The organism is Photobacterium rosenbergii (genome assembly GCF_003026455.1).
GTDB classification, from domain to species: domain Bacteria; phylum Pseudomonadota; class Gammaproteobacteria; order Enterobacterales; family Vibrionaceae; genus Photobacterium; species Photobacterium rosenbergii.
Window position 1 is genome coordinate 1 of the sequence record NZ_PYMB01000024.1, and the last position, 57,671, is coordinate 57,671.

The window sequence follows — 57,671 nt, forward strand, 5'->3', positions numbered from 1 at the left end:
CGACTATGTGGAAGCAGTGTTTACCAAGATCTATACCAAGAATATGTAAGGAAGACATATGGTTCACCTCTTTCAATTTACCTACCCCAAGCGTAGAGGCTTAAGAGTGAGGCGGACCATATAATTAGCCCTCCTATTTTAGGAGGGCTTCAATCGTTAGGCTGATGTGGGCTTGTTACTGCTTAGCTTCAATATGCCCTTCGTTCGCAACAATACTGATTGGCTTACCCGTTGCAAACTTGCCTGACAATATATCTTGAGCCAGTGGGTTTTCCACATATTGCTGGATGGCACGTTTTAGCGGCCGCGCACCAAATACTGGATCAAAACCCGCTTCGGCAATAAGATCCAATGCACTCTCATCCAATTCCAACTGGTAATCACGCTCTTCTAAGCGTTTCACCAAGCGGGCGATCTGGATGCTGGCAATATTCTTGATATGCTCGGCACCTAATGGGTGGAAGACCACGGTTTCGTCAACGCGGTTGATAAACTCAGGTCGGAAATGCTGGCCAACAACCTCCATCACGGTTTGCTTCATACCATCGTAATCCAACTCACCGAAGTGCTCTTGGATTCGGTCCGAGCCCAAGTTAGACGTCATGATCACTACGCTGTTACGGAAATCTACCGTCCTGCCCTGACCATCGGTCAAACGTCCGTCATCCAGTACCTGCAACAAGATATTGAAGACATCAGGGTGTGCCTTCTCAACCTCATCGAGCAAAATAACCGAATAAGGACGGCGACGAACCGCCTCTGTTAAGTACCCACCTTCTTCGTAGCCGACATAACCGGGAGGTGCGCCGACCAAGCGGGCTACAGAGTGTTTCTCCATAAACTCCGACATATCAATCCGCACCATGGCGTCATCACTGTCAAACATGAAGTGAGCCAGAGACTTACATAACTCGGTTTTACCTACCCCAGTAGGGCCAAGGAATAGAAACGAACCAATCGGACGATTTGGATCCGATAATCCTGCCCGGCTTCGACGAATCGCATTGGCGACAGCATCGACCGCTTCATCTTGGCCGATAACACGCTTGTGCAACGCTTCTTCCATACGAAGTAGCTTATCGCGTTCCCCTTCTAGCATTTTGGCGACCGGGATCCCGGTTTGACGGGACAGCACTTCCGCGATTTCAGCGTCAGTCACCTTGTTCTTAAGTAGGCTCATCTCCTGCATTTCGGCTTGGGCAGCCAAATCGAGCTGTTTTTCAAGCTCAGGGATTTTGCCGTACTGCAGTTCTGACATCCGGTTCAAGTCGCCTGCCCGGCGGGCGATTTCCATGTCAGTACGCGCTTGCTCAAGCGCTGTCTTGATATGCTGAGTGCCAGACAAAGCGGCTTTCTCGGCATTCCACACTTCTTCTAACTCGGCGTATTCACGCTCTTTTTTGTCGAGCTCTTGGCGCAGATCGTTCAAACGCTTCTGGCTGGCATCATCACTCTCTTTTTCCAGCGCCTGCTGCTCGATCTTAAGTTGGATGATGCGGCGCTCTAGGCGATCAAGGGATTCCGGCTTGGAATCTATCTGCATGCGGATGCTTGAGGCTGCTTCATCAATCAGATCGATCGCCTTATCCGGCAGTTGGCGATCCGAAATATAGCGGTGCGAAAGGCTAGCTGCGGCCACAATAGCTGGATCGGTGATCTCTACATGGTGGTGCAGCTCATAACGCTCTTTCAGGCCACGCAAAATCGCTACCGTGTCTTCTACAGTAGGCTCATCCACCAGCACCTTCTGGAAACGACGCTCAAGCGCAGCATCCTTTTCGATATATTGGCGGTATTCATCTAATGTCGTCGCACCGACACAATGCAGCTCACCACGGGCCAACGCGGGCTTGAGCATATTCCCCGCATCCATGGAGCCTTCACCTTTACCGGCACCGACCATGGTATGGAGCTCATCAATAAACAGGATGATGCTACCTTCTTCCTGCGATAACTCATTCAGTACTGACTTCAAGCGCTCTTCAAATTCACCACGGTATTTAGCACCGGCAATCAAGGAGCCCATATCCAAGGAAAGTACACGCTTATGACGTAGTCCTTCGGGCACCTCGCCATTTACGATGCGCTGTGCCAAACCTTCTACAATCGCTGTTTTACCTACCCCAGGCTCACCGATGATCACTGGGTTATTCTTGGTACGGCGCTGCAATACCTGGATAGTACGGCGAATTTCATCGTCACGGCCAATAACAGGGTCGAGTTTGCCCTGCTCGGCTCGCTCGGTCAGGTCAATGGTGAATTTTTCCAGTGCCTGACGGTTTTCTTCCGCGTTAGGATCATCGACATTCTGGCCGCCACGGACTTTTTCAATTGCCTGCTCTATTTTGTCTGCGGTCAGGCCTTTCTCTTTCAATAGTTGACCTAGCGGGCCTTTGTCGTCCACTGCCGCCAAGATAAATAGTTCAGACGAGATATATTTGTCTTTGCGTTTTTGGGCCAGCTTATCGCACATGTTGAACAACATGCCCATACCATGTGATAACTGGACATCACCGCCAATACCGCTCACTTTTGGCAGGCGATCCAATAGCTCGGATAAACCAGAGCGCAATTGAGCGATATCGACATTCAATAGGGTAAGAAGTGGCCGGATGGTACTGCCATCCTGATTCAACAGCGCCACCATCAAGTGGGCTGGTTCGATATACTGATGGTCCCGTCCCAATGCTAGCGATTGAGCATCAGAGATTGCCATCTGGAATTTGCTAGTAAAACGGTCAAGACGCATAAGTCCTCCTATCTTCTCTCACGATAAGATATGGTGGCCTTGCTCCTACTTTTCAAGCCAAATATTCCTCTGTCAATTTTCATGCTGCCGATTTCCTGCATGAATCGCCCTTGCAACCTTAATGGCCTCATCGACGGTATTGGCTCAGCGCGATATTCAGGAAACCCGCCAGCAGGCGCGACAGGAAGCCCGCATCGAAGCAAGGACAGAAGCCCGTATCGACAACCGCCGCAATGCGGTACCGAATAACAGCAATATCATCATCATTAACAATGCCATGCTAAGAACCGTTAGCTACAAGGGTGTTGTATTGCTGCATGACAGCATTAACCAACGCTTCTACCGAGCTGTTGGCAACGGCTATGAACCGTATACCGTGCCTTACGGTGCCCAAGTCGTCGAATTGTCACCCGCTACGCCAACCCAAATCACCCTGATCCAATAACATCAAGATATAAAAAAGCCCTGCACAGGCAGGGCTTTAAAGGAAGCAAGTAAGATTGAGGTGAGGCTACTCCAACCAGATCAAGGTTGTCTGGCGACCAGTCACCCCATCACGCCGATATGAGAAAAACTTCTCGGCATCGGAAAAGGTACAAGCATCACCGCCAAATACATCATTCACAGACACACTCGCCAACCGCTGGCGTGCCAGCAGATACAAATCAGCCAACCACTTTTCGCCATGTGGCTCAAAGCCTTGAGCGGCATCTGGATCATGGGCAAGGAACTGTTCACGTACCTCTCCCCCAACCTCAAAGGCTTTGGGCCCAATAGCTGGACCTAGCCAAGCCATGATTTCCGAGCCTGGAACTGAAAACTGAGCAACAGCCTGTTCAATAATACCGTCAACCAAACCACGCCACCCGGCATGAACCGCTGCCACCTGAGTGCCTTGGCGATCGCACAGGATCACTGGTAGGCAATCGGCCGTCATCACTACGCAAGGAAGGTGTTTCTGTGCAGTATAACTGCCGTCAGCATCCAACACCTCGGCGCTCGGCTTCTTAAGGTTGACCACATCGGTGCTGTGAGTCTGATTCAGCCAAACAGGTGCAGTCTCAAGACCGAGTTGCTGCTGTAACCACTGGCGGTTTTGCAACACAACCTCAGGGTCATCCCCAACATGGTTACCAAGATTCAAGCCTCGGTACGGACCAGTGCTATTACCGCCTTTACGTGTTGTCGCAATGGCTTTCACATTGGCTGGAGCCGGCCAGTCGGGAACAATCCACATATCAGTATTCTTCCTCTTGGTGCTCTTCTTTGTCTTTGCGCAAGATGCTGATCATCGCAACCATATCAATCGGTAATGGAGCACGCCATTCCATCAACTCACCCGTAATAGGGTGCTCCAGGCGAAGCATGCGGGCATGTAGTGCCTGACGATCGAAAGCACGAAGAGCCTGAATCAACTCATCAGAGGCATTTTTCGGCGGACGTGGACGACCACCGTAAATAGCATCACCAATCAATGGATGGCTCAGGTAAGACATATGAACACGGATCTGGTGGGTACGGCCCGTTTCAAGACGTAGAATGATACGGGTATGCTCACGGAAGTGCTCAGCTACACGGAAGCGGGTGATTGCCGGCTTGCCAAACTCACTCACCGCCATACATACACGCTTGGTCGGGTGACGGCCAATAGGCTTGTCTACCGTACCACCACCTGTCATCTTACCCATGGCAATCGCTTCGTATTCACGGGTAATACGGCGCTTTTGCAGTGCGCGGACAAGGCGGGTCTGCGCCTGAATTGTTTTCGCCACCACCATGAGGCCAGTGGTATCTTTATCCAAACGGTGGACGATACCGGCACGCGGTACCTCGGCCAAAGCCGGGCAATGATGAAGCAGCGCATTCAGTACAGTACCATCCGGTGTACCTGCCCCAGGGTGGACAACAAAGTCACGCGGCTTATTGATGACAATAATATGCTCGTCTTCGTGTACAATATCCAACGGAATATCTTGAGCTTCCCAGCGGACTTCGTCCTCGATCTCCGCCTTGATAAACAGCTCTTCACCGCCCATCATTTTCAAACGTGGCTTCGTCGTGACTTCCCCATCGACAGAAACCATGCCATTTAGGATCCACTCTTTGATCCGTGAGCGGGAATAATCGGGGTATAATTCAGCGATAACCTGATCAAGGCGCAAGCCAAGTTGACTATCATTTACTGTATTTGTTAACTCTATCTGCTGTGCCATAGCGAACTTTTTTAAAAAGCGTGGGACTAAACGTCAAACGCTGCGTAAAATAACATAATAGTGTCATTGTATCTGTTAACGGCTCAGACCGTAATGGATCCGCCGAAATAAAATTATTTATCAAGGAAACAGTCGCCGCAATGAAACGCCTGACTCTATCGTCTCTTCTTGCCGTCGCCATACTTTCAGGCTGTTCAAGCACGGAAGAAGTGGTACCGGACGTACCGCCATCTGAACTTTATGCCACTGCCCAGCAGGCCCTGCAAAGCGGTAGCTGGACAACCGCCATTGAACGACTGGAAACATTGGATTCCCGTTACCCGTTCGGCGCTTACTCTGAACAGGTTCAGCTTGACCTGATCTATGCCTACTACAAAAACGATGATCTTGCTTTGGGTGAAGCAACGATTGATCGTTTCAACCGCTTGAACCCTGCCCATGAGAAAGCTGACTGGGTATTGTATATGCGCGGTCTGACTAGCATGGCGCAAGACCGAAGCTTTATGCATGACTTGTTCAATATCGATCGCCACGATCGCGATCCAGAACCTGCCCGTAAAGCATTCCGTGACTTCAAACGCTTACTAGAGCGCTACCCGAACAGTCGCTATGCTGCCGATGCACAGGCACGTATGGTCTTTTTGAAAAACCGCCTGGCTGACTACGAGCTAGCCGCTGCTGACTTCTACCTACGTCGTGAAGCCTGGGTTGCTGCCGTCAATCGCTCCCAGCTTATTCAGCGTGAGTACCCGAATACTGAAGCTGCCCGTAAGTCCCTTCTGATTATGGAAAGCGCCTACGAAAAACTCGGCTTGAGCGAGCCGCTGGAAAACACCCGCAAGCTTATCGCACTCAACCCAGTTTAATAGACAGGTCTCCGACCATAAAAAAACAGCAGCCTTATGGCTGCTGTTTTTTATGAATCTCGGTAATCATTATCGAAGCGCTAATGACAAGCTGGTCAATTTTAGTCCAAGTGGTTGTTATAAATCGAATAAAGTCCCTGAATAGCACCAGCCACCAGCGTTCGTTCTTTCCTCATACTGCCCCAACTTTCTATCCGCCGACAAGCACTTTCTTCAAACTTTTTTGCAACAAACAAAGCTCGATCACAGAATTTTTCTGGACAATATTTTAACAATACAATCGTGATCCAGATCACATTATTGATTCCTGAATTTAGTAATCTGAAGTCAACCCAACGAAGGGTAGCAAAAGAGGAAAGATAATTATGACAGTAGACATTACCGGCAAAAACCTTGATATCACCCCTGCTATCCGTGAGCGTATTGAGTTTAAATTCAAGAAGTTAGAAAAGTATCAAGTTCCACTCATCAGCAAACACGCTGTTATCAGCACCGAGCCAAACCGCCAATTTAAAATTGAAGCATCTGCTGCTATTCCGGGAGGTCAACTAGTCGCCTCAGCAGAGCATGACGATATGTACGGTGCGATTACTGAGGTATACCAGAAGCTGGAACGCCAACTGAACAAACAAGCTCACAAACCAACGGCACGCCGTGCAAGCCACAGCAACAAGCCGCAGATTGAAGAAACAGAAGCCGAAGAAGAAGCATAATTATTCAAGAGGATTTTATAAACAGCCCTGCCTTGCAGGGCTGTTTAGTTTCTGCTTGACAACCCTTCCTAGGCTTAATAATGTTGAGCCATACCTAACTCAAATTCACAACATTTAGTATTTATGCAAATGACCCAACTGTTTTTCTTTAGCTTCTTTTTTATGTCACCTTAGTGGGGGCTATTCGTTACGCAAGAAACAAGCTAAAGACGAACAGACAGCCTCCTTCACCAAGGGGGCTTTTTTGTATGAATAAGACAGGGAGCGACAATGACAGAACCGCAGTATTCGCTGGACGAGATCCGAACCAACGTCAGCCGTATCGATAACGAAATTTTAAAGTTGCTTGCCGAGCGCCGCCAGCTTAGCCTCGAAGTCGCCATGAGCAAGATCCAAACCGCCAAGCCGGTGCGCGATCAAACCCGCGAGCAAGAACTATTGCTCCGATTGATTGAAACCGGTCAGTCGCTGCAGTTGGATGCCCAGTACGTCACCCAGATCTTCCATACCATTATCGAAGACTCCGTCTTGTTCCAGCAGGCCTTCCTGCAAAAGATCGCCAACCCAGAGAGCTTGCAACCTGTCGCCCGCGTCTCCTTCCTCGGTGCCAAAGGCTCCTACTCCAACTTGGCCAGCCGCAGTTATTTCAGCAAAAAGCAAACCAAACTGGTGGAGATCAGCTGTTCGACCTTCCGCGACGTGCTGCACACGGTAGAAATTGGCAATGCCGACTACGGCGTGCTGCCTATCGAAAACACCAGTTCAGGCTCTATCAACGAAGTCTACGACTTGCTCCAGCACACCAGCCTGTCGATTGTTGGCGAGATCAACCAACCCATCGAGCACTGCCTGCTAGCTGCGGTTGATACCAAACTGGAAGACATCGATACCCTATACTCGCACCCGCAACCACACCAGCAGTGCAGCGAGTACCTGCATTCAATGGGCAATATCACCCAGGAGTACTGCTCGAGCACTGCAGAAGCAATGAAGCAAGTGGCTGAACTCAAGCTACCGAACGTGGCTGCTATCGGTAATGCCTCAAGCGGCGAACTGTATGGGCTGACTCCAATCAAGACCAATATTGCCAACCAGCAAGAAAACTACACCCGCTTTATAGTTGTTGCCCGCAAGCCAGTGGAAGTGACCTCGCTGATCCCAGCCAAGACCACCCTAACCATGTCGACGGCGCAGAAAGCCGGTTCATTGGTAGAGTGTCTGCTAGTACTGCGTAACCTTAATATCAATATGACCAAGCTAGAGTCGCGTCCGGTCATAGGTAACCCGTGGGAAGAGATGTTCTACGTCGATGTCGAAGAGAACCTCAAATCAGAAGTGATGCAAGAAGCTTTGGAAGAGCTAACCCGCCTGACCCGCTTTATCAAAGTGCTGGGCTGCTACCCAAGCGAGAACGTCAAACCGGTTGATCCAGAGACGGGTGATTTGATCTAAGGCTGTTACCTCTAGCGAGAGCACCAGCACATCACTGGATGGGAATTTCAAAAACGCGGTAAATACATCCATGTAGCTCCAACCTGACTTCCCTGTCAGGTAGGTTTTGAAATTCCATCCAGCAATATGCCACTCTCTAAGCTACAGGCTCTAGGGCTCTAGGACTCTAGGCTCCAAAGACTAAAAAGCCCACGCACTGCAAAGTACGTGGGCTTTGTTGTTCATGTCGAAGGCGCTTTGCTTAGCGACCTGACGAGGTACGGTGAGTCGAGTCGTTCGCCTGTCTAAGTAATCCCTGGCTCTCGGTTAAAAAATGCTGGGCGTAATCCCCAAACCAATTTTCAACCCGGCCAAAGGCCTGCTTGAACGTCTCTTTGTCCTGGTTGTCCAGCATCGCAATGGCTTCGCCAAAGCGTTGGTGGAAACGCTTGATCATCGCGATGTTCTGCGGTGACGACATAATGATATCAGCATATAGCTGGGCATCCTGAGCAAACAGACGGCCAACCATCGCAAGCTCCAAGCGGTAAATCGGCGAGCTCAGAGACATCAGCTGCTCAAGCTTCGGATCTTCCTCAGCAAGGTGCACCCCATACGCAAAAGACGTAAAGTGGCGCAGTGCCTGAATCAAGGTCATACCTTCATCATGCTCGATGGCACTAATACGGTTGAGGGTCGCACCCCAAATCTGGATCTGCTCCAGCAACCACTGATAACTTTCCGGGTTACGGCCATCACAGTAAGCCACTACCTGCTTGGCCAAACTAGCAATGTCAGGACCAAACATTGGGTGCAAGCCGACAACCGGACCACGATGCACTTCCAACATGGCTTGCAACGGGCCACTCTTCACCGATGTCAGATCGGCAAGGATACAGTCTTCCGGCAGGTTGCCTAGTTTAGCAATAATAGTTTCGGTGATATTGATCGGCACCGATACCACTACCATACCGGCATCGGCCAGCAGTTCATCTGCCCTATCCCAGTCTTGGCTACCTAGCTTGCGTACCTGATAACCCGACAGTTCAAACAGACGGCAGAACAAACCACCTAACTGGCCGTGACCACCGACAACCACAATCGGGCGCAGCTCGGGCTTGAGGCATTTGAAGCCAGAATCATTTTCACTGGCATAAGACTCACGCATGGTACGGCGCAGGATATCTTCAATTAGATCCGGCGGTACGCCTTTGCTTTCAGCCTCCTGGCGACGAGAAGCGAGCATTGCCGCTTCACGATCAGGGGCATAAATCGGCAAGCCATGCTGACTTTTTACATGGCCGACCTCTTCGACCAGTGACAGACGGCGAGCAAGCAGCTCAACCATCTGGCGGTCGACATCATCAATTTGATCTCTTAGTTTACTCAGTTCAGCAACCATCTATGGCTCTCTGCTTTAGGTGGCGAAATTAGTCTTCAACACGCTCTTGAAGGAATGGCGTTAGCTCCTGGTGTGTATGGCGAAGCAGGGTATCGGTCGATTCCCAGTTGATACACGCATCGGTGATAGACACACCGTAAGCCATTTCTCCACGCGGAAGATCCGCACTCTGGTTTCCTTCATTAATGTGGCTCTCCAGCATCAAACCGATAATGGACTTATTGCCCTCACGGATTTGGTGGATCACATCTTCAGCAACCAACGGCTGACGACGGTAATCCTTGCGGGAATTAGCATGGCTACAGTCTACCATCAGCGAAGGAGAAAGACCTGCCGCATTCATCTCGTTTTCACACTCAGTCACAGAGACAGAATCGTAGTTGGTCTGTTTACCGCCACGCAGGATAACGTGACCATCTGGGTTACCTTGGGTATTCAAAAGCGCAACCTGACCATCACGGTTAATACCCATGAAACGGTGGCCTGATGCCGCAGCCTGCATTGCATTAATCGCCGTGCCCAAGCTACCGTCAGTACCGTTCTTGAAGCCAACAGGCATAGACAGGCCACTCGCCATTTCACGGTGAGTCTGGGATTCCGTAGTACGGGCACCGATAGCCGCCCAACTAAACAAATCACCAAGGTACTGCGGGCTGATTGGGTCAAGGGCTTCAGTCGCTAGCGGGATCCCCATTTCAACTAGGTCAATCAGTAGCTGACGACCAATGTGCAGACCTTCTTCCACTTCGAACGAACCATCAAGGTGCGGGTCATTGATAAGGCCTTTCCAACCTACCGTTGTTCGCGGCTTTTCAAAGTAAACCCGCATCACAATGTACAGCTGATCACTCAACTCTTCCGATAGTGCTTTGAGCTTCACCGCATAGTCTTTGGCGGCTTCAACATCATGGATAGAGCACGGGCCACATACCACCAGCAAGCGGTGATCACGTTTGTGGATGATATCGGCAATCGTCTGGCGAGATTCACGAATAAAGTTCAGGGCATTGTCACTCACCGGCAGTTTGCTACGCAGCTCTTGTGGGGTGATCAGTACCGACTCATTTTCGATGTGGACGTTGTTCAACTGGTCTTTTTGCATGCGGGCTTCCCTGTAAACTAATTAATACAAAACTAAAAGAAAAAACAGGACTGCCCTGTTGTTAGGCTGAAGATAGCAGGCTTAAGGTAACAATTGCAACCTCTGTAAAGAAAAAAATCCACTGTAAATATAAATTTACACCGTGAGCTTTTTTGGCGGTATCCAGCAAAGCCAGTTACCATAATGGCAATGCTCACTCGCACTCCCTACGGCAATGGAACTAATTTTTTCTCTCTTACAGCAACTCAGCGTGTACCTGGTACTGGCCTACCTGCTCAGTAAAACCCCGCTGTTCATGCCCCTGACTTCAATCTCAGGCCGGTTATCACAGCGCTTTACCTGCTACATCCTGTTTTCCCTCTTTTGTATTTTAGGCACTTACTTCGGATTACACATAGAAGATGCCATTGCGAATACCCGAGCGATCGGTGCTGTGATGGGGGGATTACTCGGCGGGCCCGTGGTTGGCTTTGCTGTGGGGTTAACCGGAGGCCTCCACCGCTATACCCTTGGTGGGTTTACCGATTTAGCCTGCGCGATATCCACCACGGCCGAAGGGCTGATTGGAGGGATCATGCACAGTTACTATGTCCGCCGTGGGCAGGCTGACCAGATCTTCCGCCCGCAGGTGGTCTTTGTAATTACTCTGGTAGCCGAAATCGTCCAGATGCTGATCATCCTTGCAGTTGCCCAGCCGTTTGAGAAAGCCCTCGGTCTTGTCAGCGCCATTGCACTGCCGATGGTTATTGCCAACTCGGTGGGTGCAGCATTTTTCATGAGCATCATCCAAGACCGCAAAACCATTTACGAAAAATACTCAGCTGCATTTTCAAGCCGCGCCTTGAAAATCGCCCAGCGATCAGTGGGGATCTTCAGCCAAGGCTTCAATGAGCAGAGCACCAAGAAGATCGCCAAGATCATCTATGAAGAAACCGGGGTCGGTGCCGTTGCCATTACCGACCGTGAAAAAATCCTTGCCTTCATCGGGATCGGTGATGATCACCACCTACCGGGGACACCTATTTCTTCCGGCTACACTCGCCGCGCCATTGATGGCTGTGAACTGGTTTACGCCGATGGTTATGATATCCCCTACCAATGCTCACTCCATGAAAAGTGTAAGCTTGGGTCCGCCTTGGTGATCCCCCTGGTTGGCGGTAACCATGAGGTCCTTGGCACCATCAAACTCTACGAGCCAAAACGTAAGCTGTTCTCAACCGTCAACCTGACTTTGGGAGAGGGGATCGCCAAGCTGCTGTCCAACCAAATCCTGACAGGCCGCTATATCCAACAGCAAAACCTACTGACCCAAGCAGAACTGCGTTTGCTACAAGCTCAGGTAAACCCACATTTCCTGTTCAATGCACTCAATACCATCAACTCGGTAGTCAGGCGAGATCCAGATAAGGCCCGTCAGTTGATCCAGCACCTGTCGCAGTTCTTCCGCCGTAACCTCAAGCAAAATATCGAAACGGTGACCCTGCAGGAAGAATTGCAGCACATCCATGCCTACCTAGAAATTGAACTGGCCCGCTTCTCCGACCGACTCAGTGTTGAGGTCAACGTTGCTGATGAATTAATGACGCTGAAAGTCCCCACCTTTACCCTCCAACCGCTGGTTGAAAATGCGATCAAACACGGCACCTCATCACTATTGGAAAATGGTAAAATCACTATCAACGGCTTTATCGAACAGGATCACGTTATCCTCGAGGTCGAAGACAACGCCGGGAACTATGCCCCCATTGGGGAAGAAAGTGGCCTTGGTATGAAGATTGTCGATAAACGCCTGAAAAACATGTTTGGTAAACAATATGGCCTGACCATGACATACCAAACCCACGAATGGACCCGGGCAACCATCACACTGCCTGTTGATACCCTCACACACCGTAACGGAGAACACGCGGCATGATTAAGGCCCTTGTCATTGATGATGAAAAATATGCCAGGGAAGAGTTGATCGACCTACTGGAAGAGAATGGTTCGATTGAGGTGATTGGAGAGTGCACCAATGCCATTGAGGCACTGAAGAAAATCAATGCCCTCAAGCCTGATGTTATCTTTCTTGATATCCAGATGCCGCAAATCACGGGTATCGAGATGTTAAGCATGCTTGACCCCGACACCATGCCAAAAGTGGTTTTCGTTACCGCCTACGACGAATATGCCCTTAAGGCATTTGAAGATAACGCCTTTGATTACCTGCTTAAGCCAGTGGAAACCTGCCGCTTAACCAAAACCATCAAACGCTTGGTCAGGGAATGCCAACCCGCCGACTACTCGCCGCTAATCAATGACATGCTAGAGTTGATCCCCTGTAGTGGCCACAACCGGATCTTGCTGCTCCGCCCCGATGAAATCGAAACCGCTTATTCTGACTTGAGCGGTGTTCACGTCGTCAGCAGTGATGCCGAAGCCACAACCCAACTAACGCTGAAAACGTTAGAGGAGAAGACACCGTTGATCCGTTGTCATCGCCAATATCTGATCCATCCCACCGCCATCAGGGAGATCAGGCTATTGGAAAATGGCCTTGCAGAAATAACCACGCAGGGAAACCATCAGGTCCCCGTCAGCCGCCGCTACCTCAAAGAACTCAAAGACCGCTTCGGCCTGAGCTAGCGCCCAGAATCACTTCGGGCCTTCAAAGTTCATCCGGCGATCGAAGCCTTGTTGCCAGAAGGAGGTGAATAATCCACCTTCTTCTCGGCGAAACTCACACGCCTCCAATCCATTTTGCCTTCGAGGCCCAGTTGTTCGAGCCGCTCGTAGAAACAGTATTGGTTGATAGCTGATGGCATCCTCACGGATAACTGGCGTGGTCAGTAATAGGCCGGTATTTTAGCCTGTCTAAGTAGTTAACACATGTCGCCCAGAAAGCAATACAGGCCTTTTTATACAATAACTTAACTTGTTTCAGAGGACCTTAATTGCGCGCGCAAAGCCCCGACAGAGATCACGGTTTTAAATTTTACCTACGACCACTTAATCCTCGGGAAAACCGCTCACCCAACTCGATAAAACCGCTTAATAGTCTTATCGACCACTCACCCTGCCATACAACCACTCACCCCTTTATCGGGTGAATATTGATACCAAGCGCGTAGGATGGCAGCTATCAAAATAAGTTTTGCGCAGTTGCCGAGGGTGTTTAGGCACGGAACGCAAAGCTAAACCAACCCACTCCAATAGGATTAGAGAGACAAGATATGGCCTGGTTTCTGATGTGTGTCGCAGCGCTGGTAGGTGGCTACTTCATCTACGGTGCATTTATTGAAAAGATCTTCGGTATCAACGAAAAACGCCAAACACCTGCCTTTAGCAAGCAGGACGGCGTTGACTACGTTCCAATGTCGAACAAGAAAGTTTACCTTGTTCAGCTACTTAACATTGCCGGTGTTGGCCCGATTTTCGGCCCAATCATGGGTGCACTGTACGGCCCAGCTGCGATGCTGTGGATTGTACTAGGTTGTATCTTCGCTGGTGCTGTACACGACTACTTCTCAGGCATGCTATCTGTTCGTAACGGTGGTGCATCTGTACCAACCATTACTGGCCGCTACCTAGGCAATGGCGCAAAACACTTTATGAATATCTTTGCCATTGTTCTTCTACTGCTAGTTGGTGTGGTCTTCGTTTCAGCGCCTGCAGGCATGATCACTAACCTAGTCAACGAGCAAACCGGCATGGGCATGTCGATGACAACCATGGTTGTTATCATCTTCGCCTACTACATCATCGCGACAATCGTTCCTGTTGATAAGATCATCGGCCGCTTCTACCCACTGTTCGGCGCGCTGCTAATCTTCATGTCTGTTGGCCTAATCACAGCTATCGCCTTCTCTAGCGAGCACACACTGCTTGGCGACTACGAGATGAGCCAGATGTTCACCAACATGAACCCGAACGACCTACCACTATGGCCAGCCCTATTCATCACCATCGCTTGTGGTGCAATCTCTGGTTTCCACGCGACCCAGTCACCACTGATGGCACGTTGTATGGAAAACGAGAAGAACGGCCGTTTCGTTTTCTACGGAGCAATGATTGGTGAAGGTGTTATCGCCCTTATCTGGTGTGCTCTGGCTCTGTCTTTCTTCGGCTCAGTAGAAGCACTATCTGATGCGGTTGCCAACGGTGGTCCAGGTAACGTGGTATACAGCTCGTCTATCGGCCTACTAGGCGTATTCGGCGGTATCATTGCTTTCCTAGGTGTAGTTATCCTGCCAATCACTTCAGGTGACACAGCGTTCCGCTCAAGCCGCCTGATCCTAGCTGAATACTTCAACATGGAGCAGAAGTCACTGCGTAACCGCCTACTAATGGCACTACCACTGTTTGTTATCGGTGGTATCCTGACCCAAGTTGACTTCGGTATCATCTGGCGTTACTTCGGCTTTGCCAACCAGAGCACCGCAGTAATGATGCTGTGGACAGCTTCAGCTTACCTACTGCGCCACAACAAACTGCACTGGGTAACCACGGTTCCAGCTATCTTCATGACTACGGTATGTATTACCTTCATCCTGAACAACGGCCAACTAGGTTTCGGCTTACCGATGACGGTATCAACCATCGCAGGTATCGTAGGTTCACTATCTATCGCGGGCTACGTCATCAAGCGCTCTAAAGGCAAAGGTGAAACTGACCTTGCTGACGAAGAGAACGTCGAAGGCAGCACAGAAACCGCTTAAGTTTTTAGTTCCCCCTAAAACATAAAAACCAGCCGCAAGGCTGGTTTTTTTGTAACTGGAGAACAGGGCTGTAAATGGCTGCCCGTTATCAGAGGCACTCTGACTCAAGTTGACTACGGTATCATCTGGAGCAAAATAGGTTGTGCCAACCAGAGTGCCGCGGTAATAATGCTATGGACGGCTTCGGCTTACCTACTACGCCACAACAAGCTGCATTGGGTAACCACTGTACCAGCTATTTTTATGACCACGGAATGTATTACCTTCATCCGGAAATAGCCATCTAGGTTTCGGCCTGCCAATGAGAGTATCGACTCTCGCAAGCTCACCAGCTATCACAGGCTGTGTTATCAAGCGTTCTAGAGGCAAAGGCGAAGAGAACGCAGAGAAGGAAGTACTGAAAGCGCGTAAGTTTTAGCTCCCCCTAAAACACAAAAAAACCAGCCGCAAGGCTGGTTTTTCGTTTATCACTTTAGTGTTACCTACTCAGGTAGGTGAACTGGAGTTGTAGTGAAAACTACTTCCCCGTCGATAGAATACTCTTCCAGCACTTGCTCTTTAAAGTACTCATCAACAATTTCACCATCTTCTTCATCAGTCGTATTAATTACTGATTTTACAAGAAGGCCGCTTTCAGTATCGATCCACTGCTCAAAGATCTCAGTTTCTGTCCAAACTTCACCATCTACATTACCGTTAAGTACAGAGTGAACTGTGAATGAACATGCTTCAACCGGAATACCGTTTACATCAATACTTTCAATACCATTGTATGTAACTTGACGCTTATTCTGTCCATAAATCACACGATCAATCAACTCACCATCAATAAAGAAGGAAAATTCTGAAGAATAGTTTGCTTCAGTGATTTGACCTTTATCTGAGCCAAACAGCCACATTGGAGCTGCGGGAGAGTTCACATCGAAGTCTTCTTCAAAAACACCCCCATAATTACCACCATAATAATCACCAGCATGGAAGACTGATTGAGATGACTCGTCAATTAGATAGTAATCAAAGTTCTGCCATGAATTACTACGTGACTTTGAATTTGGGCGTGTTTGTGTACGACTTTGTACACCTACTGGGCTCTCTGAATAAGAGTAAACAGTTTCAACTCGAGTTGCTGATTTATGCTCTTCAAAATCAATGTCTGTTGTAATGATATAGTTTTCTGTATTTGGATAGAACGAACCTTCAGTTTCGTATCGAGTTTGCCATTTTGCTGTGTGCGTAGAGTTTTCCCACAATGCAGGATTGAAACAAACCTCTGCCTCACCACCTACTGGCGGCTTACCTGTATTGCCATCACCGCCAGAACTTGAAGAACCGCCACAACCGGCAAGAAGAGCAGTTGCTACTGCTACAGACGCAATTGTAAATTTATTCATTATTAGTAACTCCTATGTATATAGCGTTACTAATCATCCTGAATGAAGACTGAGCCGCAATGCATCATTCATTTCAATATGTAAAATACGAATAAGATATAATCAAAATTTATATTATTTTTGACTTTTAGCTGACACAAGTAAATAAAACCTTTTAAATCAATGGCATGAATGTGTTACCAATAACATTAAGCCGCTCCGGATGGGGGGATTTCATATATTGGATCAGCCAATAAATTCTCAAATTTCATGCATAAAAAAAGCCCACCTTGCGGTGGGCTTTTTCATTAAACGTCTTACGCGTCGCGAATTACTTAGAAGTAAGCTTCTCGCGGATACGTGCAGATTTACCTGAACGCTCACGTAGGTAGTACAACTTGGCACGACGTACTGCACCACGACGTTTAACAGTAATGCTGTCAACGATTGGAGAGTGAGTTTGGAACGCACGCTCAACGCCTTCACCGTTCGAGATCTTACGAACAGTGAACGCAGAATGTAGACCACGGTTACGCTTAGCGATTACAACGCCTTCGAAAGCCTGTAGACGCTCGCGGTTACCTTCTTTTACCTTAACCTGAACAACAACAGTGTCACCTGGTGCGAATTCTGGTAGGTCATTTTTCATTTGCTCTTGCTCAAGAGCTTTGATGATATTACTCATTTGGTATATACCCTAGAATAAACTGATACTAAATTAATTAAATGCTTGCTTTATGTTCGCGGATAAACTCCGCCAGCAAGAATTCCTGATCGTCAGTCAGAGCTAGGTTTTCCAGGAGCTCTGGTCTTCTCAGCCAGGTTCGGCCCAGCGATTGTTTCAACCGCCAGCGGCTAATGTCCTTGTGGTTGCCAGACAACAAGACCTTAGGGACTTCCTGCCCGTCCAACACTTCAGGACGCGTATAATGAGGGCAATCTAGCAAACCATTGGCGAAAGAGTCTTCTTCCGCTGACGCAAAGTCACCCAGCACACCCGGTACAAACCGGACGACTGCATCGACCAAGGTCATGGCTGGCAGTTCGCCACCCGTCAGCACAAAATCGCCGATAGACCATTCTTCGTCTACCTCTTGTTGGATAATGCGCTCATCTACCCCTTCGTAGCGGCCACAGATAAGAATTAGATTCTCGTTCTGCGCCAACTCCTCAACACCCGCTTGATCAAGCTTACGGCCCTGAGGTGATAGGTAAATCACTTTAGCCTGGCCTTCAACGGATTGCTTGGCAGTGTGAATGGCATCGCGCAAAGGCTGCACCATCATCAACATGCCTGGTCCGCCACCGTATGGTCGATCATCAACCGTCCGGTGTTTGTCGTGGGTAAAATCACGAGGATTCCACGTTTCCACTGACAAGAGGCCTTTTTTTACCGCCTGGCCTGTTACCCCAAAATTGGTAATGGCATTAAACATGTCAGGAAACAGGCTGATTATGCCTACCTTCATTTGTTCACCTATTACCGGGGATTAAAATCCAGGATCCCAGTCAACTTCGATCCGCTGAGCAGTGCGATCAATCGACTTGATGACCTGCTCATCGAGGAACGGGATTAAACGTTCCTTCTGGCCAAAAGCATCCTTCAGGTTGGCTTTGACTACCAAGACGTCGTTGGAACCTGTTTCCAGGATGTCAGTGACTTTACCTAGGTCGTAACCTTCGGTAGTGACCACTGTCATTCCATACAACTCACGCCAGTAGAACTCGTCATCTGACAGTGCTGGTAGTTGTTCTGCCAAAACGTAGACTTCAGCATTAGTGAATTTCTGGGCATCCTCACGGATATCCAGACCTTCAAGCTTAGCGACTAACCCCTGACCATGGCGTTTCCACGATTCAACGCGGAACTCCTTCCACTCACCCTTAACTTTGATAAACCAAGGCTGGTAGGAAAAAATGCTTTCAGCTTCTTCGGTGTAAGAAAAAACTTTGAGCCAACCCTTGATGCCATAAGTGGAACCAAGTTTGCCAACAATAATGCGGTCTTGTGTACTCATTGCTTCTCTATTACCTGACATGCTAATTAAGCCGCTTTAGCAGCGTCTTTGATTAGCTTAGCTGCGCGGTCAGACACAGTTGCGCCTAGACCAACCCAGTGGTTAACACGGTCAAGGTCAAGACGTAGACGTTCTTCCTGACCCTTAGCTAGCGGGTTGAAGAAACCAATTTTTTCAATGTTACGACCGTCGCGAGCAGCGCGAGAGTCAGCAACAACGATTTGATAGAATGGACGCTTCTTAGCGCCGTGACGTGCCAAACGAATGGTAACCATATCGTCCTCTTTGCATTACTGTAAATGAAATCGGCCCCGCCAGGGATACTAACGGGGCCCGTGCCAAATTAAGCTCGGGAATTTTACTCTTTAAACTGACGAATGCAACCGCTTTAGCTAAATTTTCACCAGTTTAATTATGTTGACTTACCCAAGCTCAATGATTTAGTGGAAGATTAACGCTTAGCGGCCGAACATTCCGCCCATGCCGCCGCCAGGCATCATGCCTTTCATGTTGCGCATCATATTCTTCATTCCGCCCTTCTGCATCTTCTTCATCATCTTCTGCATCTGGGTGAACTGCTTGAGCAGGCGATTGACATCCTGGACCTGAGTACCAGAACCCAAGGCGATACGCTTCTTGCGCGAGCCTTTGATAAGCTCAGGGCGCTCACGCTCTTTCGGCGTCATTGAGTTAATGATCGCTTCCATCTGGTTGAACATCTTATCGTCAACCTGATCTTTGACATTCTCAGGTAGCTGCGACATACCCGGCAGCTTGTCCATCATGCCCATCATGCCGCCCATGCTCTTCATCTGCTGCAGCTGGCCACGGAAGTCTTCTAGGTCAAAGCCCTTCTTCTCTTTGAACTTCTTCGCAAGCTTTTCGGCTTTTTCCTTATCGACGTTACGCTCTAGATCTTCGATCAGAGACAGTACGTCACCCATACCAAGGATACGTGAAGCCACACGGTCTGGGTGGAATGGTTCTAGGGCATCGGTCTTCTCACCAATACCTAGGAATTTAATTGGCTTGCCAGTGATATGACGCACAGATAGCGCAGCACCACCACGGGCATCACCATCGACCTTGGTCAGGATCACACCGGTCAGCGGCAGCGCTTCGTCGAAGGCTTTTGCTGTGTTGGCGGCATCTTGACCCGTCATGGCATCAACCACGAATAGGGTTTCGACTGGGTTGATTGCCTTATGGACATCCTTGATTTCGTCCATCATCTCGCTGTCGACGTGCAGGCGACCCGCGGTATCGACAATCAGGACATCGTAGAATTTCAGCTTGGCTTCAGCGTGCGCGGCAGTAACGATATCTACCGGCTTCTGGTCTGGTGTCGACGGGAAGAAGTCAACACCCAAGTCATTGGCTAGGGTTTCTAGCTGTTTGATCGCCGCTGGACGGTATACGTCGGCAGAAACAACCATGACTTTCTTTTTCTGTCGCTCTTTAAGCAGCTTACTCAGCTTACCGACACTGGTGGTTTTACCGGCACCCTGCAAACCGGCCATCAAGATAACCGCTGGCGGCTGGCTGGCGAGGTTCAGGTCTTCATTACCTTCACCCATGACCGCTTCAAGCTCAGCTTGAACGATCTTGATAAATTCCTGGCCCGGAGTCAGGCTCTTCGATACTTCGGTACCAACCGCACGTTCCTTGACGCGCTTGACGAAGTCACGGACAACAGGAAGCGCAACATCAGCCTCGAGTAACGCCATACGTACTTCACGCAGCGTATCCTTGATGTTGTCGTCCGTCAGGCGGCCGCGGCCACTGACATTCTTAAGCGTTCGCGATAAACGCTCCGTTAAATTTTCGAACATGTGCTACTCGCTCGTTACGCAACTAATCGATATGATCTGGCTAGTATAACGCAATCCTTACCCTGCTTTCATGCCCTGACGGACACTTTCACTGTGATATAGCCTGATAAAACGGCTTCAGTAGGCCATTGATCTCGCTTTATCATGGCGAGAGGGCGGCTAGCAAGGTATAATTGCGAACTCTTACCATCTTAAATAGTTAAGTTTACTATGGATATGTTGATTGCCGTCATAGCGGCATGCCTTTACTTTCTTGCCCTTGGGCTGGTTGTACCGGGCCTTACCAACAGCAATGGCATCAAGACCAAACCGGTCTTTGTGTTTGCTGTGGCCGCTATTGCCCTGCATATCCTGCTGCTCAAAGATCTCATTCTGGGTGGACAGGGACAAAACCTCAGTATTTTGAACGTGGCTTCACTGATCAGCTTGCTGATTGCGGCCATTACAACCGGTGCCATGCTAAAAATGCGGGTCTGGTTCCTGCTACCAGTGGTCTACAGCTTTGCTGCGATTAACCTCACAGCAGCGACATTCCTACCAGGTGCATTCATTACCCACCTGGAAACCCATCCAGAAGTGCTCTTACATATCTCGCTGGCCCTGTTCTCCTACTCAACCCTGATGATTGCAACCTTATACGCAATTCAGTTGGCTTGGTTGGATCACAAGCTTAAGAATAAAAAGAGCCTGCTGATAAACCCGAACATTCCTCCTTTAATGATGGTCGAACGGCAACTTTTCAAGATCATTTTGGTCGGTAATTCACTGTTGACTGTCACCTTGGTGACCGGATTTATCTTTATTCAAGATATGCTGGCTCAAGGCAAAACCCACAAGGCCGTCTTCTCGCTGTTAGCGTGGTGTGTCTATTCTGTGCTGCTGTGGGGACATTACCAGAAAGGTTGGCGTGGACGCCGGGTTGTCTGGTTCAGTATGGTAGGTGCCTTCCTCTTGACGCTGGCCTATTTTGGCAGCCGCTTCGTCAAAGAAATCATTATTGGGGCATAAATCCTTGCCCCATTCATTGACACCCAGTGCGTCTGGGTACAAAGTTCAAGTAACAGAAACGTTAAGGAAATAGGTTTTTGGACGATATATCCACGGGGATTCTATTCTCTCTCCTGATATTGCTTCTTGTTATTTCCGGATATTTTTCCGGCTCTGAAACCGGGATGATGTCTCTCAATCGCTATAAGCTGAGACATCTGGCCAACCAGGGACACCGGGGGGCCAAGCGGGTCGAGAAGCTCCTTTCGCGCCCAGACAGGCTAATCGGCCTGATCCTGATCGGTAATAACCTCGTCAACATTCTCGCTTCGGCTATCGCGACCATTCTTGGTATGCGCCTCTATGGTGATATGGGTGTGGCCATTGCCACTGGTGCCCTAACCTTGGTGGTCTTGGTCTTTGCTGAGGTAACGCCGAAGACCCTCGCGACCCTCTATCCGGAGCGGATCTCCTTTGCTAGCAGTATCGTTCTGAAGTTGCTGATGAAGCTGCTTTATCCGCTAGTTTGGTTTGTTAACGGTATCACCAACGGCTTCCTGCTGTTGCTTGGCCTGCGTGTTGATAAATCCAATGACGGCAAACTTAGCTCGGATGAATTACGCACGGTTGTGAATGAGGCCGGAGGCCTTATCCCGAGGCGCCACCAAGACATGTTGCTATCGATCCTCGACTTGGAAAATGTCACCGTGGAAGATTTGATGGTACCGCGCAACGAGATCGCTGCTATCAACGTCAATGATGACTGGAAGTCGATCGTGCGCCAGCTCAGCCACTCGGCCCACGGCCGTATTGTGCTCTACCGCGATACCATCGATGAGGTGGTCGGTATGCTTCGGGTACGTGAAGCCTACCGCCTGATGATGGATAAGAATGACTTCAGTAAAGAAAACCTGCTGCGCGCAGCAGATGAAGTGTACTTTATTCCGGAAGGGACACCGCTCAATATCCAGCTACTGAAGTTCCAACGCAACAAAGAGCGTATTGGCCTAATTGTTGATGAGTATGGCGATATCCAGGGCCTGATCACCCTCGAAGATATCTTGGAAGAAATTGTTGGTGAGTTCACCACATCAATCAGCCCGACCTTGGCCGAGGAAATTACCCCGCAGCCAGACGGTAGCCTAATGATCGAAGGCAGTGCCAATATCCGCGATTTGAACAAGAGCCTCAACTGGGGACTGCCAACAGATGGCCCTCGTACCCTCAATGGTTTGATCCTAGAGCACCTTGAAGACATCCCCGATAGCCAGTTGAGTATTGAGGTAGCCGGTTACCAGATGGAAATCATCGAAGTCTCCGACAATATGATTAAGCAAGTACGGGTACTGCCCAACCAGCTTAAGAAAACAGGCTGATCCTACCTTGCCAACAACCCTTTCAATATAACAAAGCCGGCAGTCGCCGGCTTTTTCATGTCTAGCTCATCGCTAGCGGTTCGTCTCAGCGTGAGTTACTTGACGCTAAGTTCCTGAAGCATAGATTCAGGCAACGCCAACTCATCATTCTGGTTGACCGCAATACCCTGCTCAAGGATATGGCGGGCAATTTCCTTAGCATCATCTAGCGAGTGCATAGTGAAAGTACCGCACTGGTACTCATTCAGCTCAGGGATCTTGTCCTGTGACTCAACCTTAAGCACATCTTCCATTGCAGCAGTCCAGCTGTCGGCAACCTGCTGCTCACTAGGCGTACCAATCAGGCTCATATAGAAACCTGTACGGCACCCCATTGGTGAGATATCGATGATTTCTACCTGATCGGAATTGAGGTGATTACGCATGAACCCTGCATAGAGGTGCTCCAGAGTATGGATCCCACGCTCACTCAGGATATCTGCATTCGGACGGCAGAAGCGTAGGTCGAAAACCGTAATGGTATCGCCTTTCGGGGTTTGCATGGTTTTTGCTACCCGTACAGCCGGTGCATGCATGCGGGTATGGTCAACGGTGAAACTGTCTAATAGTGGCATTGCTTCCTTACTCCTTGGCCTAGTTACGGGGATAACTAACCGCCCGCAACTTAGAATCGTATTAAAAGTTATATCACACCGCGGCAACCCAGCAAGTGGGTTTTCTGATCGCCTAATGCTCTGGGGTTAGAACGGCCACCAGCTGCGGTTATCTTCCAGCTCCTGACGGCACTGCTTGAGCTGCCAACCATAATCCTTGGCTTGCTGCTCGACCCGACGGGATACCCTCAGCAAGGTCGGCTTCGACTTGTAGGTCCCGCGGCGATAACCTCCACGGCCATCATGATAAGCAAGGTATTGGTTGTAGGCATCCCACTTGGAGATCCCTAGTTGGCGCTGGGTTTCATGGGTATACCAACCAATAAACATCAGAGAATCAGCAAAATTGGTTCGCGAGCCGCCATTGCCTGTCGCTTTCTGGTAATCAGACCAAGCAGGATCCTGCGCTTGGGCATAACCATAGGCACTACTCACCCGTCCCCATGGGATAAAGCCCAATACATAGTTCTTGGGAGGCCTGGCATCATGACGATAGCTACTTTCCTGTTTCACAAACGCCATGGCAACTTGCATTGGTGTACCCCATTCATCTTCCATATCCAGAGCGGCTTCGTACCATTTCGGGTACTCACGGAAGATATTGCAGAGGTTGTTATGATCTTTAGGAGGAGGCGTCGCACAGCCTGAAAGAATAATAGCGCTAAAAAAAATCAGCGCTATCCGCGACATAGTAGATTTTGCAGCCTTCGAATGGGCAAACATGGAACTTCACGCCGTCCTTGTGGTCAGAATATATGATGGCAGCCAAGCGCTGCTATCATCCCTGCGAAATGAATTATCGGGCAGCAAGGTCGCTGCCCTCTTTTTTTATTTTATATCAGCGAAATACGCATCAAGAAACGCATCAAAAGACAGTTCATCACTGTTTTCGATCTGCTGCTGGCGATCCACCGATGCTACCGCTTCCTGTTCAAACACATCCTCTGAGTAGAACTGGTACTGGCGATCATTTAGGCCATTAGCATGTTCGGTTGCCAAGTTTTCACCTACAGAACCAATACCATTTTGCGCCCTGATTGCATCAAGCAACTGTGCCGATAGCGTCAATTCCGGTTGTTCAATCCACGTCTGCAGACGAGCCAGTGTTTCTTGGTAAACAGCGTTACCTGCAGCAGCATCCATAGCCTTGGCCACATCAGCCAACTCGCCAAAGACTCGGGTACCCCAGTCTTGTACTGACAAGCGTTCGCCGTTACAGCCAATCTTGAGCATCAGATCTGGATTACGACCATCAAGTACCACACGGTTCCAGTTATCTCGCCAGCATTCCAGTTCGGCATCATCCATCGAAGCCGATGGTGACAGCACCGCCCAAGTTAAGAACATATCCAAGAAACGTACCTGATCGGCAGTGATACCAATTGGGCTGAATGGGTTCACATCCAATGAACGCACTTCGATATATTCCACCCCGCCACGGCTCAAGGCTTCAGACGGCTTCTCGCCGCTTTGCGCCACGCGCTTAGGACGGATTGGTGCATACAGCTCGTTTTCGATCTGCAGTACGTTGTCGTTTAACTGGCGGTATTCACCGTCCACTTTAACGCCGATCTTGGCAAACTCTGCCGACGGGGTACGGATAGCCTTTCTTAGGCCATCAAGATACTGATCCAAGCCATTGAACCCGATCTTAAGCGAGCTCTGTTCATGGTTGGTATAACCCAAGTCACTCAAGCGCAACGCAGTTGCGTTTGGCAAGAAGTAGGTACCACAGCCGATCTTTTCAAAATCCAGCTTGGATTCGGTATTCTCAAGGAAAGATCCGCACAGCGCAGGGGATGCACCGAACAGGTATGGGATCAACCAACCAAAACGGTAGTAGTTCCGGATCAAACCGAAATAGGCATCAGAAACCGCATCTTGGCGGGCCTGCTCTGATTGCTCACCGAACAATGCATCCCAGAATGTTTCTGGGAAGGAAAAGTTGAAGTGTACCCCGGAAATGACCTGCATAATGCTGCCATAACGGCGCTTGAGGCCCTCGCGGTACAGGGTTTTCATTCGGCCACTGTTCGAACTACCATACTGGGCCAAGGTGATCTCATCTTGATCCCCCACCACACACGGCATAGACATCGGCCAGAGCTTTTCGTCACCCAGCTTGCTGTAGGTAAACTGATGAATATCACTTAGCTGTGACAGCAAGTGATCGACATCCTGAGATACAGGCGTAATAAACTCCAGCAATGGCTCAGCAAAATCTGTCGTGACCCATTTGTTGGTCAACGCCGATCCCAGCGCTGCCGGGTGAGGTTCACCAGATAGCTTTCCGTTAGGGGTAATACGCAGGGCTTCACGCTCAAGACCTCGCCCTAGTTGGGTCAGGGCATCAGGATTAGCCGCAACTTTTAGCAGCCTTTGTGAAAAATCCATTACTGTGATTCTCAATCTTCAACAACTCAGTCCGGTAGATTAATCATAATTGATAGTGATTACCATGATTATCGCATCGAAACTCTTTTACCTATGAGTAACAATCTTACTGACCGGAACAAAATTAAAAAATAAAGCCGGCATAGAGCCGGCTTCGATAAAGTTACATCGTGGGTGAGAGCGACTTGACGGGTAAGCCAAGGGTCTCTAGTTGCGGCTTCAGGCTTGCCGCATCACCGACAACGATGATTTGGTAATCGGCCGGGTTGAACCACTTGGCAGCCAATTCGTCGATCCGCGCTTTGGTAATCGTGGCTACGATATCATTGCGTGTATCGACAAAGTTCTCTGGCAACGAGTAAGTCAGGATCTGGCCGAGTAGCTGTGCCTTCTTGCTCGGGGTTTCGTAATTCAAGGCATCTTTCTGCCCTACCGCCAAGCGCATGAAGCTAAGCTCTTCGTCTGTTACTCCTTCACTTGACATCTTCTCAAGCTCGTTAAGGAACTCCTTGACCGAAGGCAGGGTCGCATCCGCCCTCACCTGAGCGTAGTAGACGGACAGGCCGACTTCTTTCCCGCCACTCTGATAACCACCAGCACCGTAGGTATAACCTTTGTCTTCTCGCAAGTTAAGGTTAATTCGGCTATTGAAGTTGCCAGCCAAGTTGAAATTAGCCAACTGGGTCTCATACAGCTCACCGGTGGCATCAAACGGCAGCCCCTGCCTTGCTAGACGGATCACTGTCTGCGGCGCCCCCGGTTTGTCCACTAGCCATACCGTTTGCTTCGGCAGCGTCGGCAGTTCCGGTGTGACATACGTCGGTTTCGGCATGCCCTGCCAATCGGCAAGGAAACCTAGCGACGAGCTCAGCTTAGCCTTGTCAATGTCACCCACGACCACAATATCTGCACCATTCGGGGTGTAGTAACGGCGGTAGAAGGCTTTGACATCATCCAGCGTGATCGACTCAAGCGATGCCTTGGTGCCTTCCGGTGGTAGGCTGAATGTGGTGCCACCAAACAAGATTTCCCGAGTGGCCTGCCCTGCCATCCATGACGGACGCTGGTGCTCGTAGATAATTCCTTCAAGGGCCTGCTGCTTGACGCGATCAAAATCAGCTTGGTTAAACGCCGGCTGGAACAAACGTTCCTGCATAATATCCAGCGTCTCCGGCAAGTACTTAGTCAATGATGTCACGGATATCACCGTGCCGTACTTGCCAGCCGAGAAGCTAACAGTACTGCCCAAGCGGTCAAGGCGAGAAGATAGCTCTTCCACGGTCGATTTTTGCGAGGCTTCTGCCATCATGCTGGCGGTCATCTTCGCCAAACCCGCCTTGCCTTCAGGTTCAAAACGGCGGCCAGCCGGGACAACCATCTGCAATTCAACCGTCGGTGTCTCGCGGTACTCGGTAGCCAGAACCTTGATGCCATTAGCCAGTTCGAACTGGTAAAGCTCAGGCATGACTGCCTCAACCGGCGAAGACGGCTGCGGCATTACCGAGCGGTCAAAGTCGTCCACGGCTGTGCGCATCTGTTTTTGCAGTTGCTCTTCGGAGACTTTGGCAAATTCCGGGATGATCCTTGGCGGCGGGGTAAAGTTAGGTTTCGCTGCCTCAATGCTGGTGCGGCCACGAGGAACCACACTGAGTGTCACATTTGGATGCCCGTTGATGTAGCGCTCATAGGCTTGCTCCATACTCGATGTTGTCACTGCACGCAGGTTGCCAAGCTCTGTACCCAAATAGCCCGGGTCATCGAAGAATGTTTCATAGGACGCAAGCTGAGAAACCTTGCCGCTGACACTTTGCAACCCGAAAATTGCATTGGCTTCAACCATCCCTTTTAGCTCTTCAAGCTCTTTGGCGGATACCCCCCGCTGTTCAAGACCATCGAGAATACCTGTAACTTCGGCACGAAGAGTTTTCAAATCACCCTGCTTGCCGCTTTGGCCTATCGCGTAAACATACATGGTACACGCCAACTCGGCACAGTCATGGAACGCACCTGCATCGACAACCTTGCCGGTTTTCACCAGGTTCTGATACATCAGGCTGTTGCGGCCACCACCAATGACACGGGCCAGCATATCGAGCGAGGCTTCATCCTCAGCACCGTTGTAAGACGTCGGCCAGGCCATCAACAGCATTGGTTGCTGAATCCGGTCTTCCAGGGTCAGGTACAGATCGTTTTCAACCGTGACCGGCTGTTTGGCTGGTTTCTCTACTTCTGGCCCACGCGGGATACTGCCATAGTATTTGTTGATCCATTCCAAGGTCTGCTGGACATCAAAGTCACCGCCGACGGTCAGGGTGGCATTGTTCGGGCCGTACCAACGCAGGAAGAATGCCTTCAGATCATTCACATCCACCCGGTTAAGGTCTTCAATGTAACCGATAGTCTGCCATGAGTATGGATGGGTGCGAGGGAACAAGGCCTCACCCATACGCTCGTAAACCAAGCCGTATGGACGGTTCTCGTAACGCTGGGCTCGCTCGTTTTTCACTGTCGCACGCTGGATCTCAAATTTACGCTGGGAGACAGCTTCGAGCAGGAACCCCATGCGGTCGGCTTCCAGCCACAAGATCTTTTCGAGCTGGTTGGCCGGTACCGTTTGGAAATAATTAGTCCGGTCGCGGTTGGTGGTGCCATTCAGCGTACCACCGGCTTCGGTGATCAGCTTGAAGTGTTCCTGATCGCCGACATGCTCAGAGCCCTGGAACATCATATGTTCGAAGAAATGGGCAAAGCCGGATTTGCCTAGCTCCTCACGGGCAGAGCCGACATGGTAAGTCATATCAACATGGACCAGCGGGTCAGAGTGGTCTTCATGGAGGACCACCGTCAGCCCATTGGCCAACTGGTATTTGGAATACGGGATAACCGGTGTATCAGAAGACGAACTGGCCTTGACCTGTTCAACGAATGTCACCCCTTGCGGTAACTCGGGCGCCCCGGCTTGTTGAGACTGTAGTTGGCTACAGCCTGCCAGTGAGATCAGCGCAATCCCCACTATCCACTTTTGCACTCAATGCCTTCCTTATAATAAACCTTGGACCAACAATGCTAGTACGGTATAACGCGCCGCTTTTCCCACCATGATGATAAGAAAGCTGAGCCAATGACGCATCCGCAACCAGCCTGCGGCCAGACACAACGGATCACCGATAACCGGTAACCAGCTGAAGAACAACGACCAGTAGCCGTATTTTTTTAGCCACAGTAAAGCTTTATGACCGTGTTTTTCTTTAGAAGTTTTATCTGGCAGCAATCTACCCAGCCAATAGTTGGTCATTCCGCCCAGCGTATTGCCGATTGTTGCCACTGTGACCACCAGCCAAACGGCGTTATCGCCCAGCTTCAGAGTAGCGATTAAATTGGCTTCCGAGCCGCCCGGTAATAGGGTCGCACTCAAAAAGCCTGTAGTGAATAACACCCATAAGGCTGATTCGCCATTAAATAACTCTAGCATTGATCGTTCTAGTTGATTGATATGGTTGCTGTACCTTACCCGATCTGGGGGTAAAAAAAACGGGCAACCCGAAGGATGCCCGTTTTAAATTGTTGCGATATTTTGCTGTCAGGTGAGTTAGCCCACCAATGCCAACAGGATACCGGCTGCGACTGCTGAACCCAGCACCCCGGCAACATTCGGCCCCATCGCATGCATCAATAGGAAGTTCTGCGGGTTAGCTTCTAGGCCGACCTTGTTAACCACCCTCGCCGCCATCGGCACCGCCGAGACGCCAGCAGCCCCGATCAACGGGTTGATGTCTTCCTTACTGAAGCGGTTGAGCATTTTCGCCATCAACACACCACCACCGGTACCGACACTAAATGCCACCGCGCCCAGTACCAAGATACCCAGCGTCTCGAAACGCAGGAACTGCTCAGCAGCGAGTTTAGAACCCACACCGAGGCCCAGCATGATAGTCACGATGTTGATCAGTTCGTTCTGTACGGTATTTGACAGGCGATCTACCACACCGGATTCACGCATCAGGTTACCTAAACAGAACATACCGACCAGCGGCGTTGCTGCAGGCAGGAACAAGATGGTCATTAGCAACACGGCTAGCGGGAAAAGGATCTTCTCCGCTTTGCTCACTTCACGTAACTGCTGCATCTTGATCTGACGCTCTTCCGGCGTAGTCAGCGCTTTCATGATCGGCGGCTGAATGATAGGCACCAAGGCCATATAGCTATAAGCCGCGACCGCAATCGCACCGAGCAAATCAGGTGACAGTTGGCTAGCCAGGAAAATGGCTGTCGGGCCATCCGCGCCACCGATGATCGCGATAGAGGAAGCATCTGCTAAGGTGAATTCCATGCCCGGTACGGCATTTAGCAAAATTGCGCCAAACAGGGTGAAGAAGATCCCGAACTGCGCTGCCGCCCCTAACAACAGGGTCTTCGGGTTGGCAATCAGTGCCCCGAAGTCTGTCATCGCCCCTACCCCCATGAAGATCAGTAGAGGGAAGACACCGGTTTCGATCCCGATATAGTAGATGTAGTACAGCAGGCCACCCGGCTCAGTAAAGCCTGCGTTAGGGATATTGGCCAAGATCGCACCGAAGCCCATCGGCAACAGCAGCAAAGGCTCGAAGCCCTTGCGGATCGCCAAGAACAACAGGCCAGCACCAACCAGCATCATGATCAGCTGGCCGAACTCAAAGTTGGCAATACCCGTCTCGTTCCAGAGAGTTAATAATCCGTCCATGGTTCCCTCTTATGCCAGGCTCAGGATCGGCGAGCCGACAGCCACTGAGTCACCTTCCTTGACATGGAGATCTTGCACGGTACCACTACGGGCAGCACGGACTTCGGTTTCCATCTTCATTGCTTCGAGGATCACCAGCACGTCGCCTTCAGACACTTGCTGGCCCGGCTGGACATTGATCTTAAAGATATTGCCCGCCAGTGGAGCTGGTAATTCTTCGGCAGTACTTGCCTGTGGCGCTACAGCAGGAGCAGGAGCGTTAGCCGTCGCCGGCTCTACCGAGGTCAGTTCACCGCTAGGGCCCACTTCAACGTTATACACCTGGCCGTTAACCTTAACGCTATAAGCTTCGACTGTGGCAGCACTTGCCGCAGGTGTAGCCTGTACCGCAGGAGCCGCAGCTTCCGGCTCAGTGCCCGGTGCAGGCTCAAACGCCTCTGGGTTGTTACGGTTTTTCAAGAAGTTCAAACCAACCTGAGGGAACAACGCATAGGTCAGTACGTCATCAACCTGTTCATCAGCTAATGCAATACCGTCTGATTTAGCCTTAGTAACCAAATCAGTGGTTAGCGTATCTAACTCAGCATCCAGCAAGTCCGCCGGGCGGCAGGTTATTGGCTCAGCTCCCTCTAGTACACGGGTTTGCAACTCGGCATTAACCGGAGCCGGTGTCGAGCCGTATTCGCCTTTAAGTACCCCTGCAGTTTCCTTGCTAATGCTCTTGTAACGCTCGCCAGTCAATACATTAATCACCGACTGAGTACCTACAATTTGCGATGTCGGGGTGACCAACGGAATGAAGCCAAGATCTTCACGCACACGAGGGATCTCTTCCAGTACTTCATCAAAGCGATCGGCCGCACCTTGCTCTTTGAGCTGGCTTTCCATATTGGTCAGCATACCTCCCGGTACCTGGGCAAGCAGGATACGGGCATCAACCCCTTTCAGGCTACCTTCGAACTTGGCGTACTTCTTACGGACCGTTCGGAAGTAGCTAGCAATCGGCTCAAGCTGCTGCAAGTCGAGCTTAGTATCACGCTCGGTACCCTCTAGCATGGCAACAACCGTTTCTGTCGGCGTGTGGCCATAGGTCTGGCTCATCGAAGAGATGGCGGTATCAAGGATATCCAAACCGGCCTCAACCGCTTTTACCGCTGTAGCCGTCGACAGGCCAGTGGTCGCATGGCAGTGAAGCGCCAGCGGGACGTCACACGAGGCCTTGATACGTTTGACCAACTCTTCCGCTTCATAAGGCTTGAGCAGGCCTGACATGTCCTTGATACAAATAGAGTGGCAGCCAAGATCTTCCAATCTTTTTGCCAAATCAGTCCAGGTATCGAGGTTATGGACCGGACTGGTGGTATAGGAAATCGTACCCTGGGCATGGGCACCAACATCGACAGTGGCCTTGACCGCCTTTTCGAAGTTACGGACATCATTCATCGCATCGAAAATACGGAAGACATCCATCCCGTTGGCGTGGGCACGCTCAACAAACTTCTCAACCACATCATCAGCATAGTGGCGGTAGCCCAATAGGTTCTGGCCGCGAAGCAACATCTGCATCGGGGTTTTCGGCATGGCTTGCTTGAGCAAACGCAGGCGCTCCCATGGGTCTTCACCCAAATAACGGATACAGGCATCAAAAGTAGCACCACCCCAGGTTTCCAGTGACCAATAACCGACCTCATCGAGCTTCTCGGCAATTGGCAACATGTCTTCAATACGAAGACGGGTAGCAAATAACGACTGGTGGGCATCACGTAACACAACGTCAGTGATTGCTAATGGCTTGGACATGCTCACAAACTCCTTGTAAAAAATACTTCCTAAAAATCACAATGTTCCAGCGACAGCAATGCTATCGCCTAGGCCTTCTGCCCACGGTAGCGATGTACCGCTGCTGAAATAGCCGCAACAACTTCTGGTTGCACACCATTGTGATTAACAGCAACTGGTGATGGCTGGCGGGGTGCCGGCGCATCTGGTGTCTCTTTAGGCGCAATTTTGGCCAGCAGCTGCACTAAATAGATCAAAATACTAAGAAACAGAAAAACCACGACCATACCAGTAGCCATAATCGTCGCCGCTTCCCACAGCAAAGGACCTAGATCTGCCATAATGCTTCCTTTCATTCATTTTGTAATAGGCGGGTTAACAAATACCACGTTAAGTAAATTTATGTCAAACTGATTAACAACACACCAACCAATGGTGGATATTTAACCTTTTCCTGTGGGTTTGATCGTAAAATTACAAAAAGCCATTTAAATCGTGCTTCATCCCCCATATTGATTCAGCCCAATTCAAGACGGCATATCGATAACGCCTTTCTAGCCAGCGTATAGCGCCCTCCTCCACAGCCAAATTACGCTTACGTAAACGTAAGCAGCAAACACTTAAAACAACAAAGTCCTTGTTTTGTAACTTATATCAGGTTGCAAGCTAGGATCTGTTATTGAGTTCAAATTCAAAGTGAAAAGGTAGTTCGAGCAAGTTGAAAAGGTAAATAAGCAATGAGTGAAGTATTTGTGTATGGCAAAGAAGCGGGTTCAAGATGGGAATAATAAATAGCGGAGCCAGTGGATGAGGCCAGCAAGATGCAGATAGAAAAAAAGCTCAGCCGAGGCTGAGCTTTTCAATAATGGCGCGTCCGGGAGGATTCGAACCTCCGACCGCCTGGTTCGTAGCCAGGTACTCTATCCAGCTGAGCTACGGACGCGCAGGCAATAATCTGATAAGACAGATTATTTGAATAATGGCGCGCTCGGGAGGATTCGAACCTCCGACCGCCTGGTTCGTAGCCAGGTACTCTATCCAGCTGAGCTACGAGCGCACACTAATATTCGGTTTGTAGTACCGCCTGACGGCAATACGTTGTAAAGATGGCGCGTCCGGGAGGATTCGAACCTCCGACCGCCTGGTTCGTAGCCAGGTACTCTATCCAGCTGAGCTACGGACGCGCAGGCAATAATCTGATAATACAGACTATTTGAATAATGGCGCGCTCGGGAGGATTCGAACCTCCGACCGCCTGGTTCGTAGCCAGGTACTCTATCCAGCTGAGCTACGAGCGCACACTAATATTCGGTTATATAGTACCGCCAAGAGGCAATACGTTGTAATGATGGCGCGCTCGGGAGGATTCGAACCTCCGACCGCCTGGTTCGTAGCCAGGTACTCTATCCAGCTGAGCTACGAGCGCGCAAAATCGGTTTAGTTAGGAAATACCTAACAGCCAATGCGTTTCCGTCATCGGCATAAGCAGCAATCCATTGATACTTAGGAATAATGGCGCGTCCGGGAGGATTCGAACCTCCGACCGCCTGGTTCGTAGCCAGGTACTCTATCCAGCTGAGCTACGGACGCGCAGGCTATATATTCCAAAACTTGGGAATATATTAGAAGAATGGCGCGCTCGGGAGGATTCGAACCTCCGACCGCCTGGTTCGTAGCCAGGTACTCTATCCAGCTGAGCTACGAGCGCGCAAAATCTGTTTTTGGTTAGGAAACACCTAACGACCAATGCGTTTCCGACATTGGCGTAAGTAACAATCCATTGATACTTAGAAATAATGGCGCGTCCGGGAGGATTCGAACCTCCGACCGCCTGGTTCGTAGCCAGGTACTCTATCCAGCTGAGCTACGGACGCGCAGGCTTTCTTTCTCAAGAAGAACTTGAAGAGAAGAATGGCGGTGAAGGAGGGATTCGAACCCTCGATACGGCTACAAACCGTATACTCCCTTAGCAGGGGAGCGCCTTCAGCCTCTCGGCCACCTCACCACACAAATTATGGCGCGCTCGGGAGGATTCGAACCTCCGACCGCCTGGTTCGTAGCCAGGTACTCTATCCAGCTGAGCTACGAGCGCACACTTAATTCGGTTTTTATAGCACCGTCTTACGGCAGTACATTGTCAATAATGGCGCGTCCGGGAGGATTCGAACCTCCGACCGCCTGGTTCGTAGCCAGGTACTCTATCCAGCTGAGCTACGGACGCGCAGGCTTTCTTTATCAAGAAAAACTTGAAGAAAGAATGGCGGTGAAGGAGGGATTCGAACCCTCGATACGGCTACAAACCGTATACTCCCTTAGCAGGGGAGCGCCTTCAGCCTCTCGGCCACCTCACCACACAAATTAATGGCGCGCTCGGGAGGATTCGAACCTCCGACCGCCTGGTTCGTAGCCAGGTACTCTATCCAGCTGAGCTACGAGCGCACACTTAATTCGGTTTTACTGATACCGCCTTTCGGCCATATCTTTTAAATAATGGCGCGTCCGGGAGGATTCGAACCTCCGACCGCCTGGTTCGTAGCCAGGTACTCTATCCAGCTGAGCTACGGACGCGCAATGCAAGATCATTCATTCAAGAGAAAGAATGGCGGTGAAGGAGGGATTCGAACCCTCGATACGGCTACAAACCGTATACTCCCTTAGCAGGGGAGCGCCTTCAGCCTCTCGGCCACCTCACCGTCTTGCGGGGGCCCATATTACTGCCAGCCAAAAATAAGTCAAACACTTTATTGTGAAAAAACGACATCCACTGCGCGGATGCGCACTTAATAGCCAACACGGCACATTATCGCCCGTAATGGCCCAGTATCTCTTCTAGATTCAAGAGTATGGCGTGGAAGGCAGTAACAAAAAAGGCCAGCATAAAAGCCGACCTTCTTCGAATTAGTAGTTACCAGAACCCTGGGAACCCGTTTCTTTTTCCGCTTGAATGCGCATGTAAATTTCTTCGCGGTGAACAGAAACTTCTTTCGGTGCATTTACACCGATACGAACCTGGTTACCTTTAACGCCAAGAACAGTAACGGTTACTTCATCACCGATCATTAGCGTTTCACCTACGCGACGTGTCAAAATTAGCATTCGTGTGCTCCTTGAGTAATCTCAGTATTATAAGAGTTAACGTTTATTATCCAACAATATTTACATTTTCGTAAATGTTCACTGCTCAAGAAACAGCGAGAAGTGGTCGATTATCCAGACTTTCTGGCTCTACCACAAATTTTTTGTGGATGTGTTCTACGGCTAACTGTAAATCTTGCCCATTGATCAATAGTGAGACACAACGAGCAGTGCTTTTTCGTTGATAGACACCCACCCCTTTTTCAGCCAACGAGGCAGCCACTTCCGTACTGCACCCTACTACCCTTTCCCCGACTAGGGTCAGTGTAGCGACTGAGGACTGAGCCAGTTCTGTTTTTTCTAAGATAACATTCAGTCGAGCCAATTCATCATCGGCCGCAACAATATAGGTTGCTTGCTGACTATCACCATAGCACCAAGCATCAAAGCCCAACAAACCCAGTTGCTGCTCCACTTTTTCAAGTGGTTGCATCACACGGTACAGTGCCTGTTGACCTTTAATTGCCACCCCGGCAGCACCATTTCCTGATACTGTCGAGAAATCAACCAAGGTCCCTTCCCCTTCATCGAACGATGAAAGGACCCTCAATGGAACCTGGTGTTGCTCAGCATATTCAACCGACTGTAATTGTAGCACTTTTGCGCCATGGCGTGCCATTGCAGTCATATCATCGAAGTGAATTGTCGACAAACGCGCAGCTTCACTGACTAAACGGGGATCTGTGGTATAGACCCCGTCGACATCCGTGAAGATCTGACACTCATCGGCAGCCAGTGCGCCTGCAATAGCAACTGCAGTGGTATCAGAACCGCCCCGCCCCAGAGTTGTGATGTTATTTCTGCTATCACGGCCCTGGAAACCGGCGACCACCACAATGTGGTCGCGCTCGAGCAGTTCAGTGACCACCCCAGTTTCTACTTCAGTGATGGTGGCATTACTAAATACAGTATCAGTGCGAATACCTAACTGATCACCAGTCAATGATGTTGCCAAGTAGCCCCGCTTATTCAGGGCCATGGCGAGCAGGGCAATTGTGACCTGCTCACCCGTAGACAACAAGACATCCAGCTCACGCTGGGTGGGGACAGCATCAATTTGTTTCGCTAACCCCAGCAAACGGTTAGTCTCGCCAGCCATCGCCGAGACAACCACCACTACCTGATGACCAAGCTGGCGCGCTTTTATCACGCGCTCAGCCACCGCTTCAATACGTTCGATACTCCCTACCGACGTACCACCGAATTTCTGCACCAATAGTGCCACTGCACCTCTCCAATTATTACAGTTTTTCAACCAACCACGGGGTCACTGACTCCAGTGCCGCAGGCAATGCTGCTGCATCGGTACCACCGGCCTGAGCCATATCTGGACGACCGCCGCCCTTGCCACCAACTTGCTGGGCAACAAGGTTTACAAGCTCACCAGCTTTGACCTTGCTAGTAAGATCTTTTGTCACACCGGCAATCAGGCCAACTTTGTCGCCGCTGACATTACCCAGAACAACAATACCGCTGCCTAGCTGGTTCTTCAGCTCGTCAACCATACCGCGTAGGGCTTTGTTGTCCGCACCTTCAAGCTTGGTTACCAATACCTTAACGCCATTGATTTCCTGTGCCTTGTTGATAAGGCCCGCACTTTCCTGCGCAGCAAGTTTGTCTTTAAGTTGCTGGATTTCTTTCTCTAGCTGCTTGCTGTGAGAAACTAGCGCGCTTACTTTGGTTGCAACTGACGCAGCGTCAGACTTCACCAGGCTTGCAGTTTCTGCCAATAGTGCTTCTTGATCGTGCAGCGCAGCAATTGCAGCTTCACCGGTTACCGCCTCAATACGACGGATACCTGCAGCAATACCACCCTCAGATACAATCTTGAATAGGCCGATATCACCAGTGTTAGATGCATGGATACCACCACACAGCTCAACAGAGAAGTCACCCATGCTCAGGACGCGAACTTCATCATCATATTTCTCGCCAAACAACGCCATAGCGCCTTTTTCTTTGGCAGACTCGATGTCCATCACATCGGTGTTGATCGCATGGTTAATACGGATTTGCTCGTTCACCACACGCTCGATTTCACGCAATTCTTCCGGCTTCACCGCTTCTAGGTGAGAGAAGTCAAAACGCAGACCTTCAGGCTTAACCAGTGAGCCCTTCTGGGTCACGTGCTCGCCAAGCAGGTTGCGTAGTGCAGCGTGTAGCAGGTGAGTCGCTGAGTGGTTCAGGCTAGTTGCTGCACGGCGGGCCGCATCAACAGTCGCGGTTAGCTTGTCGCCCACCTTAAGTGCACCTTCAGCCAACTTACCAGTATGACCGATAGCGTTGCCAAATTTCTGGGTATCAGCAACCACAAACTGAACACCGTCAGCAGTCATTGCACCCGTGTCACCACACTGGCCGCCTGACTCAGCGTAGAACGGTGTGTTGTCCAATACGATCAACGCATCTTCGTCGGCATTGATAGCATCAACGGCTTCACCTTCACGGTAAAGCGCAACCACAGTCGCTTGACCTTCTGTCGCCGCATAACCGCAGAACTCAGTTTCCGCGTCAACTTTGATCGCATCGTTGTAATCAACACCGAACTGGCCTGCATCACGTGCACGCTGGCGCTGAGCTTCCATTGCATCGCTGAAGCCTTCTTCATCGATAGAGAAGCCACGCTCACGCGCTACGTCGTTAGTCAAATCAGCTGGGAAACCGTAGGTATCGTAAAGTTTGAATACGGTTTCACCGTCAAGCACTTTACCGTCAAGGCTATCCAGCGCTTCGGCCAGGATAGCCATACCGCGGTCAAGTGTGCGACCGAAGTTGTCTTCTTCGATCTTCAGTACTTTCTCGACCATTTCCTGCTGTTTCTTCAGCTCTTCGCCGGCAGTGCCCATGATCTCCGCCAGAGGACCCACCAACTTGTAGAAGAAGGCACCTTTAGCGCCCAACTTGTTACCGTGGCGAACCGCACGGCGGATGATACGGCGAAGGACATAGCCACGGCCTTCGTTCGACGGCATCACACCATCAGCGATCAGGAATGCACAAGAACGGATGTGGTCAGCCACAACACGTAGTGACTGGTTGCCCAGATCGTCATGGCCAATAACAGCGGCAGCTTCTTTGATCAGCGTCTGGAAGATATCGATCTCGTAGTTTGAGTGCACGCCCTGCATGATGGCAGAGATACGCTCGATACCCATACCGGTATCTACCGACGGCTTAGGTAGCGGGTCCATAGTACCGTCAGCCTGACGGTTGAACTGCATAAATACGTTGTTCCAGATCTCGATGAAACGGTCGCCATCTTCTTCAGGCGTACCAGGACGGCCACCCCAGATGTGATCACCGTGATCGTAGAAAATTTCGGTACAAGGACCACAAGGGCCTGTGTCACCCATCTGCCAGAAGTTGTCTGACTCGAACGGCTTACCACCTTTTTTATCACCGATGCGCACGATGCGATCAGCCGGTACACCCACTTCTTTGTTCCAGATGTCGAACGCTTCGTCATCGGTCTCGTAAACGGTAACCAGTAGGCGGTCTTCCGGCAGTTTCAGAGTTACTGTCAGGAATTCCCAAGCAAATTTAATCGCGTCTTGCTTGAAGTAATCGCCGAAGCTGAAGTTACCCAGCATTTCGAAGAAAGTGTGGTGACGGGCAGTAAAGCCAACATTTTCCAGGTCGTTGTGCTTACCACCAGCACGAACACAGCGCTGAGCTGTCGTTGCTCGAGTGTAGTTGCGCTTTTCCAGACCTAGGAATGTATCTTTAAACTGGTTCATACCCGCGTTGGTGAACAACAACGTTGGGTCATTGGCAGGCACAAGAGAAGAACTCTCTACTACCTGGTGGCCTTTACTCTCAAAAAACGCAAGAAACGCACGGCGAATCTCATCAGTGCTCATGTACATTGGCAAATCCTGAATAATGCTTTTATGTAAACTGAATGGTCGAATTTAACTTGTCTTAATCGCCTGCCCTGGGTTCCACCATGCCCTCGGCAGGACAATTCGGGCAGGCAGTGATGGGACTAAAATAAATTCTTTGGCGGTTATTGTAAAACAACGGTAGCCAATACGGGAAATGTTATGTTCAGAAATAAGGCAATTTATCCCCCCACCGAAGGCGTGCGGGGGAAAATTTAGGATAATTGCGGTCGGGTTTGGGTTATTGGCGGCTATATATCGCCTGCTTAGTATTCGTCATCATCGACATCGAGTGCGAATTTAACCTGCTCGAAATCGAACCCCCGGGACTGCATGAATCGCAGCCTTCGGGCTTTTTCCTTATCGGTATCCATCGGGCTGTCACCGTACTTGCGCCGAGCTACCTCGCGAGCATGCTCAAACCAGTCAAATTCATCGTCTTCGAACAACTGACTGACAACTTCCTCATGGATCCCCTTATGCGCCATTTCCTGGCGGATCCGCAGCAGCCCCCAGCCCTTGGCAATCCCGTTATTCAGCAACCGCTCGGCAAAGCGGGCATCATCGAGCCAGTTGTAGTCTTGGCACAGGGCAACCGCCTCATCGACCTCCTCCTGTTCAAAACCACGGGCCAGCAACTTTTGCTGTAGCTCCTGTTCGGCATGGTCGCGGCGCGACAGGTACCTGACGGCGGCCTGCTTGGCACTCTGGGTGGGTTTCTTGGTTTTCATTACCTAGTCACTCCAAATAAAAACGGGCGAGGTACTGCTACCCCGCCCGCTTCTCTATTCTTTCATCTCGCCAAATTAGCAAGGATGATTAGAATGCTTGATCTTCCGCATCCGCATCTTCTGCTTGCGCTTCCGCAGCCGCTTCTTCAAGCGCTGCCGGAGCTAGCAGAAGTTCACGCAGTTTCGCTTCAAGCTCTTCAGCAATATGGCTGTTTTCTTCGATGTACTTACAGGCATTTGCCTTACCCTGGCCGATCTTGTCGCCCTGGTAGCTGTACCAAGCACCGGCTTTTTCAACCAGTTTGTTCTTCACGCCAAGGTCGATAAGCTCGCCGTAGCGGTTGAAGCCTTTACCGTAAAGGATCTGGGTTTCAGCCTGCTTGAACGGCGCTGCAATCTTGTTCTTAACCACTTTGATGCGGGTTTCGTTACCAACAACCTCGTCACCTTCTTTGATGGCACCGGTACGGCGGATATCAAGGCGAACAGATGCGTAGAACTTCAGTGCGTTACCACCGGTAGTGGTCTCTGGGTTACCGAACATCACACCGATCTTCATACGGATCTGGTTGATGAAGATACACATACAGTTAGACTGCTTCAGGTTACCCGTGATTTTACGCATTGCCTGAGACAGCATACGTGCCTGCAGACCCATGTGCGAATCACCCATCTCACCTTCGATTTCAGCCTTAGGCGTCAGGGCAGCAACGGAGTCGACAACCAGAATATCTACCGCGCCAGAGCGTGCTAGGGCATCGGCAATTTCCAGAGCCTGCTCACCGGTGTCCGGCTGGGAAACCAATAGTTGGTCAATATCAACACCCAGTTTGCGGGCATAGATTGGATCAAGCGCATGCTCAGCATCGATGAAAGCACAGGTTTTACCCTGCTTTTGCGCTGCTGCAATCACTTCTAGTGTCAGCGTAGTTTTACCTGAAGATTCAGGACCATAGATTTCAACAATACGGCCCATTGGCAGACCACCAGCACCCAAGGCGATATCGAGAGACAGAGAACCGGTAGACACGGTTTCGACATCCATAGTGCGGTTGTCGCCCAACTTCATGATCGAGCCTTTACCGAATTGCTTTTCAATTTGACCTAACGCGGCGGCGAGTGCCTTCTGCTTGTTGTCGTCCATTCGACTCTCCAAGGGATGCTTAATTAATGCTTAAACTAAGTACTGATAATGATGATTAGTATACTGTCTATTCATACAGTGTCTAGCACTGTATGAAAATTTTTTCGCCAAATTGATGCTCGTCCAACTTTGGCTCAAGATTGTGCCATCAGGGAAATCAATCCAGATAATGCTTTTTCAACAGCTTGCTGGCGTACCTCTTGGCGGTCGCCGGCAAATAAACAGGTTTCTACTTTTAGCTTGCCCGTGTGATCGGCCCAACCGAAACAGACAGTACCGACAGGTTTTTCTTTACTGCCACCACCAGGGCCTGCTATTCCGCTGATCGCTACGGCAATATCCCCGCGCGATTGGGCCAACGCACCAAGTGCCATTTCAGCGACCACCGCTTCACTCACCGCACCAAACTCTGACAGGGTCTGCTCCCTGACGCCAAGCATTTCCTGCTTGGCTTCGTTGCTATAGGTCACGAATGCGCGGTCAAACCACGCAGAGCTACCAGCAATATCCGTAATTGCTGTGGAAACTCCACCACCGGTGCAGGATTCAGCGGTAACTGCGACCCAATTGCGCTGGGCCAAGGCCAACCCGACTTGTTGTGCTAATGCCATCATCACTCCAAATGAATACGACTTTTTTGATTTGTTTCTCGCCCCTTCAGGATCTACACATTACTCGGCTCAGTCCATACGGGCAAGCCTGTTACCTTCAGCCATTTTTGGGCAAGGAAAGTACTGTAACGGCAGGTCGGGATCACGTATCCTAAGCGACCAGAAACTTCCCCCGGGTAAACAGGGTGATCCAGCCCACCGGCACAATGTAGCAGGCAACAACGTGACAATAAAAGGCATAGAAAAACACACCCCTATGATGCAACAGTATTTGCGGATCAAAGCAGAGAATCCGGAAGTCTTGCTGTTCTATCGGATGGGTGATTTCTACGAACTATTTTTTGATGACGCCAAGCAGGCTTCGCAACTACTGGATATCTCTTTAACCAAGCGCGGCTCATCCAATGGCAACCCGATCCCGATGGCCGGTGTGCCCTACCATGCGGTAGAAGGCTACCTTGCCCGCCTTGTCCAGCAGGGGGTGTCTGTTGCTATCTGTGAGCAAGTGGGTGATCCGGCAACCAGCAAAGGACCGGTTGAGCGCAAGGTGGTACGAATTATCACCCCGGGAACAGTCAGTGACGAAGCGCTATTGAGCGAGCGTCAAGACAACCTGATTGCAGCTATCTACCATGAAGGCAGCAAGTTCGGTTACGCCACACTGGATATTACCTCGGGCCGTTTTATGCTGACCGAGCCAGAAACCGAAGAAGCGATGCAGGCCGAGCTGCAGCGCACCAGCCCTGCTGAATTGCTCTACCCGGAAGATTTCGACCTACCAGGGTTATTCCACGGTATGAAAGGGGCCCGTCGCCGCCCGGTGTGGGAATTCGATCTCGATACCGCACGCCAACAGCTGACCATGCAGTTCGGAACCCGTGACCTAGTCGGTTTTGGTGTCGAGCAAGCCGAACATGGCCTTTGCGCTGCTGGTTGCCTGATGCAATATGTCAAAGACACCCAACGTACTGCGCTGCCACATATCCGTGCCATTACCCTGGACACCAAAGATCACTCAGTGATCCTTGATGCTGCGACCCGCCGTAACCTTGAGTTGACCCAGAATCTCGCCGGGGGCTTCGATAACACCCTCGCCTCGGTACTGGATCAGACCGCAACGCCGATGGGCAGCCGCTTGCTCAAGCGCTGGCTGCACCAGCCAATCCGCGACCGCCAACAGCTTAACGGCCGCCTGGATGCTATTACCTCTTTCAAGGATACCGGCCTGTTTTTGGATATCGCAGGGGTATTGCGCCATATGGGCGACCTCGAGCGTATCCTTGCCCGCTTGGCCCTGCGCTCAGCACGTCCCCGTGACCTTGCCCGCATGCGCACCGCACTTCAGCACTTGCCTGAGCTGGCTGAGATGCTGGGTGAAATCGACCAACGCCGTATCGGTGAGCTGGCCGGCCTTGCAGCACCGATGGACGAGTTGTGCGAACTGCTTGAGCGAGCGATTATCGAAAACCCACCAGTGGTGATCCGTGACGGTGGCGTACTGGCGCCGGGCTACAATGCCGAGCTGGACGAATGGCGCGATTTGGCCGACGGTGCCACCAAATTCCTTGAAGAGCTGGAAGCCAACGAACGTGAACGCCATGACATCGACAGCCTGAAAGTCGGTTTCAACAATGTCCACGGCTTTTATATCCAGGTCAGCCGCGGCCAGAGCCACTTGGTACCAAGCCACTATGTGCGCCGCCAGACGCTGAAGAATGCCGAGCGCTACATTATCCCCGAGCTCAAAGAGCACGAGGACAAGGTCCTCAACTCCAAATCAAAAGCCTTGGCACTAGAGAAAAAACTATGGGAAGAGCTGTTTGATCTGCTGTTACCACACCTAGAGCAGCTACAAAATGCCGCAGCCGCTATCTCAGAGCTCGACGTGCTAGCGAACTTGGCCGAGCGTGCCGATACCCTGAACTACTGCCGTCCGGAGTTGACGGAAACGACCGGTATTGAAATCACTGCAGGCCGCCACCCTGTGGTCGAGCAGGTATTGAGCGAACCGTTTATCGCTAACCCAATCTCGCTCCACCATGATCGCCGGATGTTGATCATTACCGGCCCGAATATGGGCGGTAAGTCGACCTACATGCGCCAAACAGCATTGATCGCCCTATTGGCCCATGTAGGTTCTTTTGTCCCGGCCGAAGCCGTTAAGATCGGTCCGCTGGATCGGATCTTTACCCGTATCGGTGCTTCTGACGACTTGGCGTCAGGCCGTTCGACTTTCATGGTAGAAATGACCGAAACCGCCAATATCCTGCATAATGCAACGCAAAATAGCCTGGTTTTGATGGATGAGATCGGCCGTGGCACCAGTACCTATGACGGCTTGTCGCTGGCTTGGGCCAGTGCCGAGTGGCTAGCAGACAAGATCTCTGCCATGACGCTTTTCGCCACCCACTACTTCGAGTTAACTGAACTGCCATCGCTGATAGATGGGCTTGCCAATGTCCACCTCGATGCAGTGGAGCACGGTGACGAGATTGCCTTCATGCATGCGGTACAAGAAGGCGCAGCCAGCAAGTCTTACGGCTTGGCAGTCGCAAGCCTGGCCGGGGTACCCAAATCGGTGATCAAGCGTGCTAAGTTCAAGCTTCAGCAACTCGAAGCCAGCGGCCACCAGCAGGCCGTTGCACCCGCGAGCCAAGCTCCAGTTGCCGAGCAACAATTGAGCCTGCTGCCGGAGCCAAGTGAGGTTGAGGAAGCCCTAGCCCGTATCAACCCGGATGAAATGACACCACGCCAAGCCCTTGACGAGTTGTACCGCCTGAAAGCCTTGATGTAATTGGGCTATTGGCTAAGCAAGGTAATAAAAAGGGATGCCGTTGGCATCCCTTTTTGCAATTACCGGTAAAAGTGTGGAATAAAAGAATCCGGCTTTCTACATTTGTTCCTGGTTGAACAGCGACTCAATACTCAGCCCTTGGTGGGTCAGCATATCGCGCAATCGACGCAGGCCTTCAACCTGGATCTGGCGAACTCTTTCCCGTGTCAGGCCAATCTCGCGGCCAACATCTTCCAGTGTCGATGCTTCATAGCCAAGTAGGCCAAAGCGGCGGGCCAACACTTCGCGCTGTTTCGGGTTGAGCTCCTGTAACCAATGGACGATGGATGTTTTGATATCATCATCTTGGGTTGACGTTTCCGGGCCACCACTTTTTTCATCAGGGATGATATCCAGCAGGGCTTTTTCCGAGTCGCCACCAATAGGGTTATCTACCGAGCCAACACGCTCATTAAGGCGGAGCATCCGGTTTACATCATCTACGGATTTATCCAGCTTGAGTGCAATATCTTCCGCCGTCGGTTCATGGTCCAGCTTCTGTGCCAGCTCACGGGCAGTACGGAGGTAAACATTAAGCTCTTTGACGACATGGATTGGTAGGCGGATTGTCCGGGTTTGGTTCATGATAGCCCGCTCAATCGTCTGGCGGATCCACCACGTTGCATAGGTTGAAAAACGGAAACCGCGCTCCGGATCGAACTTCTCTACCGCACGGATCAAACCCAGATTGCCTTCTTCGACTAAGTCGAGCAAAGCCAAACCACGGTTACTGTAACGGCGTGAAATTTTAACCACCAAGCGGAGGTTACTTTCGATCATTCGCTTGCGGGCAACTTCGTCGCCCCGCAGTGCACGGCGGGCGTAGAGGACTTCTTCCTCTGCGGTTAGCAAGGGTGAAAAACCAATTTCACCGAGGTAGAGTTGGGTCGCGTCCAGAGCTTTCTGCGTAGCCCCGTATTGCGACATATCGACATCATCATCGCTAGCACTAACATCTTCAGTTTTGGCTTCGACAGTTGCGGAATCAGCTTCCATTTCTTCTTCAAAATCAAAATCTTCGATGTCTGCAGCAGTATTGCTTCCACTCATAGCGCCTCCCAGATGGCGAGTTAGCAAGACATTACAACTTTAACTATGCCATGTTGTCTATCGTGGTAAATAACGCATAGGATCTACGGATTTACCTTTGTAACGGATCTCAAAATGCAGCTTCACTGTATTTGTGCCCGAGCTTCCCATTGAAGCAATTTTCTGGCCAACCGATACCTTTTGCTGCTCCTTCACATAAACCTGGTCGTTATGGGCATAGGCACTGAGGTAATCATCGTTGTGCTTGATAATGACCAAATTACCGTACCCGCGGAGCGCATTTCCGGCATAGACCACCACCCCATTTGCTGATGCATTGACAGCTTGTCCACGCTGCCCGGCGATGTCGATACCTTTGTTGCCATTCTCCGAGTTGGAGAACTTAGCAATTACACGCCCCTTTGACGGCCAAGTCCACTTAGCCACTTTGGTGTTGCTAGGTTGCGGCTTAGATGTAACAACTTTGTTACTTTTGGTTTTTTGAGAGTACTCTTTTGTGGGAGCCTGATCAACATTTTTATTGGCGGCTTTTTGCTCGTTTTGTTTTTGAGACACTGCAGTCTGAGCCGGTTTCTGGGAGGCCGGTTGAGTAGCAGTCTGAGCTGTTGCCGCAGGTTTTGGCTGAGCCGGTTTTGAGTTCGTTGTTTTTGTTGAAGATTTAGCAGCTGGCGCCGGAGCGACTGCAGCCGGGGCTACCCGTCCATACTTCGGGGCGACATACTTCGGCCGCCATAGCTGCAACTTTTGACCGGGAAAAATGGTATAAGGCTTCGACAATTTATTACTTGCAATAATATCGTCGACATCACGACCGGTAATGTAGGAGATAAAATACAAGGTATCGCCTTTTTGCACTTCATAGTAGCTCCCACGGTAGCTACCGCGCTCAAGGCTGTTGTAGTCTTTGCCCAGGCTCATCACCGGCGCAGGGCTATGGTTACTACAGCCAGACAGCATCAAGCCGGCAACTAACGCTGCCAGCTTCCACGTCCTTGCTGAAGGCAACATCCCTACCATATAACCTAGGCCAACTCCCCGGCGACAAGCGGAACAAAACGCACGGCTTCAATATCACGGTAAGCAAAGCGATCCCCCTCGCGGATAATCACTTTCAGTACCTGCGAATGCTCACCAACAGGGATGACCAAGCGACCACCGTCGGCTAATTGCGTTAATAATTCAACAGGGATCTCAGCCGCTGCAGCAGTCACGATAATAGCATCGAACGGGCCTTTGCCAGCCCACCCGCGCCAGCCGTCACTGTGCTTAGTCGAAACATTATGTAACTCAAGCTGCTTCAAACGGCGCTTGGCCTGCCATTGCAATGCCTTGATCCGCTCAACGGAATAAACGTGGTTAACCAAATGTGCCAGCACTGCTGTCTGGTAGCCCGAGCCCGTCCCAATTTCAAGGATCCTTGAGTCAGGTGATAGCGCCATTAACTCCGTCATCTTGGCAACAATATACGGCTGCGAGATCGTCTGCCCACTGCCAATAGGCAGAGCATTATTCTCATAAGCTTTGTGTGACAGCGCTTCATCGATAAATCGCTCCCGCGGGACAGATGCCATGGCCTGAAGCACCTTCTCATCTTTGATTCCCTGCCGGCGCAAATAGTTCAGCAAAAGCGTCCGCTCGTCCACATAGCGCATTGCGACTATTTCTCCTGTTGCTCAATCCAAGAGCCAAGCCCTGCCAGCGCATCATGCGCGGTAAGGTCGACCTGCAGTGGCGTTATCGATACACACTGCTGTTCAATAGCGTAAAAATCAGTACCTGGACCGGCATCCTGACAAGGGCCTGGAGGCCCCAACCAATAGAGCTCCTTGCCCCGGGGATCGGTGCCTTTTACCATATTCTCAGCTCGGTGACGGGCACCAAGGCGGGTTACCTGCCAGTTCCCCAACTCAGAATAAGCGACATCCGGTACGTTGATATTTAAAATTTTATTGCTAGGCAAGGGTGCTGACTGCATTTTTTGCAGTACTTGCTTCACCACTTGCGCCGCGGTATCAAAATGTTGGTGCCCGACCAAGGAGACAGCTATCGCCGGCACGCCAAGGAAATGGCCTTCTGTTGCCGCCGCTACCGTACCGGAGTACAGCACATCATCACCGAGGTTAGCACCATGGTTGATGCCGGCAACCACGACATCAGGACGGTCATCGAGCCATTCGTTTAGTGCAAAATGGACACAATCTGTCGGTGTCCCTTCCACTGAGATCCGCTGCTCACCTTCATGGCGGATCCGCAACGGGTTGTCCAAGGTCAATGAATTAGATGCCCCTGAGCGATTGCGATCTGGGGCAACGACCGTTACCTCGCCAATTTCACTCAGGACAGCTGCCAAGGTGTTGATCCCCTCGGCAAAGATACCATCGTCGTTACTGATCAGAATTCGCATCGTGTCCTTCCTGTTGTTGCAGCTCAACCATGAGCTCGCGAACCACCGCAGTGGCAAAACAGCCCGCCGGTAGGGCAAAAGAAACGGTTACCGTATCGCCATCTTGCTGCCAGGCCATGTCCTGCGGTTTAAGTAGCAATGGACGGCGTTCATGACGCATGCGGTTGTCTCGAACTAGCTTCAGTAGATGCGGCTCTTGCTCGGCAATAGCCATTTCAAACGCTTCCGCCTGGCCGCTGGTCGGCAGGGCATTATCCCCCATCATTGGCGCTGTGATAGAAGCCGTGCCGTTATCTACGGCTTGCTGCCACTGGGCAATATCAGCCTCAACCAAACGATCGCGATCATCACCCTCGACGTCCAGCAGGTCGCCATCCATAACAGTATGGACAGTGTGCTGTTCGATACGGGCAGACAAAATTAAATTAAACATCCATGAGCGCGCCGCAGACAGGTAGAAGCTACGCTTGCTCTTGTCGCGCACACGAAATTCGTCATTACCCCAGGCACGGGCCTTGGTGACATTGTTACCGCCATGACCAAAACGCTGTTCGCCGAAGTAGTTCGGGACACCGAGCTGCTGTACCTGAGCAAGCCGGGCTAACACATCCTCTGGCTGGTCAAGCTCGCGCAACGTCAGTTGGAACCAGTTGCCGCTCAAATCACCCGGACGGAGCTTTTTATCATGGCGTGCAGTTTCAAGCACTTCAACACCCGGGTGCTCAGCCACAAACTGTGCCAAGTCAGGGTCAGGCTTGCCCGGTAAATGAACGCTGAGCCATTGCTCGGTCACCGCGTGACGGTCTTTCAAGCCAGCCCAACTGACATCACGTGATTTCACACCACAGGCTTTAGCTAGCTCATTGACGACATATTTGGTGTTTTCACCGGTTTTACGGATCTTCACCATAAAATGCTCGCCCACACCGGCAAACTCAAAGCCAAGGTTTTCCTTTACTACAAAATCTTCAGGCTCAACCTTAATGCGGCCCTGACAGCTTGGTTTTCCATACAACCAGCTGAAGTTGTCCATTACCGTAGACATAAATTACACCATTCTTTAGCAGCATCGAGATGCCAGAAGGCAAGGCTATATCGCCCTACCCGATTTATTCTTTGTTGATCAGCACAACCGCTTCACAGGCAATGCCTTCTTTACGCCCGGTAAAACCTAGACGCTCCGAGGTGGTCGCTTTGACATTGACATTCTCAATATCCGTTTCCAAATCCTCGGCGATAGCCTGGCACATTGCATCAATGTGCGGTGCCATTTTAGGGGCCTGGGCAATAATGGTGACATCCACGTTACCTAAGGTGTAGCCTTTCGCTTTAACTTTACGATATACATCGCGCAGCAGCATACGGCTGTCAGCCCCTTCCCACTCCGCATCGGTATCAGGGAAGTGACGGCCAATATCACCCGCACCAATCGCTCCCAACAAGGCGTCGCAAACTGCATGCAGCGCGACATCACCGTCAGAATGCGCAATCAGGCCCTGTTCGTAAGGAATAGCAATGCCTCCGATAATTACCGGCCCTTCGCCACCAAATTTATGCACGTCAAAACCGTGTCCAATTCGCATCATTGCTCTTCCTTCAATAAGTGTTGCAGATAAAATTCCGCGATAGCGAGATCTTCCGGTTGGGTCACCTTCAGATTATCAGCCCGCCCCGCCACTAGCTTAGGTGCCATACCACAATGCTCCAAGGCCGATGCTTCATCGGTCACGACCGCCCCATCAGCCAGTGCTTTTTCCAGTGCTTGCTTCAACTGGCCCGCCCTGAACATCTGTGGCGTCAAGGCATGCCAAAGGTCGCTGCGTTCAACCGTCACCGCGATAGCTTGCTGACCATTGCCGCGCTTCATGGTATCGCGCACTGGCGCTGCCAAGATAGCGCCATAATCGCTATCCTGTGCTTCATCAATCAACCTTTGCAGGTCCTGCTGGCGCAAACATGGGCGAGCGGCGTCATGAACCAGCACCCAAGCACTAGGATCATCAATAGCTGCCAAGCCAGAAAAGACAGAGTCAGCGCGCTCGGCGCCACCGTCAACACGGGTAACCCTTGGGTTCTCCGCCAACGACAAGGTTGGGAAGTATGGGTCCTGCTCGCTAATAGCAACAACGACGCGCTCTATCATCGGATGCTGCAATAAACGGTCAATGGTATGTTCGAGAATCGTCTTGCCAGCAATGTGCAAGTACTGTTTCGGTCGGTCAGCAGCCATCCGGCTACCGACGCCAGCAGCCGGAACGACTGCGATCATTTTATCTTTCATGGAATTCAATCACTGACAATGCGGAAAAAGGTCTCACCCGTTCCGATCATACCCAGCTCGTTACGGGCCCGCTCTTCGATAGCTTCCTGACCACGGTGCAAGTCATGAATTTCGAAATACATCTGCTGGTTACGTTGAACCAATTCGGCGTTGGCCTGTTGCTGCACCGCAACATTATCACGCACCGCAAGGTAGTCGGCCATGCCGTTTTTGCCGAGCCAGAAGTCATATTGTAACCAGCCGAGGATTGCCAGCAGCAGGAGGTTTAACAATCGCATTGCGCCCTCTTGGCAATGGTTAAGAAATTAATCTAATCATAACAGATTGAAACACAAAGACGTGTCAAGCCGCTGGTAATAATCCCATAAGTTGCACTCTGACACTAGGGGCTATAGGCCCCCAAGCCATCATTCGCCCATAAAAAAACCGCCCATGATGGGCGGTTTTTAGTATCAGCTCGGGTTACCCCGATGCGCAGCTTTTAATTAAGCTTGGCCTTTAACTTCTTTAAGACCGTTGTAAGGTGCTTTCTCACCTAGCGCTTCTTCGATACGGATTAGCTGGTTGTACTTAGCAACACGGTCAGAACGGCTCATAGAACCAGTCTTGATCTGGCCAGCAGCAGTACCTACCGCTAGGTCAGCGATAGTTGCATCTTCAGTTTCACCAGAACGGTGAGAGATAACTGCAGTGTAACCAGCGTCTTTAGCCATCTTGATAGCAGCTAGAGTTTCAGTTAGAGAACCGATCTGGTTGAACTTGATAAGGATAGAGTTAGCAACGCCTTTCTCGATACCTTGAGCAAGAATCTTAGTGTTAGTAACGAATAGATCGTCACCTACTAGCTGGATCTTGTCGCCTAGTAGTTCAGTCTGGTGCTTGAAGCCATCCCAGTCAGACTCGTCTAGACCGTCTTCGATAGAAACGATTGGGTACTCAGCAACTAGGCCAGCTAGGTAGTGGTTGAACTCTTCAGAAGTGAAGATCTTACCTTCGCCTTTCATGTTGTAGTTGCCAGCTTCTTTGTCGAAGAACTCAGATGCTGCACAGTCCATAGCAAGAGTAACGTCTTTGCCTAGCTCGTAGCCAGCTAGCTCAACAGCTTCTTTGATTGCAGCTAGAGCAGCAGCGTTTGACTCTAGGTTAGGAGCAAAACCACCTTCGTCACCTACAGCAGTGCTCATGCCTTTAGACTTAAGAACTTTAGCTAGGTTGTGGAATACTTCAGCACCGATACGTAGACCTTCTTTAAGAGTCTTAGCGCCAACTGGCTGGATCATGAACTCTTGGATGTCAACGTTGTTATCAGCGTGCTCACCACCGTTGATGATGTTCATCATTGGTAGAGGCATAGAGAACTGACCAGCAGTACCGTTTAGCTCAGCGATGTGCTCGTATAGAGGCATGCCTTTAGCTGCTGCAGCAGCTTTAGCGTTCGCTAGAGATACAGCTAGGATTGCGTTTGCACCGAAGTTAGACTTGTTTTCAGTGCCGTCTAGGTCAAGCATGATCTGGTCGATGTCAGCTTGTGCTTTAGCGTCTTTACCTACTAGAGCTTCCGCGATTGGGCCGTTCACAGCTTCAACAGCTTTAAGAACACCTTTACCTAGGAAACGAGACTTGTCACCGTCGCGTAGCTCAAGAGCTTCACGAGAACCAGTTGATGCACCAGATGGTGCAGCAGCCATACCTACGAAACCGCCTTCTAGGTGAACTTCAGCTTCTACAGTTGGGTTACCACGTGAGTCAATGATTTCACGACCTAGAACTTTAACGATCTTAGACATTGTGTTTCCTCTTGCTTTATCTTCAAATTAAAAGCTAAAAAAATAGCTGCAGCCATCACTGCTACAGCTATCCGTAATCCTTACTTGTTAAGCTCACCACGCTGGTTTGCACCAGCCGCTTTCACGAAGCCTTCAAATAGAGGGTGGCCATCGCGAGGCGTTGAGGTGAACTCAGGGTGGAACTGAGCAGCCACAAACCATGGGTGGTTCGGGATCTCAATGATTTCCACCAATTTCTTGTCTGCAGACAGACCAGAAATCTTAAGACCTGCTTTCTCTAATTGAGGAAGTAGGTTGTTGTTTACTTCGTAGCGGTGACGGTGACGCTCGTGAATCGTTGGGTTACCGTATAGCTCACGCGCTTTAGAGCCTTCAGCTAAGTGACATAGCTGAGAGCCTAGGCGCATAGTACCGCCAAGGTCAGACTTCTCGGTACGCTCTTCAACGTTACCTTCGCCATCAACCCACTCAGTGATCAGGCCAACAACAGGGTTCTTGGTGTCAGCATTGAACTCAGTAGAGTGAGCGCCTTCAAGGCCAGCGACATTTCGAGCAAACTCGATCAGTGCAACCTGCATACCTAGGCAGATGCCAAGGTAAGGGATTTTGTTTTCACGGGCGTACTGTGCAGTTAGGATCTTACCTTCTACACCACGGCCGCCGAAACCACCAGGAACCAAGATAGCGTCAAGGCCTTGTAGGGCTTCCTCGCCTTTGCTCTCAACATCTTGAGAGTCAACATACTTGATCTTCACAGACAGGCGGTTCTTCAGGCCTGCATGCTTAAGCGCCTCGTTCACTGACTTGTACGCGTCTGGTAGTTCGATGTACTTACCCACCATACCAATAACGACTTCGGCAGTTGGGTTCGCTTCTTCGTAGATCACTTGTTCCCACTCAGAAAGATCAGCTTCCGGCGCAGTAATGCCGAAACGCTGACATACCAAGTCGTCAAGACCCTGGGCCTTGATAAGCTGTGGGATCTTGTAGATAGAGTCTACGTCTTTCATTGAGATAACTGCTTTTTCCTGAACATTACAGAACAGTGCAATCTTGGCACGCTCGTTAGCAGGGATCATACGGTCAGAACGACATACAAGGATGTCTGGCTGAATACCGATAGAAAGCAGTTCTTTTACAGAATGCTGGGTTGGCTTGGTTTTCACTTCACCAGCCGCTGCCAGGTATGGTACTAGCGTCAGGTGCATGAACATTGCGCGCTCGCGGCCCAGTTCAACAGCTAGCTGACGGATAGCTTCCATAAATGGTAGAGATTCGATATCACCTACTGTGCCGCCCACTTCGACGATAGCAACGTCGTGGCCTTCTGCACCAGCAATAACACGCTCTTTGATGGCGTTGGTGATGTGTGGGATAACCTGAATCGTTGCACCTAGGTAGTCACCACGACGCTCTTTACGCAGTACATCAGCGTAAACGCGGCCCGCAGTGAAGTTGTTGCGCTTAGTCATCTTGGTACGGATGAAACGCTCATAGTGACCTAGGTCAAGGTCAGTCTCTGCACCGTCTTCCGTTACGAATACTTCACCATGTTGAATTGGGCTCATTGTGCCTGGGTCAACGTTGATGTAAGGGTCTAGTTTCATCATGGTCACTTTCAGACCACGTGCTTCTAGAATAGCCGCCAGCGATGCTGCAGCAATACCTTTACCTAGTGAGGATACGACCCCGCCCGTAACAAAAATGTAATTCGTTGTCATGTTTTACCTGGAAGATTGGTATAGAGGATATAAAAAGTATCTGGACGGGAAATTAGTATACCAGACACACTTTATTGCCACAACGTGAAAACTATCACAGCACGTTTGGTTTTTTTTTGTTTCAAATCAATTCTACTAAACTGGGTGACTATTGATTGTCCACTCAATGCTGCCATTGGTCACCATCAAGCCACCCCGCTCAATATTACTTCTGCTCACGCTGTTTCACTTCGTCCCAGATAGCATCGAGATAATCGAGCGAGCAATCGTCAAGGCGCTTCCCTCTTTCTAGCACAGTTTTCTCCACTTCGCGAAACCGGCGCTCGAATTTTTGGTTGGCTCGCGCCAAGGCCACTTCCGGTTTGACCTTTACATGACGGCTGAAATTGGCGACAGCAAACAGCAGATCCCCCATTTCTTCTTCGATTTTATCCTGATCAGGTGACACCTGGATGACTTCTTCCATCACCTCTTCGATCTCTTCTTGGACCTTACCGACCACCGGGCCCAAGGTATCCCAGTCAAAACCATGCTTAGCACAACGCTTTTGAATTTTATCAGCGCGGATCAGGGCTGGCATAGCACGGGGGATATTGGCAAGGATGCTCTCATCACTGCCCTTGTTCGAACGCTCCTTGGCTTTCTCCGCTTCCCAGTTGGCGTTGATGTCGGCCTCACTGGCAAACTTGGTATCAGCAAAGACATGGGGATGCCGGCGGGTCAGCTTTTCATTGATCCCTTCCACCACATCATCAAAGTCAAACAGCCCTTGCTCCTTGCCCAACTGGCTGTAGAAAATCACCTGGAACAGCAAATCACCCAACTCTTCCCGGACATCATCCCAATTCTGCTGCTCAATCGCATCAGCCACTTCATAGGCTTCTTCCAGGGTATGCGGCACAATCGTGGCAAAGGTCTGCTTCAAATCCCACGGGCAGCCATTTTGCGGGTCACGTAGCTTGGCCATGATCGCTACCAATTGTTCGATAGGGCGCTGTGTTTTACTCATTGGATTATTCTCTGTCTGCAAAAGAAAAAGCGGCAGCCTCGGCTCCCGCTTTTGTCATCATTCTAAATACCGTTTAGTGTAGCCTTTTCGCTTCAGCAACGTCTCTCACTTGCTCGATACGCTTGAGTACCCGGCTCAGTACTTCCAGATCGGTCAACTCGATATCAAAGTCCATGATCGACATCTGCTTCTTGTAGTCGACCCGACTCTTCATGCCTGCCACTTTGACCTTCTCGTTGGCCAAGGTATTGGTCAGCTCTTTGAGCAGACCGTTACGCTCTGCCGCCGTGACCCTTACCGTGATGTGGTAATTGCCCACAAAGCCGCCGCCCCATACCGTATCGATAATACGCTCCGGCGCGACATGGCGCAGTTCTTCAAGCTGCTCACAGTCACTGCGGTGAACCGAAATACCCCGCCCCTGCGTGACGAAACCCTGAATGTCATCACCTGGAATTGGCTGGCAACAACGGGCAAGGTGAGTCATCAGGTTATCGACCCCCTCTACCACCACAGCATCTCGCTGGGGCTTTTTGGTCGACGCCGTCTTACTGCTGGCCTCAGTCAGCTTCTCAAGCAACTGCTGGTCTTCTTCCTCGGCAGTCGGCTTGTTGACCAGAGCATTGATGTGGTTGATAACCTGGTTGATACGCAGGTCACCACTACCGATACCGGCAAACAGCTCGTCAGCTGAATTGACGTTGAAGCGCTTGAGCGCATAGGCCTCGGCATCTTTCATGGTGGCGCCGATCTTGACCAGTTCGATTTCCAAGATCTCACGGCCTGCCAAGATGTTCTTGTCGCGGTCCTGCTTACGGAACCAAGCATGGACCTTCGAACGGGCGCGGCTAGAATTCACAAACCCAAGGTTCGGGTTCAACCAGTCACGCGACGGGTTCGGCTCTTTCTGGGTGATGATCTCGACCTGATCACCCATCTGCAAATTGTAAGTGAATGGCACAATCCGCCCTTCGACCTTGGCACCAATACAGCGGTGGCCAACTTCAGAGTGGATGTGGTAAGCGAAATCCAACGGCGTGGCATCAAGCGGCAAGTCGACCACATCGCCTTTTGGGGTAAAGGCATAGACACGGTCATCAAAGACCTGACTACGCAACTCTTCGAGCATCTCGCCCGAGTCGGACATCTCTTCCTGCCAAGCCAATAGCTTACGCAGCCAGTTGATTTTCTCGTCGTAAGATGACTTGGCACCGCCAGACGACGACCCACTTTCCTTGTACTTCCAGTGGGCTGCAACCCCCAGCTCCGACTCCTCGTGCATCTGCTTGGTGCGGATCTGGATCTCTATTGTCTTGCCTTCCGGCCCCAGCACCACGGTGTGGATTGACTGGTAACCATTAGGTTTCGGGTTGGCGACATAGTCGTCAAACTCTTTTGGCAAGTGGCGGTACTTGGTATGGACGATACCCAGCGCGGCATAACAGTCCTGGATTTCGTCGGCAATGATCCGCACCGCACGGACATCGAACAACTCGTCGAATGCCAGGCTCTTTTTCTGCATCTTGCGCCAGATACTGTAGATATGCTTCGGACGCCCTTGCACATCGGCCTTGATCGCCGAGGCTTTCATGTCATCGGCCAAGTCCGTCACGAAGTGCTCGATGTATTGCTCGCGGTCAATACGGCGCTCGGACAGCTGCTTGGCAATCTGCTTGTAAGTGTCCGGGTGGCGGTAGCGGAAAGCGTAATCTTCTATTTCCCACTTGAGCTGACCGATACCCAGGCGGTTTGCCAGTGGTGCATAGATGTTGGCACACTCTTTGGCTGCCGCCCTACGCACCTCATCCGGCTCGTCTTTTACTTCACGCAGGTTACAGATCCGCTCGGCCAGTTTGATGACCACGCAGCGGAAGTCATCGACCATCGACAGCAGCATACGGCGGATATTATCGACTTGCGCAGACTGCTCGGCACCTTCCTTGGTGGCATTGAGCTGGCCGATAGCCGCCATCTGGCCAACACCAGTGACCATCTGCAAAATTGTATTGTTGTAGTCTTCCTTGAGCTGCTCTGGGCTATATACGCCGGCTTCCACCAACGGGAACAGCAAAGCTGCCACCAGCGTATCTTTGTCCATGCTCAGCGTTACCAGGATCTCGACCATCTCGCGACCACGCCATAGCAATAATGACGCGCGCTCGTCCTCTGTCGTTAAATCGATACATCGCTGATAGGTCTTGGCTAGATGCTTGGTGACCTTGGCATCTAGCTTGAGGCTATCAACCCACGAAGAAAGCTCGAATGTATCATTTTCCTTTAAATGCGCACCGCGAACTGCGACCATTTCTCTATCCTGTTTACTCTAGTAATGTGAGCCTATCGCTTGATAAATAACGCCATCGACTCCAAATGTCCGGTATGGGGGAACATGTCCATCATACCCAACCGTTCCAACTGATAACCTTGCTTCAGTAATACCTGACTGTCTCGTGCCAGCGTTGCTGGATTACAGGAGACATACACCACCCGCTCCGGCCCTAAATTTACCACATGCTGCATAACGCCAGCTGCACCAGCCCGGGCAGGATCCAGCAGGACCTTACTGAACTTTTCTTTTGCCCACGACTTTGTCGTGACATCTTCTTCCAGGTTGGCTTGATAAAATTCAGCATTAACCTGTTGATTATTTTTTGCATTCTCAGATGCACGATGCACCATCTCGTCGACGCCTTCAACACCAACCAGTGCTTTTGCTTGCTTTGCGAGCGGTAGACTGAAGTTACCAAGCCCACAGAATAGATCAAGCACCCGGTCATCAGGT

General features: G+C 50.6%; 48 protein-coding genes, 15 tRNA genes, 1 pseudogene and 1 other annotated feature (1 of these 65 running past the window's edge). Of the genes and pseudogenes, 11 read left to right on the top strand and 53 right to left on the bottom strand.

Translation table 11 applies throughout. The features are described 5' to 3' along the window. Window positions 1-175: 175 nt before the first annotated feature. Window positions 176-2,749, bottom strand: coding sequence for an ATP-dependent chaperone ClpB (gene clpB / locus C9J01_RS24695; RefSeq protein WP_107300779.1), 2,574 nt, complete (start codon window positions 2,747-2,749; stop codon window positions 176-178). 121 nt (window positions 2,750-2,870) lie between these two features. Here clpB and C9J01_RS24700 point away from each other — a divergent pair, with 121 nt between their 5' ends. Further along, complete coding sequence (locus tag C9J01_RS24700; protein ID WP_107300780.1) at window positions 2,871-3,194, top strand: hypothetical protein; 324 nt, start codon at window positions 2,871-2,873, stop codon at window positions 3,192-3,194. A gap of 66 nt (window positions 3,195-3,260) precedes the next feature. Here C9J01_RS24700 and pgeF read toward each other — a convergent pair whose 3' ends face one another. Together pgeF and rluD are read right to left on the bottom strand one after the other, a co-directional pair. Next, window positions 3,261-3,986, bottom strand: a complete 726-nt coding sequence (gene pgeF, locus C9J01_RS24705; protein ID WP_107300781.1) for a peptidoglycan editing factor PgeF — start codon at window positions 3,984-3,986, stop codon at window positions 3,261-3,263. A gap of 1 nt (window position 3,987) precedes the next feature. After that, window positions 3,988-4,962 (bottom strand): 23S rRNA pseudouridine(1911/1915/1917) synthase RluD, encoded by a 975-nt coding sequence (gene rluD / locus C9J01_RS24710; RefSeq protein ID WP_107300782.1) that lies wholly within the window; start codon window positions 4,960-4,962, stop codon window positions 3,988-3,990. A 140-nt stretch (window positions 4,963-5,102) separates the two neighbouring features. Here rluD and bamD point away from each other — a divergent pair, with 140 nt between their 5' ends. The 3 genes from bamD (at window position 5,103) to pheA (ending at window position 7,993) form a co-directional block, all read left to right on the top strand. Beyond that, a complete protein-coding gene (gene bamD, locus C9J01_RS24715; RefSeq protein ID WP_039468674.1) occupies window positions 5,103-5,828 on the top strand; it encodes an outer membrane protein assembly factor BamD in 726 nt (241 codons plus the stop codon). A gap of 365 nt (window positions 5,829-6,193) precedes the next feature. Then, window positions 6,194-6,541, top strand: a complete 348-nt coding sequence (gene hpf / locus C9J01_RS24720; RefSeq protein ID WP_107300783.1) for a ribosome hibernation-promoting factor, HPF/YfiA family — start codon at window positions 6,194-6,196, stop codon at window positions 6,539-6,541. A gap of 125 nt (window positions 6,542-6,666) precedes the next feature. After that, window positions 6,667-6,789: a sequence feature (Phe leader region), on the top strand. A gap of 22 nt (window positions 6,790-6,811) precedes the next feature. Continuing rightward, the gene (pheA, locus tag C9J01_RS24725; protein ID WP_107300784.1) at window positions 6,812-7,993 is read left to right on the top strand and encodes a prephenate dehydratase; all 1,182 of its coding nucleotides are present in this window, start codon (window positions 6,812-6,814) and stop codon (window positions 7,991-7,993) included. Between the two features lie 241 nt (window positions 7,994-8,234). Here pheA and tyrA read toward each other — a convergent pair whose 3' ends face one another. Together tyrA and C9J01_RS24735 are read right to left on the bottom strand one after the other, a co-directional pair. Then, window positions 8,235-9,374, bottom strand: a complete 1,140-nt coding sequence (gene tyrA, locus C9J01_RS24730) for a bifunctional chorismate mutase/prephenate dehydrogenase (protein WP_107300785.1) — start codon at window positions 9,372-9,374, stop codon at window positions 8,235-8,237. 28 nt (window positions 9,375-9,402) lie between these two features. After that, window positions 9,403-10,476, bottom strand: a complete 1,074-nt coding sequence (locus C9J01_RS24735; RefSeq protein ID WP_107300786.1) for a 3-deoxy-7-phosphoheptulonate synthase — start codon at window positions 10,474-10,476, stop codon at window positions 9,403-9,405. Window positions 10,477-10,690: 214 nt separating this feature from the next. Here C9J01_RS24735 and C9J01_RS24740 point away from each other — a divergent pair, with 214 nt between their 5' ends. The 4 genes and pseudogenes from C9J01_RS24740 to C9J01_RS24755 all read left to right on the top strand — a co-directional run. Beyond that, a complete protein-coding gene (locus C9J01_RS24740) occupies window positions 10,691-12,391 on the top strand; it encodes a sensor histidine kinase (protein ID WP_107300787.1) in 1,701 nt (566 codons plus the stop codon). Beyond that, a complete protein-coding gene (gene btsR / locus C9J01_RS24745; RefSeq protein WP_107300788.1) occupies window positions 12,388-13,101 on the top strand; it encodes a two-component system response regulator BtsR in 714 nt (237 codons plus the stop codon). The genes C9J01_RS24740 and btsR overlap by 4 nt, the downstream gene beginning before the upstream one ends. A gap of 587 nt (window positions 13,102-13,688) precedes the next feature. Then, window positions 13,689-15,173: a carbon starvation CstA family protein gene (locus tag C9J01_RS24750; RefSeq protein WP_107300789.1), complete on the top strand. Its 1,485-nt coding sequence runs from the start codon at window positions 13,689-13,691 to the stop codon at window positions 15,171-15,173. A gap of 84 nt (window positions 15,174-15,257) precedes the next feature. Further along, window positions 15,258-15,591: pseudogene (locus C9J01_RS24755) on the top strand (carbon starvation CstA family protein); the annotation flags it as partial. Between the two features lie 64 nt (window positions 15,592-15,655). On the opposite strand, the gene C9J01_RS24760 reads toward C9J01_RS24755, so the two are convergent. The 6 genes from C9J01_RS24760 to ffh form a co-directional block, all read right to left on the bottom strand. Continuing rightward, window positions 15,656-16,564: a hypothetical protein gene (locus C9J01_RS24760; protein WP_107300790.1), complete on the bottom strand. Its 909-nt coding sequence runs from the start codon at window positions 16,562-16,564 to the stop codon at window positions 15,656-15,658. 310 nt (window positions 16,565-16,874) lie between these two features. Further along, window positions 16,875-17,228 carry a 50S ribosomal protein L19 gene (rplS, locus tag C9J01_RS24765; RefSeq protein WP_039468648.1) on the bottom strand — a complete coding sequence of 118 codons (354 nt, stop codon included), beginning with the start codon at window positions 17,226-17,228 and terminating at the stop codon, window positions 16,875-16,877. Window positions 17,229-17,265: 37 nt separating this feature from the next. Next, window positions 17,266-18,012, bottom strand: a complete 747-nt coding sequence (trmD, locus tag C9J01_RS24770) for a tRNA (guanosine(37)-N1)-methyltransferase TrmD (RefSeq protein WP_039468645.1) — start codon at window positions 18,010-18,012, stop codon at window positions 17,266-17,268. Window positions 18,013-18,033: 21 nt separating this feature from the next. Continuing rightward, complete coding sequence (gene rimM, locus C9J01_RS24775) at window positions 18,034-18,588, bottom strand: ribosome maturation factor RimM (RefSeq protein WP_187463525.1); 555 nt, start codon at window positions 18,586-18,588, stop codon at window positions 18,034-18,036. Then, window positions 18,588-18,836, bottom strand: a complete 249-nt coding sequence (gene rpsP / locus C9J01_RS24780) for a 30S ribosomal protein S16 (RefSeq protein WP_039468642.1) — start codon at window positions 18,834-18,836, stop codon at window positions 18,588-18,590. Before rpsP ends, rimM begins: the two co-directional genes overlap by 1 nt. 183 nt (window positions 18,837-19,019) lie before the next feature. After that, the gene (gene ffh / locus C9J01_RS24785; protein WP_107300792.1) at window positions 19,020-20,393 is read right to left on the bottom strand and encodes a signal recognition particle protein; all 1,374 of its coding nucleotides are present in this window, start codon (window positions 20,391-20,393) and stop codon (window positions 19,020-19,022) included. 210 nt (window positions 20,394-20,603) lie between these two features. On the opposite strand from ffh, the gene C9J01_RS24790 reads away from it, so the two are divergent. Next, the gene (locus C9J01_RS24790; RefSeq protein ID WP_107300793.1) at window positions 20,604-21,401 is read left to right on the top strand and encodes a cytochrome C assembly family protein; all 798 of its coding nucleotides are present in this window, start codon (window positions 20,604-20,606) and stop codon (window positions 21,399-21,401) included. Between the two features lie 77 nt (window positions 21,402-21,478). Further along, a complete protein-coding gene (locus tag C9J01_RS24795; RefSeq protein ID WP_107300794.1) occupies window positions 21,479-22,756 on the top strand; it encodes an HlyC/CorC family transporter in 1,278 nt (425 codons plus the stop codon). 95 nt (window positions 22,757-22,851) lie between these two features. On the opposite strand, the gene luxS is transcribed toward C9J01_RS24795, so the two are convergent. From luxS to pncC, 29 genes are all read right to left on the bottom strand, one after another. Beyond that, window positions 22,852-23,370 (bottom strand): S-ribosylhomocysteine lyase, encoded by a 519-nt coding sequence (gene luxS, locus C9J01_RS24800; RefSeq protein WP_107300795.1) that lies wholly within the window; start codon window positions 23,368-23,370, stop codon window positions 22,852-22,854. Window positions 23,371-23,496: 126 nt separating this feature from the next. After that, the gene (locus C9J01_RS24805) at window positions 23,497-24,099 is read right to left on the bottom strand and encodes a transglycosylase SLT domain-containing protein (protein ID WP_107300820.1); all 603 of its coding nucleotides are present in this window, start codon (window positions 24,097-24,099) and stop codon (window positions 23,497-23,499) included. Between the two features lie 138 nt (window positions 24,100-24,237). After that, a complete protein-coding gene (gshA, locus tag C9J01_RS24810; RefSeq protein WP_107300796.1) occupies window positions 24,238-25,803 on the bottom strand; it encodes a glutamate--cysteine ligase in 1,566 nt (521 codons plus the stop codon). A 163-nt stretch (window positions 25,804-25,966) separates the two neighbouring features. Beyond that, on the bottom strand, window positions 25,967-28,831 hold the full coding sequence (locus C9J01_RS24815) for a M16 family metallopeptidase (protein ID WP_107300797.1): 2,865 nt from the start codon (window positions 28,829-28,831) through the stop codon (window positions 25,967-25,969). A 12-nt stretch (window positions 28,832-28,843) separates the two neighbouring features. Continuing rightward, window positions 28,844-29,275 carry a YqaA family protein gene (locus C9J01_RS24820; protein WP_107300798.1) on the bottom strand — a complete coding sequence of 144 codons (432 nt, stop codon included), beginning with the start codon at window positions 29,273-29,275 and terminating at the stop codon, window positions 28,844-28,846. A 117-nt stretch (window positions 29,276-29,392) separates the two neighbouring features. Continuing rightward, complete coding sequence (locus C9J01_RS24825; protein WP_107300799.1) at window positions 29,393-30,523, bottom strand: sodium ion-translocating decarboxylase subunit beta; 1,131 nt, start codon at window positions 30,521-30,523, stop codon at window positions 29,393-29,395. A gap of 9 nt (window positions 30,524-30,532) precedes the next feature. Beyond that, complete coding sequence (gene oadA / locus C9J01_RS24830; RefSeq protein WP_107300800.1) at window positions 30,533-32,323, bottom strand: sodium-extruding oxaloacetate decarboxylase subunit alpha; 1,791 nt, start codon at window positions 32,321-32,323, stop codon at window positions 30,533-30,535. A 68-nt stretch (window positions 32,324-32,391) separates the two neighbouring features. Continuing rightward, window positions 32,392-32,643 carry an oxaloacetate decarboxylase subunit gamma gene (locus C9J01_RS24835; RefSeq protein ID WP_107300801.1) on the bottom strand — a complete coding sequence of 84 codons (252 nt, stop codon included), beginning with the start codon at window positions 32,641-32,643 and terminating at the stop codon, window positions 32,392-32,394. A 525-nt stretch (window positions 32,644-33,168) separates the two neighbouring features. Then, window positions 33,169-33,245, bottom strand: a tRNA-Arg gene (locus C9J01_RS24840). A gap of 37 nt (window positions 33,246-33,282) precedes the next feature. Then, a tRNA-Arg gene (locus C9J01_RS24845) sits at window positions 33,283-33,359 on the bottom strand. A gap of 50 nt (window positions 33,360-33,409) precedes the next feature. Further along, window positions 33,410-33,486: transfer RNA gene (locus C9J01_RS24850), tRNA-Arg, on the bottom strand. 37 nt (window positions 33,487-33,523) lie between these two features. Then, a tRNA-Arg gene (locus tag C9J01_RS24855) sits at window positions 33,524-33,600 on the bottom strand. A 51-nt stretch (window positions 33,601-33,651) separates the two neighbouring features. Next, window positions 33,652-33,728: transfer RNA gene (locus tag C9J01_RS24860), tRNA-Arg, on the bottom strand. A gap of 87 nt (window positions 33,729-33,815) precedes the next feature. Beyond that, a tRNA-Arg gene (locus C9J01_RS24865) sits at window positions 33,816-33,892 on the bottom strand. 41 nt (window positions 33,893-33,933) lie between these two features. Next, window positions 33,934-34,010, bottom strand: a tRNA-Arg gene (locus C9J01_RS24870). Window positions 34,011-34,099: 89 nt separating this feature from the next. Then, window positions 34,100-34,176, bottom strand: a tRNA-Arg gene (locus tag C9J01_RS24875). A 38-nt stretch (window positions 34,177-34,214) separates the two neighbouring features. Further along, window positions 34,215-34,307: transfer RNA gene (locus C9J01_RS24880), tRNA-Ser, on the bottom strand. Between the two features lie 10 nt (window positions 34,308-34,317). Next, window positions 34,318-34,394 (bottom strand) — tRNA-Arg (locus C9J01_RS24885). A gap of 52 nt (window positions 34,395-34,446) precedes the next feature. Next, a tRNA-Arg gene (locus C9J01_RS24890) sits at window positions 34,447-34,523 on the bottom strand. A gap of 37 nt (window positions 34,524-34,560) precedes the next feature. Further along, window positions 34,561-34,653 (bottom strand) — tRNA-Ser (locus C9J01_RS24895). Window positions 34,654-34,664: 11 nt separating this feature from the next. Next, window positions 34,665-34,741: transfer RNA gene (locus C9J01_RS24900), tRNA-Arg, on the bottom strand. A gap of 52 nt (window positions 34,742-34,793) precedes the next feature. Further along, window positions 34,794-34,870 (bottom strand) — tRNA-Arg (locus C9J01_RS24905). 32 nt (window positions 34,871-34,902) lie between these two features. Then, window positions 34,903-34,995 (bottom strand) — tRNA-Ser (locus C9J01_RS24910). 205 nt (window positions 34,996-35,200) lie between these two features. Further along, a complete protein-coding gene (gene csrA, locus C9J01_RS24915) occupies window positions 35,201-35,398 on the bottom strand; it encodes a carbon storage regulator CsrA (protein ID WP_036818084.1) in 198 nt (65 codons plus the stop codon). A gap of 85 nt (window positions 35,399-35,483) precedes the next feature. Continuing rightward, the gene (locus C9J01_RS24920) at window positions 35,484-36,662 is read right to left on the bottom strand and encodes an aspartate kinase (RefSeq protein ID WP_107300802.1); all 1,179 of its coding nucleotides are present in this window, start codon (window positions 36,660-36,662) and stop codon (window positions 35,484-35,486) included. A 16-nt stretch (window positions 36,663-36,678) separates the two neighbouring features. Beyond that, on the bottom strand, window positions 36,679-39,303 hold the full coding sequence (gene alaS / locus C9J01_RS24925; protein WP_107300803.1) for an alanine--tRNA ligase: 2,625 nt from the start codon (window positions 39,301-39,303) through the stop codon (window positions 36,679-36,681). A gap of 281 nt (window positions 39,304-39,584) precedes the next feature. Continuing rightward, a complete protein-coding gene (gene recX / locus C9J01_RS24930) occupies window positions 39,585-40,049 on the bottom strand; it encodes a recombination regulator RecX (protein ID WP_107300804.1) in 465 nt (154 codons plus the stop codon). 88 nt (window positions 40,050-40,137) lie between these two features. After that, entirely contained in the window at window positions 40,138-41,193 is a 1,056-nt protein-coding gene (gene recA, locus C9J01_RS24935; protein WP_107300805.1) for a recombinase RecA, read from the bottom strand. 134 nt (window positions 41,194-41,327) lie between these two features. Next, window positions 41,328-41,804, bottom strand: coding sequence for a nicotinamide-nucleotide amidase (gene pncC / locus C9J01_RS24940; protein WP_107300806.1), 477 nt, complete (start codon window positions 41,802-41,804; stop codon window positions 41,328-41,330). 223 nt (window positions 41,805-42,027) lie between these two features. On the opposite strand from pncC, the gene mutS reads away from it, so the two are divergent. After that, on the top strand, window positions 42,028-44,598 hold the full coding sequence (gene mutS / locus C9J01_RS24945; protein WP_107300807.1) for a DNA mismatch repair protein MutS: 2,571 nt from the start codon (window positions 42,028-42,030) through the stop codon (window positions 44,596-44,598). 96 nt (window positions 44,599-44,694) lie between these two features. Here the strand turns inward: mutS and rpoS are convergent, their stop codons facing one another. From rpoS to rlmD, 13 genes are all read right to left on the bottom strand, one after another. Then, window positions 44,695-45,687, bottom strand: coding sequence for an RNA polymerase sigma factor RpoS (gene rpoS, locus C9J01_RS24950; RefSeq protein WP_107300808.1), 993 nt, complete (start codon window positions 45,685-45,687; stop codon window positions 44,695-44,697). A gap of 57 nt (window positions 45,688-45,744) precedes the next feature. Next, window positions 45,745-46,695, bottom strand: a complete 951-nt coding sequence (locus C9J01_RS24955; RefSeq protein WP_107300809.1) for a peptidoglycan DD-metalloendopeptidase family protein — start codon at window positions 46,693-46,695, stop codon at window positions 45,745-45,747. 14 nt (window positions 46,696-46,709) lie between these two features. Then, on the bottom strand, window positions 46,710-47,339 hold the full coding sequence (locus C9J01_RS24960) for a protein-L-isoaspartate(D-aspartate) O-methyltransferase (protein WP_107300810.1): 630 nt from the start codon (window positions 47,337-47,339) through the stop codon (window positions 46,710-46,712). 5 nt (window positions 47,340-47,344) lie between these two features. After that, a complete protein-coding gene (surE, locus tag C9J01_RS24965) occupies window positions 47,345-48,091 on the bottom strand; it encodes a 5'/3'-nucleotidase SurE (protein WP_107300811.1) in 747 nt (248 codons plus the stop codon). Beyond that, window positions 48,072-49,136: a tRNA pseudouridine(13) synthase TruD gene (gene truD / locus C9J01_RS24970; protein ID WP_170114932.1), complete on the bottom strand. Its 1,065-nt coding sequence runs from the start codon at window positions 49,134-49,136 to the stop codon at window positions 48,072-48,074. The genes surE and truD overlap by 20 nt, the downstream gene beginning before the upstream one ends. A gap of 64 nt (window positions 49,137-49,200) precedes the next feature. Continuing rightward, entirely contained in the window at window positions 49,201-49,674 is a 474-nt protein-coding gene (gene ispF, locus C9J01_RS24975) for a 2-C-methyl-D-erythritol 2,4-cyclodiphosphate synthase (protein ID WP_107300822.1), read from the bottom strand. Further along, window positions 49,674-50,372, bottom strand: coding sequence for a 2-C-methyl-D-erythritol 4-phosphate cytidylyltransferase (gene ispD, locus C9J01_RS24980; RefSeq protein WP_107300812.1), 699 nt, complete (start codon window positions 50,370-50,372; stop codon window positions 49,674-49,676). The genes ispF and ispD overlap by 1 nt, the downstream gene beginning before the upstream one ends. A gap of 5 nt (window positions 50,373-50,377) precedes the next feature. Then, complete coding sequence (ftsB, locus tag C9J01_RS24985) at window positions 50,378-50,650, bottom strand: cell division protein FtsB (RefSeq protein ID WP_107300813.1); 273 nt, start codon at window positions 50,648-50,650, stop codon at window positions 50,378-50,380. A gap of 207 nt (window positions 50,651-50,857) precedes the next feature. Continuing rightward, window positions 50,858-52,159: a phosphopyruvate hydratase gene (gene eno, locus C9J01_RS24990; RefSeq protein WP_107300814.1), complete on the bottom strand. Its 1,302-nt coding sequence runs from the start codon at window positions 52,157-52,159 to the stop codon at window positions 50,858-50,860. 80 nt (window positions 52,160-52,239) lie between these two features. Then, on the bottom strand, window positions 52,240-53,880 hold the full coding sequence (locus C9J01_RS24995) for a CTP synthase (RefSeq protein ID WP_107300815.1): 1,641 nt from the start codon (window positions 53,878-53,880) through the stop codon (window positions 52,240-52,242). A 205-nt stretch (window positions 53,881-54,085) separates the two neighbouring features. Further along, window positions 54,086-54,889: a nucleoside triphosphate pyrophosphohydrolase gene (mazG, locus tag C9J01_RS25000; protein ID WP_107300816.1), complete on the bottom strand. Its 804-nt coding sequence runs from the start codon at window positions 54,887-54,889 to the stop codon at window positions 54,086-54,088. Window positions 54,890-54,962: 73 nt separating this feature from the next. Beyond that, on the bottom strand, window positions 54,963-57,194 hold the full coding sequence (gene relA / locus C9J01_RS25005; protein WP_107300817.1) for a GTP diphosphokinase: 2,232 nt from the start codon (window positions 57,192-57,194) through the stop codon (window positions 54,963-54,965). Window positions 57,195-57,226: 32 nt separating this feature from the next. Next, window positions 57,227-57,671: the 3' portion of a 23S rRNA (uracil(1939)-C(5))-methyltransferase RlmD gene (gene rlmD, locus C9J01_RS25010; protein ID WP_107300818.1), read on the bottom strand. It continues 875 nt past the right edge of the window; 445 of the gene's 1,320 nt are visible here — the last part of the coding sequence; its start codon lies off the right edge, out of view; it ends in the stop codon at window positions 57,227-57,229.

Coding starts and splice junctions, on each gene's coding strand:
- luxS (WP_107300795.1), bottom strand. CDS start 23,370: ATGCCACTATTAGACAGTTTCACCGTTGACCATACCCGCATGCATGCA.
- ffh (WP_107300792.1), bottom strand. CDS start 20,393: ATGTTCGAAAATTTAACGGAGCGTTTATCGCGAACGCTTAAGAATGTC.
- C9J01_RS24960 (WP_107300810.1), bottom strand. CDS start 47,339: ATGCGCTATGTGGACGAGCGGACGCTTTTGCTGAACTATTTGCGCCGG.
- recX (WP_107300804.1), bottom strand. CDS start 40,049: ATGAAAACCAAGAAACCCACCCAGAGTGCCAAGCAGGCCGCCGTCAGG.
- eno (WP_107300814.1), bottom strand. CDS start 52,159: ATGTCTAAGATCGTTAAAGTTCTAGGTCGTGAAATCATTGACTCACGT.
- C9J01_RS24995 (WP_107300815.1), bottom strand. CDS start 53,880: ATGACAACGAATTACATTTTTGTTACGGGCGGGGTCGTATCCTCACTA.
- recA (WP_107300805.1), bottom strand. CDS start 41,193: ATGGACGACAACAAGCAGAAGGCACTCGCCGCCGCGTTAGGTCAAATT.
- C9J01_RS24750 (WP_107300789.1), top strand. CDS start 13,689: ATGGCCTGGTTTCTGATGTGTGTCGCAGCGCTGGTAGGTGGCTACTTC.
- surE (WP_107300811.1), bottom strand. CDS start 48,091: ATGCGAATTCTGATCAGTAACGACGATGGTATCTTTGCCGAGGGGATC.
- tyrA (WP_107300785.1), bottom strand. CDS start 9,374: ATGGTTGCTGAACTGAGTAAACTAAGAGATCAAATTGATGATGTCGAC.
- pgeF (WP_107300781.1), bottom strand. CDS start 3,986: ATGTGGATTGTTCCCGACTGGCCGGCTCCAGCCAATGTGAAAGCCATT.
- ftsB (WP_107300813.1), bottom strand. CDS start 50,650: ATGCGATTGTTAAACCTCCTGCTGCTGGCAATCCTCGGCTGGTTACAA.
- C9J01_RS24700 (WP_107300780.1), top strand. CDS start 2,871: ATGGCCTCATCGACGGTATTGGCTCAGCGCGATATTCAGGAAACCCGC.
- trmD (WP_039468645.1), bottom strand. CDS start 18,012: ATGAAGGTAGGCATAATCAGCCTGTTTCCTGACATGTTTAATGCCATT.
- C9J01_RS24805 (WP_107300820.1), bottom strand. CDS start 24,099: ATGTCGCGGATAGCGCTGATTTTTTTTAGCGCTATTATTCTTTCAGGC.
- C9J01_RS24820 (WP_107300798.1), bottom strand. CDS start 29,275: ATGCTAGAGTTATTTAATGGCGAATCAGCCTTATGGGTGTTATTCACT.
- C9J01_RS24825 (WP_107300799.1), bottom strand. CDS start 30,523: ATGGACGGATTATTAACTCTCTGGAACGAGACGGGTATTGCCAACTTT.
- C9J01_RS24955 (WP_107300809.1), bottom strand. CDS start 46,695: ATGTTGCCTTCAGCAAGGACGTGGAAGCTGGCAGCGTTAGTTGCCGGC.
- rpsP (WP_039468642.1), bottom strand. CDS start 18,836: ATGGTTACCATTCGTTTGGCACGTCACGGCGCTAAGAAGCGTCCATTC.
- C9J01_RS24790 (WP_107300793.1), top strand. CDS start 20,604: ATGGATATGTTGATTGCCGTCATAGCGGCATGCCTTTACTTTCTTGCC.
- pheA (WP_107300784.1), top strand. CDS start 6,812: ATGACAGAACCGCAGTATTCGCTGGACGAGATCCGAACCAACGTCAGC.
- hpf (WP_107300783.1), top strand. CDS start 6,194: ATGACAGTAGACATTACCGGCAAAAACCTTGATATCACCCCTGCTATC.
- ispD (WP_107300812.1), bottom strand. CDS start 50,372: ATGAAAGATAAAATGATCGCAGTCGTTCCGGCTGCTGGCGTCGGTAGC.
- truD (WP_170114932.1), bottom strand. CDS start 49,136: ATGTCTACGGTAATGGACAACTTCAGCTGGTTGTATGGAAAACCAAGC.
- rluD (WP_107300782.1), bottom strand. CDS start 4,962: ATGGCACAGCAGATAGAGTTAACAAATACAGTAAATGATAGTCAACTT.
- C9J01_RS24760 (WP_107300790.1), bottom strand. CDS start 16,564: ATGAATAAATTTACAATTGCGTCTGTAGCAGTAGCAACTGCTCTTCTT.
- gshA (WP_107300796.1), bottom strand. CDS start 25,803: ATGGATTTTTCACAAAGGCTGCTAAAAGTTGCGGCTAATCCTGATGCC.
- pncC (WP_107300806.1), bottom strand. CDS start 41,804: ATGGCATTAGCACAACAAGTCGGGTTGGCCTTGGCCCAGCGCAATTGG.
- oadA (WP_107300800.1), bottom strand. CDS start 32,323: ATGTCCAAGCCATTAGCAATCACTGACGTTGTGTTACGTGATGCCCAC.
- rpoS (WP_107300808.1), bottom strand. CDS start 45,687: ATGAGTGGAAGCAATACTGCTGCAGACATCGAAGATTTTGATTTTGAA.
- alaS (WP_107300803.1), bottom strand. CDS start 39,303: ATGTACATGAGCACTGATGAGATTCGCCGTGCGTTTCTTGCGTTTTTT.
- ispF (WP_107300822.1), bottom strand. CDS start 49,674: ATGCGAATTGGACACGGTTTTGACGTGCATAAATTTGGTGGCGAAGGG.
- rplS (WP_039468648.1), bottom strand. CDS start 17,228: ATGAGTAATATCATCAAAGCTCTTGAGCAAGAGCAAATGAAAAATGAC.
- csrA (WP_036818084.1), bottom strand. CDS start 35,398: ATGCTAATTTTGACACGTCGCGTAGGTGAAACGCTAATGATCGGTGAT.
- btsR (WP_107300788.1), top strand. CDS start 12,388: ATGATTAAGGCCCTTGTCATTGATGATGAAAAATATGCCAGGGAAGAG.
- clpB (WP_107300779.1), bottom strand. CDS start 2,749: ATGCGTCTTGACCGTTTTACTAGCAAATTCCAGATGGCAATCTCTGAT.
- C9J01_RS24740 (WP_107300787.1), top strand. CDS start 10,691: ATGGAACTAATTTTTTCTCTCTTACAGCAACTCAGCGTGTACCTGGTA.
- bamD (WP_039468674.1), top strand. CDS start 5,103: ATGAAACGCCTGACTCTATCGTCTCTTCTTGCCGTCGCCATACTTTCA.
- C9J01_RS24735 (WP_107300786.1), bottom strand. CDS start 10,476: ATGCAAAAAGACCAGTTGAACAACGTCCACATCGAAAATGAGTCGGTA.
- relA (WP_107300817.1), bottom strand. CDS start 57,194: ATGGTCGCAGTTCGCGGTGCGCATTTAAAGGAAAATGATACATTCGAG.
- C9J01_RS24835 (WP_107300801.1), bottom strand. CDS start 32,643: ATGGCAGATCTAGGTCCTTTGCTGTGGGAAGCGGCGACGATTATGGCT.
- mazG (WP_107300816.1), bottom strand. CDS start 54,889: ATGAGTAAAACACAGCGCCCTATCGAACAATTGGTAGCGATCATGGCC.